Below are 52062 nucleotides of genomic sequence, written 5' to 3' on the forward strand. Positions count from 1 at the left end.
TCGCCATTGACGATGGCATGGGTGACGGAGCTGCCGGTCTCGCAATAGACGAGGTGATTGGCCGGATCGTTCATCGGCGTAAAGGGGATGGCATCGAGATCGAGAACGATCATGTCGGCCTTCTTGCCCGGCTCCAGGCTGCCGGTCTGTGCCCCGAGGCAGGCGCTGCGCGCGCCGCCGAGCGTGGCGCACTGCAACACCTCCTCGGCCGAGAGCCACAGATCGGTATCCGGGGTCTGCACGTTGTGGATCAGCCCCGCAGCGTGCATCACCGCGAACATCCGCGTCGTGTCCGAGGTCGAGACACCATCCGAGCCAAGCGCCACGTTCACCCCGGCCCGCAGCATTCGCTTGACCGGCGCGACTCCAGCCCCCAGCTTCTGGTTCGAGATCACGTTATGCACGATCGAGACGCCCGCCTCGCCCATCAGGTCGATGTCGGCATCGGTGACCCAGATCGAATGCGCGATCGTGGTCCGTTGCCGCAGCAGACCAAGCCGCTTCATGTAGGCGATCAGCGTTTCGCCGTAAAACTCTTGCCCGGTAACCGCCTGCACCCTGGTCTCGAGGATATGGGTATGGAACGGCGTGTCATGGGCCTGCGCCAGTTCCATCGCGGCCTGCATCAGATCGGGGGTGCAGCGTTGCGGTGCCGATGGCGCGACCATGAAGTTCAGCCGCCCCGCACGACCATGATGCCGTGCCAGGGCATCGCGGCAATGCGACAGCCATTGGGCGCCGTCCGCTGCGCCCTGCGCATCCGCCTGCGCACACAGATCCGGCGGGACGAGATCGCGGGCAAAGGGGATCGTGTCGAGAAACGGCCGGTCCACCACATGGCCCGACACGGTGGCGCGCAGCCCGACATCTTCGTAGGCCTGGAAAACGGCGTCCAGCTGATCCGGCGTCTGGCAGGGGCTTTCATAAACGTCGTCGGTGACGCAGGTCGTGCCCGTCTTGAGCGATTCCATCGCGCAGAGCGCGGTGCGCAGATAGACCAGCCGGGGCGAAAGGGTCTGCGCGCCGAGGATCGGGTAGGCGTAGAGCATCCACAGTTCAAGCGGCATGTTGTCGTAACGCCCCTTGTAGAGCGCCTCGGGCGAGTGCATGTGGGCGTTCACCAGACCGGGCATCACCAGCTTGCCGCGCCCGTCGATCACGGTATCTGCGCGTCCTGCGCCGATGTCTCCGATTGCCGTGATGCGATCCGCTTCGATCAGAATGTCCGCGCTGATCGGGCGCGCGCCCTGCTCTGGTGCCATGGTGATGACGCGGGCCCCGGTGATAAGAATCGACATGTCAGCACGCCTCCCCTGGCAGGACGTATCCGACCTCGCCGGGCCAGCCTGCAAAAAGCCGGGCACCGGGCCTGAGATCGAGACCGTCGATTTCGCTTTGCTGTTTCTGCACCTTCATTTCCGTCCCATCCGCGAGGCGCAGCATCACGGTCACGAACGACCCGGTGAATTCCTCGGTCAGCACCTCGGCGGCGACCTCGTTGCTCGCGCCTGTTGCCTCGGTCGAGAGGGTGACGCGATCGGCCGGCACAAGCAGGCTTGCCGCCGCATGGGCGGGCGGCGGCGTGCCACGCGCGATGCCGAAGGTGCCCACCGGCGTCTCGATGGTCCCGGCACCGGTCATTCTGCCGTCGAGAATGGTGTTCGCGCCAACGAACCGGGCCACGAAACGATTGGCCGGGGCGCGGTGAACCTCCTTAGGCGCGCCGATCTGCTGCACCCGCCCATCGGACAGGATGACCACCCGATCGGCCATGGCAAAGGCCTCGGACTGATTATGCGTGACATAAAGGAAGGTGATCCCCAATTCGCTGTGCAGCCGCTTCAATTCGGATTGCATGTGCAGGCGCAGATTGGCATCGAGCGCCGATAGCGGCTCGTCCAGAAGCAAGATTTCGGGATGCAGCGCCAGCGCCCGCGCGATCGCAACGCGCTGACGCTGACCGCCCGAAAGCTGGTGGATCGAGCGCTCCGCCAGATCGGCGATGCCCAGCCGGTCGAGCCATTCGAGCGCGCGCTTGCGCCGCTCCGGGCTCAGCAGGCGACGCTTCTGTCTGAGGCCGAATTCCACGTTTTCCCGCACCGACAGGAACGGAAAGAGAGCGTAGCTCTGCCAGACCATCGGCATGTCGCGTTCCCAGGGCGGCGTCGCGGTAATATCGTCGGCCCCCCACATCAGCAACTGGCCCGCGCTGGCATAGTCCATCCCCGCGATCAGCCGCAGCGTCGTGGTCTTGCCGCAGCCCGACGGCCCCATCAGCGCGATAAATTCGCCCTTCTCGATAGCGAGATCCGTAGGGTGCAGCGCAACCGTGTCACCAAAGGATTTGGTCACCTGGTTCAGCAAGAGAATGGGATTGGGCGCGGCCATCACGGAGCCTCCTTGTCGGCTTTGCGTGTTGTGAGAAACTGCGCAAGGAACACCAGCGCGATCGTGATTACGAAAACGATGGTGCCGATGGCATTGATGCGCGGGCTGACTTGCCCCTGCAACATCGCGAGGATACGCACCGGCAGCGTTTCGTTCAGACCGGAGACGAACCATGCGATCATGAACTCGTCGAACGACACCGCAGCGGTGATCGCCAGCGCCGAGAAGATCGCGGGCTTGCAGAACGGCAGCACGACGCTGCGCATGCACGACCAGCGGGTCGCGCCGAGATTCCACGCCGCGCCCTCCAGATCGGGGCTCATTTCCGCCAGCCGCATCCGGATCAACGCCATGGCGAAGGGCGAACACAGCACGACATGCCCCGCGATCACCCCGGTCAGCGTGCCGACGAGGTCGATCAGTGAAAAGAAGGACAGCATCGCCAGTCCAAGGATCAGCACAGGCACCGTGGGCGGCAGGGCGGCCAGCGCCAGAAAGGCCAGCTTGCCGGTAAAGCGAAACCGGTAATCGACATAGGCCGTGGCAAACCCGATGAAGGTGGCCAGAACCGACACGATCGCCGCCACCTGCAGGCTGCGCCCAAAGCCGCGGCGCACGGTCTCATCCGTCAGGATCGCGCGGTACCAATCCAGGCTGAAGCCACCCCAGGGCAGGCTGGGATAGCGGTCGGCATTGAACGAAAAGACGATGATCGACGCCACCGGGGCGAGGATGAACAGGAAAACCACGATCGTGACACCGCCGAGAAGGCGATCAGTCCAGACGCCTCTCATGCCCGCGCCCTCCCGCGACCATAGGCCAGCGCCAGCGCCGAGAACAGCACCGTGACCAGCGTGGCGATCATCACCACGGCCACAACGGCGGCGCGCGGCCAGTTATTGCCGGATTTCGTCTGATCCACGATCAGGATCGACATGGTGGGTGGACTCGACCCACCCAGGAAGACCGGGCTCACATAGTCGCCGAAGGACAGGATGAACGCAAAGGCCGCCGCCAGGATCAGCCCGATCCGCGCCGAGGGTATCACGACGGTCAGCACCGTCCGCACCGGCCCACAGCCCAGGTTGTGCGACGCCCCCACAAGGTCGCGGTCGACATTGGACAGGGCGAAGAACTGGATCAGGATGACCAGCGGCAGGCACAGCGTCAGATAGCCGATCACCGTGGCAAAGGAGGTGTTGAGCATGGAGACCGCCGCAATGCCAATCCCGCCCAGTACCGCGTTCACCACGCCTTCCTGCGCGAGAATGACCATCCAGGCATAGACCCGGACAAGATAGCTGGTGAAAAACGGGGTGATCAGCAGGAAGATCGCCAGCCTTCGCGCTGACGGGCGCGCACGGAAGGCGAGAAAATAGGCCACCGGAAAGGCCAGCAGGCTGGCCACCATGGCGGTCACCGCGCCGATCTGCACGGTGTAGAGGAAACTCTCCCAGAAAAAGCCGCGCGTGAACATCCGTTCCCAGTTGGAGAGCACGAAATCCGGGGTCAGCCGGTAGTTGCGCACGACCCAGAAGGTCATCCCGACCAGAAACCCCAGCGGAGCCAGGAAAAACAGGCCGTTCCAGATCAATGCAGGGGCCGCCCAGAAGGCGGCGAACCCGTCGATCTGGGGGCGACGACGCGAGGTGGTAATGGTGTCTGGCATGGATCAGCCTTTGGTTCGGGGGCGCGAGGAACCTTGCGCCCCCGCCGGTCGTGATGCGGCGTCAGGACTTGAAGTCGGTCCAGACATCCGTCCAATCCTCGACCGGTTGCTGCACGGGGGTCTTGCGAATGTGGATCTTGCCATCCGCGAATTCGTCCATCACGTTGCGGTCCTCGAAGGTATGCCGAAGGAGGCGGGCGTGCTCGGGCGCGTCCTTGTTGAGTTGAACCCAACCGGCGCGCGACGGGATCGAGGCGTTATAGGCGGGCATGCGCGCGCTGCGGCTCTGACCTTCGGGTGAGGCCATGTACTGGATGAACGCCTTTGCGAGATCCGGCTTCGGCGTGCCCCGGGCGATGGAGAGCGATTCCGTCCATTGCAACCCGCCTTCGCGCGGGACCCAGCTGTCCACCGGGACGCCATCAGCCGACAAAAGCAGCGTGATCCAGTCGCCCACGCCGGGAATGATCGCGGCATCGCCGTTGGTCAGGGACGAAAAGGTATTGGCCATCGAATAGAAGCCCGAGGTCTGTGGCTTCAGCGACATCAGGGTCTCGGACATCCTTTGGAAACCGGCATCGTCGATATCGAAGGGATTGTCATTGCCGCCCGCCAGTCCCACGCAACCCATCGAGGGCAGATACCAGTCAAAGTACCCCACCTTGCCGGTGACCTTGGGATCCCACATGGCCTGATAGGTATCCACCTCGTCACGGGTGAACACGTCGGTTCGGTAGGATACCCCGAGGAACCCGTAGCGAATGATCACCGAATAGAGGTCACCGTCCAGCCAGTGGCCTTCGAATTTCTGGAACTCGGGAAAGAAATCCTCGAACGGGTAATCCTCGGGGCTCAGCGGGTTGATGAACTCCGCATCGCGCAGCTGCACGACATATTCCGCATCCGCAAGGATCACGTCATAGGCCCCCACCGGCGACTGGCTCACCAGCGCCATCATGTTATCGCCGCCGACATACTCCTTGGCCACAACCCGCACGCCGTGCTTTTCCTCAAAAGGGCCTACGACCTCGGGGTCGTTGTGCCCGGGCCAGCACAGAAGGTTGAGCGTGTTCTCCTGCGCCCGCGCCACATAGGGGCTGGACAGCAATGGCAGTGCGGCGCTTGCGCCGAGGCCCCTCAGCACGGTCCGGCGGTTCAGCCCCTTGCGCAGCCCTGCATATCTTCTGAAATCGGTCATGTCTTGGTCTCCCCGTTTTTGATTTTATCTGCGGTCAGCCCTGAAATGTGTCGAAGTTGGGCTGTGTCGTCCAAAGGTCGAGAACCTCGCGCGCCTCGGCGGCCAGCAGCCGCTCCGTGGGCAGCGCGCGCTCGTGCAGATCGGCCCGCACCATGTCGCGCAACGGTTGCAGGTCAAAGCCCAGCGCCTCGGCATCCGCCAGCGTGTTGGCATAATAAAGCGTGTCGATCCCGGCCCAGAACATGGCGGCCACGCACATCTCGCAGGGCTCGCAGGTGGTGTAGAGATCGCAGCCCGACAGATCCCATGTGCCCAGGTTTCGGCCCGCGTCGCGAATGGCCTCGATCTCGCCATGCGAGGTCGGATCGTGGCGGTTCACGACGTGGTTGCAGCCCTCGCCGACGATCTTGCCATCCTTGACCACAACCGCCCCGAACGGCGCGGCGCCATGCTCCAGCATCTCGCGACGACTGATCTCGATCGCCCTGCGCATGAAGTTGGTCTTGTCCATGTGTTGCCCCCGGGATTGAACGTGCCTGAACGAAAGGAAAGGCCCTGACGCAAGTCAAGTTGCGGACCGAAACGCGGCGGCCGATCTCACGGCACATCCGGGAAACTGCCCTGCAAATGCGCGTTTTACCTCCATTTGGTCAAATGGCAGGCGTTCGGGGTTTCGTGCGGTCCGATGATCGGGATGACATGGATGTGCCGGTGCCAATGCCCGGCCCGGCACGCGGGCATGCCCGCGTCGGGGTCAAAGGCGGCACGCCCTATCCCGGCGGCAGGATGTCGGCCGGTTTCAGGCGTTGGATCTTGCCCGATGGCCCCTTGGGCAGTTCGGCAATGAAATGCACCCGGTCAGGCGATTTGAACGAACCCAGCCGATCACGGCAAATCTCGATCAGTTGCGCGGGCTCCAGCGTCGAGCCGTCGCACAGCCGCACCGCCGCCTCGACCGTTTCGCCCTAGCACGCGCAGGTCCGGGCAAAGGCCGCCGCGAACAGATCGGCGCAGGCGGGATGCGCACAGGCAAACCGCGCCTCGGAATGGTCGAGCGCATACGCTATGGCGTCACGCCCGGCATCGAGGTTGATCATCACCGTCCGGCACCCGCCATAGGCCGCCCCGTAAAAGGCGCAGAGCGCATCTTCGGCTGTTGGGAGCCATGACCGCCACGCCTTCGTCTTTGGCCGCACCGCTCGCAGTCAGCATCCGGGCAAGCCCCATGGTCGCCTCGCGCAACTCGGCCCATGTCATCCGCGTCCCGGTTTCTGGAAACACGACCGAGACGCCACCGGCCCCGGCCCGCAAATCCAGCCAGTCACGGATCGTCCCGCCCGGCAGGCTGTTCGGGTCCAGCGTCATCGTCCGGCCTCGTTCCAGTACTCCGCAAAAATATCCTCAAGGCTCGGCTCGCGCGGCGGAATTTCCCGCACGATCTTGGTGGATTGCAAAAAATGCCGCCAATGCAGGTTCTCGTGGGTTGCATTGCCGCCCCAAGAGCCGCAGCCCATCGATAGCGAAAACGGCATCCCGTTGGTGAACGACCCGCCGGTGGCAAAGGTATGCGCCTGATTGTCGATCACCCGGCTGGTCGGAATCGCCCTGGCGAGGATCATAGGACGGTCGGCATCCGTGCTGTGCAGCCCCACGGAATGGCCCGCGCCCTGATGCAGCTGAATGGTGCGCGTGGTCGTGATTGCCGCGTCGAAATCGGCGGCGCGATAGAGCGCCAGAAGCCGGCTCAGCTTCTCGCCGTTCAGTGGATGATCGGGGCCGATGCCGGTCGTCGGCACGGCGATATATTCGGTCCCGTCGGGCACCCTGCCCGCCAGCCCCAGCGCGGCGATCATTCGGTCCGCGTCCTGCGCGATCACCTCGCGGCTCAGATGCCCGTCGGGCCACAACGCCGCGACCACGGCGGCCTCGTCGTCGGTCACCGCACCGCCCGCAACGGCCATCGCCGCAACAAAGCCATCATAGACCGCATCCACAACCACGAGCGCATTCTCAGACGAACAGGAGGTGGCGTTGTCAAAGCACTTGGACGCGCGAATTTTCTCTGCCGCCGCAAGGTCGGCGGTCTCATCGACGATTACCGTCACGTTCCCTGCCCCCACGGCCACTGCGGGGAGGCCCGCCATCTGGGCGCGATGCACATTGTTCTGGCTGCCGGTGCAGACGATCTTGTCACACCCCTCCATCAGGGCCTGTGTCTTCACCTTGGAGCCCGGGGCCGGCACCATCCGCACCAGATCCGAGTCTTCGCCGATCCTGGCGAACTCCGCATGGATATACTCGATCAGCGTCTCGCAACTGGGCACGCTCTTGGGCGAAGGGGCCACGACAATCGAATTGCCGCATTTCAGCGCGTTGATGATATTGTTCGCGGGGGTCGCCACCGGGTTGGTCGATGCACGATCGCGCCCACAACCCCCAAGGGGCGTGCAATCTCGGTGATCCCGGTCTCGGGATCATCTGACATCACGCCATAGGTCACCGCATCCATGATATCCCGCATCAGGCCCAGCGTCTTGCGGTGGTTCTTGATGATCTTGTCATCGACATTGCCAAGCCCGGTTGTCTCGACCGCCAGTTCGGCAAGCGCCGCGTTGCGCGCGGGCTCCATGATGGCCCATGCCACGGCCTGCGCCGCGCGGTCATAGCGCAGTTGACTGCCCTCCGCCTCGTAGCACGCCTGCGCGGCACGCGACCGGGCAATCACATCTTCCAGTTGGCAAGCGGGTCTGGCGCGTTCATCTCTCGATCTCACTTTCATCGATATCTGGGCACGTTCTCAACGCGCGCCCTGACTGATTGCGGATTACAGCCCTGACAGAAGGTCTTTCAGGGTCTCTTCACGAGCCGCACAGCTTCTGGCGAAGATCGAAGAGCGCAATCCTGACAAGCGATTGATCCATGTGATCTGGGATAATGCAGCCTATCACAAAGGACCGGATGTCAGGGACATTCCTGGCCAGACCAGAGTGTCGCATCCATCTGATCCAGCTGCCGCCCTACTGCCCACATCTGAACCCGATAGAAAGGCTGTGGGCCGTCATGCACCAACACGTGACACACAATCGGCACTATCCAAGCCAAGAGCAGGTGTCAGACAACTTCCGGGTCATCAACTACGACAAATTCCGGGTTTTGGCGTCGCTGCGGTATATTGTAGATTTGGAGCGGGCGACGGGAATCGAACCCGTATCATCAGCTTGGAAGGCTGAGGTCTTACCATTACACAACGCCCGCTCAACGGCCCCGTTGTTAGTAGAGCCTGCGGCGAGGGTCAAGACGCCAAGCGGCGCTCAGTAGTTCTGTGCCTTGCGAATGCGGGTCATCCGCCCCTCTTCGGTGACCGCGCCGCCAAGCGTTGTCACGCCCTTGGCCTGCAAGAGTGCCAGCATGCGGATGAAGACCTCGGCCGTGGCCACCGTGTCGCCCATGGCGGTATGGCGCGCCTCGGGCGGGATGCGCACGCCGAATCGGTCGCAGAGCGCATCGAGCGTGTGCTGCCCGGTATGATCGAACAGCCCCGCCGACATCAGCACGGTGCACAGTACCGGATTGTCAAACCGCCGCCCGATCACCTGCTCCTTGAGCCGCAGGAAGGCCAGATCGAACGGCGCGTTATGCGCGACCAGAACCGCGCCCCGGCAGAACTCGTGAAACCGCTGCCCGGCCTCGGCGATGTCGGGTGCACCCTCGACCATCGCGTCGTTGATGTGATGCACGCGGGTCGAGGCAGGCGGGATGGCGCGGCCCGGATTGACTAGCGTGTCAAAGCTTTCACCGCGCAGGATGCGGCCATTGACGATGCGCAGCCCCGCGATCTGCACGATCTCGTCGCCGCCGCGCGGCGAGAGGCCGGTGGTCTCGGTGTCGAAGACCACGAAACTCAGATCCGAGAGCGGCGTCTCGGCCAGATCGGTGCCCGGCGCATCGGGCAGGTTGAAATCGTAAAACTCGGGCCGCGCATCGCCGGGGGCAAGGCGCGGCGCGGCAGAGGACAGGGGCAGCACGATCCGGTAGCCGCCAGCAGCCGTTTCGGCCCAGAGGTCAGTCTGATGCGCGGCCAGCGCGTCGCGCCCGGAATAGGCGCCGTAAGCCTCCGACAGCGGCGCGCGCAGCCAGCCGGTCATCTGTCCGTCGGTCACCGCCTCGCCCTGCCAGCCGAGGATCAGCCGGGTCTCGGCTCCCTCGACCTCGGCCGAGAGGGTGAGCGCGTCTCGGGTGCCATTCTCGGTCAAGTGGCATGAGAGCCGCGCGAGCAGCGTTGTCACGGCAAAGCCGTCGCAGGCCAGCATCGCCTCGCTGCGGGTGATCCTGACATCGGCGTTGGAATGGGCGCGCACCCCGTCGAACACATGGCTGACCGCGACCGGCGACATCGGCCAGCGGCGCGACTTGATCGCGGCATGGCGGGCGCTCAGATCGTCGAGACAGGAGAACAGCCGCGCCACTTCGTCCTCGATCCCCTGTCGCATCTGCGCACGCTCTTCGGGGGCGAGATCATCGGTGGATTGCAGCACCTCCAGCAGCGCGCCGATGGTGCCTGCGGGGCGGCGCACCCCCTCCATCAGCGCGGTGAAGAGGTGATCATGGGCGGCATGGGCGCTCAGATCCTCGGTGGCGTCGCGGAAAATGAGGACATGGCCCGACAGTTCCTCATCCGACAGGATGGGGCTCACGCGACCCAACAGAAAGCGATTGCCATCGGCAGAAGCGGCGAGAAAGGTCTCAGCGGCAATTTCACCGCGCACCCGCGCCTTTTGCATCCGCGCCAGCGCATCCATCACCGGCTCTGGCCGCAGGAAGGCCGAGAGCGGGCGATCAAGGCCGATCTCGCCCAGCAACTCCTGCGCCATGCGGTTATAGAGCATCACCCGATTGTCGGGCGTGGCCACCACCGCCCCCTCGCCCAGATCGCGAAACAGCGCCTCGAAGAGTGCCTTTTCCCGGGCGATGCGGGCGGTCTCACGCTCGACCGCGCGTTGCCGCGCGGCGCGCGCCTCCGAGAGCGCGGCGTTGATCGCGTTGGCGGCGGGGGCGAGCGTGCCGAGATGTTTGGCCTGCCCCTCGTCGATCTGCAAATCGACATCCGCACGGGCGCGAGTGGTCAGATCAGAGGCGAGCGCGAGGATCGGCTTGGCGACGTTCTCATCGAACAATAGCCCGATCCACGCAGCCAGCCCCAGCAGCCCGAGCGCCCCGATCAGCCCCGCGATCACGTAACCATCGGGCGGCCCGCCCGCGCGCGCGTGGCCAAAGATCAGCGCCCCCGCGATCAACGACGCACCACCCAGACCGAGGACGGCAAAGAAGAGCGCAAAGCGCAGCCGCAGGCCAAGCCGCTTGGTCAGACGCTCGATCATGCCCCCTCCCCCGCCAAGAGCGCGTTGATCTGCGCGGTCAAATCCGCGGCCGCGAAAGGCTTGGTCATGAAGGCATCGGCCCCCACCGCCATGCCCTTGCGCCGCTCCACCTCGCCGCCACCAGCGGTGATCATCAGCACCTTGATGCCCTTGAGGGCGGCGTCCCTGCGAATGATCTGGCAAATCTCGTAGCCCGAACGCTCCGGCAGCATCACGTCGAGCACCACCAGATCGGGCCGCTCCTCGGCCAGCGCATCCAGCGCCGCATTTCCGCTCGCCACCCGGCGCAGGGCATAGCCCGCCCGCCCGATCAGATGGGTGAGCGCCAGCGCGATATTGTCCTCGTCCTCGACGAGCAGAACGGTTTTTTGCGACATTGCGGGCCTCCTCTCCCGGTCATGTCCGGCGCATTCAAGTCTGGCAGAGCGCCTCGCTCAGCGGGTCGTTCTCGGCCATGCTCCTCCACGTGGCCTCGGACGGGTCGGCCAGCGCCGCACCACTCACATCGGCACGCGCGCCTTGCGCGCAGTTCACAAGTTGCGGGCGTTTCGCGGGCGGTGTCCAGCGTGCAAAGAAATAGAGATCGGCCAGCAGGATACCGGGGGCATCCGGATTGGTCTGCACGCTCTCGCGATCAAGCGCCATGATCCGCGTGGTCTGCGGGATGACATAGGTCCACGGCTTCCAGAACCGCGTCTCCTCGACGGTGACCAAAACCTCCACCCCCTCGGGCAGCCCTTGGGTGGTGCGCCCCGCCCAGCTATATTCCGACCAGATCGCATAGCCCAGCATGGCCGCCCCGGCCATCACCGGCGTAATCCATTTGGGCAGACGTCCGCCGCTCAGATGCCCCAAGATGAGGGCGAGACCGGCGGCAACCGCGCCTGCGGCGAATGTGGCGACGAGTTCAAAGAACATGATTTATCCTCTTGCCCCGCGCGACTGCCCGATGGCCGATTGCATTGTCTTGACCACCATGAAGGCATCGCGCAGGTGATTGCGCTCCAGATCCGACAGATCGGACGGGTTCATGAAATTATCCGGCACCTTGCCGCCCGCGATCTGCGCCGCCTGATGGCGCAGCCGGGTCTCTGCGATCAGGTCATAGGCGTCGAGCAGATCATGCGCGCCGCTTTCCGAGATCACGCCCCCCCCGCGCGCACCCTCGATCCGGTCGCGGGTGCCCGCTTCTTCCAGTGATCCCAGCAGCGCATAGATCCGCCCCAGATCGACCACCGGAACGACGCCCGAATGCTTGAGGTCGATGGTGTTCTTGTGCTCACCCGAACGGATCAGCGCAAACCCCCGCAAGAGGCCCAGCGGCACGGTATGCTTGAGCGCGTTCGAGATCATATGCGCCACGAAGATCGAATTCTTGCGGGCCTGCGCCAGCACCTCGGCCTGCAGGTTCTCAAAGAGCGCCGTCTTGCCCGCGATGGCGCGCAGGTCAAACATGACCGAGGCCAGCATCTGCGCCTCGTTGTCGGGCTGCGCGATCCAGCCCGCGAAATACTCGCGCCATACACGGCGCGGCTGTCGCCAGCGCGGATTGGTCGCCATCATGTCGCCGGGGCAGTAGAAGAACCCGCAGGTATCCAGCCCGTCGCTGACGAATTTGGCGAGATCGGCGAAATAGGCGTCGTGGCGCGCGGGATCAAACGCGTCGTCTAGGATCAGGCAATTGTCCTGATCGCTAACGCCCGTTTGCTCGCGCCGCCCCTGAGAGCCGCAGGCGGTCCAGAGGTAAGGAACTGGCGGCGGGCCCAACCGCGCCTCGGCCAGCCGCAAGAGCCGCCTTGTGATCGCATCGGTGATATCGGTGATCCGCCGGGTGATCGACGCGGGCTTGACCCCCGCCTGCACCAGTTGCGCCAGAAGGCCCGGCACCCGCTCCATCACATGGGCCATGTCCTGCGCGCTCTCGGCATGGGCGATATCGGCGACCATATGGCTGGCGGTGGCGGCCTGCTGGCGGAAGAGGTCAGTCTTGCCGATCATCCCCACCACGCGGCCGCCCTGCGCCACCGGCAGGTGATTGACCTTGATCTCCGACAGCAGCATCAGCGCATCGAGGCCAAGACGATTCGGCGCGATGGTCACCGGGTCGGGCGTCATCACCTCCGCCACCCTGATCTGCCCGTCCAGCCCTTCGGCCAGTACCTTGTTGGTCAGGTCATGGGCGGTGATGATGCCCGCCAGATGTCCCGCCTCCATCACCACGACAGACGAAATCACGTTGTCTCGCATCAACCGCGCCACTTGGGTGATCGTCGCCTCCGGCCCGCAGGTGACAGGATGTTTCGCCATCAGGTCCGAAACCTGAAGCGCGGTGAGGCCGGTGGCATAGGGGCCGGTATCGGCAGGGTCGGTGGCACGCGCGCGGGCGAACCAGCGGGCGATGCCGTCGCACTCCTCCATCAGCGCCAGGAACTCTGCCCCGGGGATGAGGATCAGGCGGGCCGCCTCTGACGCGCGGGCGGTCAGTTGTGCTGTGCCGTCACGCAGCAGGCCGCGCTCGCCCATGATATCGCCGGGACCGCGATGAGACACGATGTCATGGGCCCCGGTCTGAATGTCGAACGCGCCGGATACGACCACGTAAAGCCCCTTGAGCGGCGCGCCCTTGGCAAAGAGCGTCTCACCCTGCGCCAGATCCACGACCGTCAGACCGGGGGTAAGCCGCGCGCGCATCGCACCCGTGAGCGCGTCAAAAGGCGGCTGCGCGCAGAGCTTGTCGATCAGGGCGGGGTCGCTCTCGGGCATTGCCGGGCCTTTCTGGGGATGTCTGGAAATAGTCTAAAAGCGCCCATGCGTGCCGTAAATATCGGCGGGCGGAAAAGACGGGGGCGGCGTCCTGCGCCGCCCCAGCCCGGCTTGCTTAGTGATCGGCAGCCGCTGCCGCCGCACCTTTGGGCACGCGCACGCTTTCGACCAGATCTTCGATCTCTTGCGGGATCGGGGCGGTCATCTTCGACACGGTAAAGGCCACCGCGAAGTTGATCACAGCCCCCACAGCCCCGAAGGAGGTCGACTTGATCGTGCCAAGCAGCGGATCGGCGTCGGTAAAGCTGTTGGTGTCAGGAATGAACAGCCAACCCTTGTGCAGGAAGATGTAGATCAGCGTGATCGCAAGACCCGAGATCATGCCCGCCACGGCGCCCTTGTTGTTCACCTTGGTAAAGATGCCCATCATCAGCGCCGGGAAGATCGAGGCCGCCGCCAGACCAAAGGCCAGCGCCACGGTTTGCGCCGCAAAGCCCGGCGGATTGAGGCCCAGATAGGTGGCCACCACGATCGCCGCCGCCATCGCGACACGCGCCGACAAAAGCTCGCCCTTTTCCGAGATCCCCGGATTGAGCTGCCCCTTGATCAGATCGTGGCTCACCGCCGAGGAGATCGCGAGCAGAAGACCGGCAGCGGTCGAGAGTGCTGCGGCAAGACCACCGGCCGCGACCAGACCGATCACCCAGCCCGGAAGGTTGGCGATCTCGGGGTTGGCCAGAACAAGGATGTCGCGGTTGAAGTTCGTGAGCTCGTTTCCGGCCCAGCCTTCTTGCGCAGCCTTCGCCTGCATCTCGGCATTGGCGTCGTTGTAGTATTGGATACGCCCGTCGCCGTTCTTGTCTTCCCAGCCCAGCAGGCCGGTTTTCTGCCATGTGGCCATCCAGTCATACTTGGCATCGGTCTCGATCTGCTCGACAGAAACCGCCTGCGCATCGGTGCCGTTGGGCCACATCAGCTCAGTGATGTTGAGCCGTGCCATCGCACCCACAGCCGGGGCCGTGAGATACAGCAGCGCGATGAAGACCAGCGCCCAGCCCGCCGACCAGCGGGCATCGGCCACGCGGGGAACGGTGAAAAAGCGCATGATCACATGCGGCAGACCGGCGGTGCCGATCATCAGCGACAGCGTGAACAGCACCATGTTGAACGTATCGCCATGATGGGCGGTATATTCGTTGAAGCCCAGTTCGCGCACGATCTGATCAAGCTTGGTCAGAAGCGGCTCGCCCGAGGCGACGTGATCACCGAAAAGACCCAGTGCCGGGATCGGATTGCCGGTCAGTTGCAGCGAGATGAAGATTGCCGGAATGGTGTAGGCCATGATCAGCACGACATATTGCGCCACCTGCGTGTAGGTCACGCCCTTCATGCCGCCGAACACCGCGTAGGCGAAAACCACACAGGCCCCGATCAGCAGACCGGCGGTGTTGGAAATCTCCAGAAAGCGGCCAAAGGCCACGCCGACACCGGTCATCTGACCGATCACGTAAGTCAGCGATGCGACGATCAGACAGATCACCGCCACCATGCGAGCGGTCGGGCTATAGAACCGGTCGCCGATGAACTCGGAGACGGTGAACTTGCCGAACTTGCGCAGGTACGGTGCCAGCAGCAACGCCAGCAGCACGTATCCACCGGTCCAGCCCATCAGGAAGGTCGAGTTGTCATAACCGGTAAAGGCGATGAGGCCCGCCATCGAGATGAACGAGGCAGCCGACATCCAGTCGGCGGCGGTGGCCATGCCGTTGGTCACGGGGTGCACCCCACGGCCCGCCGCATAGAATTCAGAGGTCGATCCGGCGCGTGCCCAGATCGCGATGCCGATATAGAGCGCGAAGGACGCGCTCACGAACAGCAGGTTGAGTGTAAACTGATCCATTGTCCCCGGCTCCCTTATTCTTCACCGACGCCGTGTTCGGCATCGAGTTTGTTCATCCGCCAGGCGTAGAAGAAGATCAGCGCCAGAAAGACCAGGATCGAGCCTTGCTGTGCGAACCAGAACCCAAGGTCGGTGCCGCCCACTGCGATGCCCGACAACATGGGGCGCAACAGAATGCCGAACCCGAACGAAACCAGAGCCCAGATCACCAGGCTCCAGAGAATGATGCGCACATTGGTTTTCCAATATGCCTTTGCGGCTTCCTTATCGGACAAAGCGTGTCCTCCCTTTTGTCAAAGGTTTCCTCCTGCCCGCATCGGGACCATCCCGGCGCGGGCCTTCCCTTACGCGGTCGCCTGTCTGACGATCGTGTTCAGCTCTTGTGCCACGGTGCCGATCGCGGCCATGGCATCGACCCGGACGAGCACGCCCTTGCCGTCGTAATAGTCGATCAGCGGCGCGGTCTGCGCGTGATAGGCGCGTAGGCGTTGCTCCACCGTCTCGGCGTTGTCATCGGCACGGCGGGTCATTTGGGTGCCGCCGCACTTGTCGCAGGTGCCCTCCACGGCGGGGGTCTTGAACGTGTCGTGATAGCCCTCGCCACAGCCCGCGCAGGTGTAGCGCCCGGAAATCCGCGTCACCATCGCGGCGTCGTCCACCTCCAGGCTGATCGCCGCCCGGATGCCCGCACCCAGATCGGCCATCAGCCCATCCAGCGCCTCGGCCTGCACCGTGGTGCGCGGAAATCCGTCGAGAATGACGCCATTGGCACAATCAGGCTCGGCCAGCCGGTCGCGCAGGATCGCGATGACGATTTCGTCAGACACCAGATCGCCCGCCTCCATCACCGCCTTGGCCTGCCTGCCTGCTTCGGTGCCCGCCTTTACGGCGGCGCGCAGCAGGTCCCCGGTGGAAAGCTGCACCAGCCCGAACGCGTCCTCCAGCTTGCGCGCCTGCGTGCCCTTGCCCGCGCCCGGCGGCCCGAGCAGGACCAGATTGGCGGGGGTTTGCGCTGTCTTGGTTCCGTCCATTGTCACAGCCCCCTCATGCGCCGGCGCGGTTGGTGATCAGATCATCGACCACCGAAGGATCGGCCAGCGTCGAGGTATCGCCAAGACTATCGAAGTCATTCTCGGCGATCTTGCGCAAGATGCGGCGCATGATCTTGCCCGAGCGCGTCTTGGGCAGGCCCGGCGCCCATTGAATGACATCCGGCTTGGCGATCGGGCCGATTTCCTGACGCACCCAGTTGGCAAGCTGTGTGCGCAGATCGTCCGTGGCCTCGACCCCGTCCATCAGCGTGACATAGCAATAGATGCCCTGCCCCTTGATATCATGTGGATAGCCCACGACCGCCGCCTCGCTCACGGTTGCATGCGCGACCAGCGCGCTTTCCACCTCTGCCGTGCCCATCCGGTGCCCCGAGACGTTGATCACGTCATCGACGCGCCCGGTGATCCAGTAATCGCCGTCCTCGTCGCGGCGGCAGCCGTCGCCGGAGAAATAGTAACCCTTGAACAACTCGAAATAGGTCGAGACAAAGCGCGAATGGTCGCCCCAGATCGTGCGCATCTGACCGGGCCAGCTGTCCTTTAGCGCAAGCACGCCCTCGGTTGCACCGTCCAGCTCATTACCCTGATCGTCGAGCACGACGGGGGCCACGCCAAAGAACGGCTTGGTCGCCGAGCCGGGCTTGGGCGTGCCCGCGACACCGGGCAGCGGGGTGATGAGAATGCCCCCCGTTTCAGTCTGCCACCACGTGTCAACGATGGGGCAGCGGCCCTTGCCGACATTCTCGTTATACCAGTTCCACGCCTCGGGGTTGATCGGCTCACCGACCGAACCCAGCAAACGCAGGCTGCTGAGGTCACTGCCCTCAACAGGCGCGGTGCCCTTGCCCATCAGCGCGCGGATGGCGGTGGGGGCGGTGTAGAACTGCGTGACCTTGTGGCGCTCGCAGACTTGCCAGAACCGGCCCGCATCGGGATAAGTCGGCACGCCCTCGAACATCACGGTCGTGGCACCATTGGCCAGCGGCCCATAGACGATATAGCTGTGCCCCGTGACCCAGCCCACATCGGCGGTGCACCAGTAGACATCGCCCTCGTGATAATCAAAAATGTACTCATGCGTCATCGACGCATAGGTCAGATAGCCGCCGGTTGTATGCACCACGCCCTTGGGCATGCCGGTGGAGCCGGAGGTGTAGAGAATGAAGAGCGGGTCTTCGGCCTTCATTTCCTCGGGTGCGCAGTCAGCACCGACCTTCTCGGCCTCTTCATGCCACCAAAAATCAAGGCCATTGCGCCACGCCACCTGATCGCCGGTGCGCTGCACCACGAGGCACTTGACGTCATCGGTGTCATGCAGCAGCGCCTGATTGACGTTATCCTTGAGCTTGGTCTTGCGTCCGCCGCGGGGCGCGTGATCGGCGGTGATGACAACCTTGGCGTCACAGCCGTTGATCCGCGCACCCAATGCGTCGGGCGAAAAGCCCGCGAAAACGATGGAATGGATGGCGCCGATACGGGCACAGGCCAGCATTGCATAGGCCGCCTCGGGGATCATCGGCAGGTAGATCACCACCCGGTCGCCCTTTTCTACACCGAGCGATTTCAGCACATTGGCCATCTTGCCGACCTGCGCGTGCAACTCAGCATAGGTGATATGCAGCGCCTCGTCGGTGGGCTCGTCCGGTTCCCAGATGATCGCGGTCTGGTCGCCGCGCGTCGCCAGATGCCGGTCAATGCAATTGGCCGCAACGTTGAGCGTGCCATCCTCGAACCACTTGATCGACACGTCATCATAGGCGAAAGATGTGTTCTTAACCTTGGTGTAGGGCTTGATCCAATCGAGCCGCTTGCCGTGCTCGCCCCAGAAACCTTGCGGATCCTGAATTGACTGCGTGTACATGCGATCATAGGCTTCGGCGTCGATGTGATATCCACGCGCGTTCGCACCTGCAGCTTTAATGACATCATCCATGGCTTTAAATCCTCCATCCCTGACACCATATGACAGCCGGTCATGCGGTGTTGTGCTCCATGGGAAACTATACCCAGAAATGCGTAAAAAATTAACACGTCTGCCGTAAACATTACGAATTATGTGAAAAGATCTAACTTCCTCTCTGAGTTTTTTGTAAATTATTTTACTATTTGACTTTCTCTAAGGTTTTTTAGCACCCGGCGTCACAATTTATACGCGTGGGCCACGGTGCGCTGCCGCATCCCGACAACAAAAGCCCGGCACCAACGCAACTGCGGCACTCTGCCGCAAGGCGTTGAAGTGACGCGGCGTCACAACCGCCGCCAACGATTCGCGCCGCAGGGCACCGGCTGCAGGATTGGGCTTGCACCCGCCGCGAGACACGCCATCTTTGGCATAAAGGAGACCCGCGATGCCCTATGCCCATTCCGACAGCTCCGAAGCGGTCCTCGCCCATCCCGCGCCGGATGTAAAAACCCGCGAAAAGCTCGAAGGCGGCAAACGCTTCATTCTTGCGACCACGTTCGAGCCCGCGGGCGACCAGCCCACCGCCATCGCGGAGCTGAGCGAGGGCGTGCGCGAGGGCGAGCGCGACCAGGTGCTGTTGGGGGCGACCGGCACGGGCAAGACCTTCACAATGGCCAAGATCATAGAGGAGACGCAGCGCCCCGCGATCATCCTTGCGCCGAACAAGACGCTGGCGGCTCAGCTCTATGGGGAATTCAAGAGCTTCTTTCCCGAGAACGCGGTCGAATACTTCGTCAGCTATTATGATTACTACCAGCCCGAGGCCTATGTCGCGCGCAGCGACACCTATATCGAGAAGGAATCCCAGATCAACGAACAGATCGACCGGATGCGCCACTCGGCCACCCGCGCCCTTCTGGAACGCGACGACGTGATCATTGTCGCCTCGGTCAGTTGCATCTACGGCATCGGTTCGGTCGAGACGTATGGCGCGATGACCCAGGATCTGAAGGTGGGGGACAGCTATGATCAGCGCAAGATCATGGCCGATCTGGTGGCGCAGCAATACAAGCGCAACGATCAGGCATTCCAGCGCGGCAGCTTTCGGGTGCGCGGCGACAGCCTCGAAATCTTCCCCGCCCACCTCGAGGACCGCGCCTGGCGGCTCAGCTTCTTTGGCGAGGAGTTGGAGAGCATCACCGAATTCGACCCGCTGACCGGCGAAAAGACTGACACGTATCAACAGATCCGGGTCTACGCCAACAGCCACTACGTGACCCCCAAGCCGACGATGCAGCAAGCCATCATCGGCATAAAGAAGGAGTTGCGCCAGCGCCTCGATCAACTGGTCGGCGACGGTAAGCTCTTGGAGGCGCAGCGGCTGGAGCAGCGCACCCAGTTCGATCTGGAGATGCTGGAGGCAACCGGCGTCTGCAACGGCATCGAGAACTATTCACGCTACCTCACCGGCCGCGCCCCCGGCGAGCCGCCCCCGACCCTCTTCGAGTTCATCCCCGACAATGCCATCGTCTTCGCCGACGAATCCCACGTCTCGGTCCCGCAGATCGGCGGCATGTACAAGGGCGACTACCGGCGCAAGTTCACCCTGGCCGAGCACGGCTTTCGCCTGCCCTCCTGCATGGACAATCGCCCCCTCAAGTTCGAGGAATGGGACGCGATGCGCCCGCAATCGATCTTCGTCTCGGCCACCCCCGCCAAATGGGAGATCGAGCAGACCGGCGGCGTCTTTACCGAACAGGTGATCCGCCCCACCGGGCTCCTCGATCCACAGGTCGAAATCCGCCCCGTCGACACACAGGTCGATGACTTGCTAGACGAGGTGCGCCGCGTTGCGCAGGCGGGCTATCGCACGCTGTGCACCACGCTGACCAAGCGCATGGCCGAGGACCTCACCGAATACCTGCACGAACAGGGCATCCGCGTACGCTACATGCATTCCGACATCGACACGATCGAGCGGATCGAGATCCTGCGCGACCTGCGCCTTGGCGCCTTCGACGTGCTGATCGGGATCAACCTTTTGCGCGAGGGGCTGGATATCCCCGAATGCGGGCTGGTTGCCATTCTGGACGCCGACAAGGAAGGTTTTCTGCGCTCCGAAACCTCGCTGATTCAGACCATCGGCCGCGCCGCGCGCAATGCCGATGGCCGGGTCATCATGTATGCCGACCGCATCACCGGCTCGATGCAGCGCGCGATGGATGAAACCGACCGCCGCCGCGCCAAGCAGATCGCCTATAACGAGGAACACGGCATCACCCCCGCCACGATCCGCAAGAATGTCGATGACATCCTGCAAGGGCTCTACAAGGGCGACGTGGACATGAACCGCGTCACCGCCAAGGTCGACAAGCCGATGGCCGGGGCGAATTTGCAGGCGGTGCTGGAGGGGCTGCGCACCGACATGCGCAAGGCCGCCGAGAACCTGGAATTCGAAGAGGCCGCCCGCCTGCGCGACGAGGTCAAGCGGCTGGAGGCGGTGGATTTGGCCGTGGCCGACGATCCCTTGGCGCGGCAGCAGGCGGTTGAGAAGGCCTCCGAGGCGGCGGTGGGGTCGCGCGGGCGGTCAACGGCAGGGAGGCCGGGGCAGCGCGGGGGGAATGTGAAGCGGCGGGGGCGGTAGTTTTGATGCGTTCCGATTCTTTTGAGCGCGACCAATGGGCTTTAGACTTGGAAGAGCACCTTCTGCAAGGCGGTGCATCCTTTTCTGAATGGGCTACGCTTATGTCATATGAGGCCCACACCTGCTTTGTTGCAGGTGCCGACATATCAACTATCATTCTTTGCGCCAGCACGTGTGAGGCTTACCTTAAAACAGAGCAATCAGACTATGACGCTAAACTTTACATTTTAATCGAAAAATATGAACTTGACGACGAACTGAAGAACCGAATTCACAAGCTAAGAAAGTTACGAAACAGTTGGGTTCACTCGTTACAGGCAAACGGTCAAAAAGAATTTTCCTGTTACAGTGACGCTTACACACCTAGCTTAGAAAGAGACGCCAAATTTGCTTATGAAACAATGCTGATGCTTCTTTTTTCTAATCCTTTTGTGTAAACACGCAAAATTTTTGTTGTCCGGTGCTAACTCCCAAATTCTCAGGTTATCGAGTCTTAAAGGGCACCAACCGCGAATAGGCGATTAATGCAAAGCGCCAAAGCCGCCGCGTGGGGGCGCGTCGGCTTTGGCGCGGCGGCGCTGCGCACCTCGATTCCGCGCCCGCAAAACACTTCAAGGTTAACCTCCCCTTAACCAACCCTCCCGCATGCTCGACACATGCAAAACCGCAACTCTCCCCTCACGCCCGAGGTCTGGCTGCATGACCTCTTCACCTCTCGCGCGGTCCAACAGGGCACCGTGATCCGGCGTAAGGCGCGTGACATTGAGCGCTTCGCGGGGATGGACCTGTTCCTGCGTGAAATCCACCGGCGCGGCTATCAGGCGATTGAAAACTCCGGCCAGATCGTCATCTTCTGCAACCGCGCGCCGGTGCGCTGGCTCACGCCACCCCCGATTTCTTCAAAAGAAATCGGACCGAAATCTTTTCAAGATTTCGGACGCGACACGGCGGTGTGACGGACCCCCAGGCACCCGCCAAAAACGACGTCGCTTTCAGACGCCGGATCTTCGCATTCGTTCGATATGTCGAAAGCGACCACGTGGGTTGTCGAAATCGCATGGATTTCCACCGCTTTTACCATTGCGCCGCCATGTTTATCGCTTATGTGCGAGTTGTGAGCGGCGCGCCATTCGCGAACGCAACCCCGAGGCAGGAGGCAAGCCCATGACACGCGACGAACTGAACCGCGAACTGCGTATGCATTCTGCCTCCTGGCAGGCCGTGCTGATCGTCTATGGCGCGATCATCGGCACATTCGTGCTGTCGGCCATGGCGGTCCTCTAAGCACCCCAGACAACGCAGATCCCGACATGACAAACGGCGGAGGTTGCCCCCCGCCGTTGTTCGTCGCTTAGCCAGACGTCAAGTGACCTTGGCGTCTTTCGAATCTATTCTGGCCGCTGCCGCATCGCCCACATTGTCGACGCCGCGCTCTTCCAGAAGCGTGGTCAGCCAATCGGGGTCCATCTCGGGCACCGAACTGAGCAGCAGATCGGTATAGGGATGGTGCGGCGGCGTGAACATCTCGTCCTTCGGCCCCTGATCGACCACCTTGCCGTGCTGCATCACCACCACCTCGTCGGCGATGGAGCGCACCGTCGCAAGGTCATGGGTGATGAACATATAGGCGAGGTTCAGCTCGTTCTGGAGCCGGTCGAGAAGCCGCAGAATCCCCTCGGCCACCAGTTGATCGAGCGCCGATGTCACCTCGTCGCACACGATGAACGTGGGCTCCGCCGCGAGCGCGCGGGCAATGCCGATGCGTTGTTTTTGCCCGCCCGACAGCTCCGGCGGATAGCGGTAGTAATACTGCGCCGGTTCAAGCTCGATCAGGTCGAGCAGCTCATCCACCCGATTCTTGAGCGCGACTCCCTTGAGACCACCATAGAATGCCGCCGGGCGCGCGATGATCTCCGATATGCGCACCTTGGGGTTGAGCGCCGTGTCGGCCATCTGGTAGATCATCTGGCACTGGCGCAACTGGTCCTTGCTGCGGTTTCGAAAGCTGGGCGGGAAAGGCTCGCCTTTGAACAGCACCTCGCCCTTTGAGGGCGGCAACAGGCCGGTGATCACCCGCGCGGTGGTCGATTTTCCCGAACCGGATTCCCCCACCACGGCGACGGTCATGCCCTCGTATATGTCGAAACTCACATCATCGAGCACCTTTTCGCCCCCGGTGTAGGAGGCATCCACGTTCTTGACCGAAATCAGCGGCGGGGTGCCGTCGGTCGGCCTGCGCCGCTGCGGGCTCTCGAAACTGCGCACCGCCCAGAGCGATTTGGTGTAATCCTCCTTGGGATTGTCGAGCATCTCCTTGGTCGCCGCCTCCTCGACCTCCTCGCCCTTCAACAGAACCTTGATCGTGTCGGCCATCTGCGCCACCACCGCAAGGTCATGAGTGATGTAGATCGCGGCGGTGTTGAACTCGTCCACGATGTCGCGGATCGCGGCCAGAACCTCGATCTGCGTGGTCACATCGAGCGCCGTCGTCGGTTCGTCAAAGATGATCAGATCCGGGCGGCAGGACATCGCCATCGCCGTCATCGCGCGCTGTAACTGCCCGCCGGACACCTGGTGCGGATAGCGAAAGCCGATTTCACCGGGGTTGGGCAGGCGGAGCTTTTCATAAAGCTCCATCGCGTCCTCCTGCGCCTCCATCCGCTTCTTGAGACGGTATTGCAGCGGCGCTTCGGTGTGCTGGTCGATGATCTTGTGCGCCGGGTTGAACGACGCCGCCGCCGATTGCGCCACATAAGCAATACGAGAGCCGCGCAGCATGCGCCGATCCGCCTCGGTGGCAGTGGTCAACTCCATCCCGTCGAACTCGATCGAGCTGTCGACAATCCGCGTGCCGTCGCGGGCATAGCCCATACAGGCCGCCCCGATGGTGGATTTGCCCGCACCCGATTCGCCGATCAATCCCATCACCTCGCCCCGGTGCAGGGTCAGGTCGACACCCTTGATGATGTCGACCCATGTTTCATCCGAATACCCTTGGATCTTCAGGTCACGGATCTTCAGCAATACGTCGTTTTTCTTGATCATGACGATTACACCTTCAGTCCAGAGGAGCGGTAGAGCATCCAGTCCACCACGAAGTTGACCGCGACAGTCAGAAGCGCGATGGCCGCCGCAGGGATGAGCGGGGTGATCTCACCGAACGAGACCAGCGTCGCGTTTTCGCGCACCATCGAGCCCCAATCCGCCGTCGGCGGCTGAATGCCGAGGCCGAGGAATGACAGGCCCGCGATCAGCAGGAACACAAAGCAGAATTCCAGCCCGAACTCCGCCACCAGAGGTGCTGTGGAGTTGGGCAGAATTTCCCGGCGGATCAGGTACCATGTCTTCTCGCCGCGCAGCTTGGCGGCCTCGATATAGTCCATCACCACCACATTGCCTGCCACCGCCCGTGTCAGGCGGAAGACGCGCGGGCTGTAGATCACCGCCACTACCAGCACGAGGATGATCTCGGACGGGTTGAAGATGATCAGCATGAACCCGGCAAAGGCCACCGCCACCACGATCAGCGCCGCCAGCCCGACGGCCCAGCCGAGAATGTTGTTCTCGAACACCGCCGTCACCACCAAGAGCCCGGTGACCACCGCGAACCCGGTCAGCAACCAGAAACTTGTGGTGTCATTGGCCAGTTCGCCACCGAAGATCGACAGCATCAAGAGCGCAAAGATCAGCGACGGAATCGACATGATCACGTCCGAGGTGCGGGCGATGATCTGATCGAACCAACCGCCATTGACCGCCGCCAGCAAACCCGCGAGCGCACCTAGAAGGAAGGCCAGCACCGTCCCGGCAAGCGCCAGCGCCACGGTATTGCGCGCGCCATAGATGATCCGGCTGAACATGTCGCGGCCCAGCTGATCTGCCCCGAGAAGCATATTTTCATCCGCAGGCGCAAAGGCCGAGGAAATGATCTCGGCCTCGCCGAAGGGCGCGATCACCGGCGCGAAGATGCCCGCGATCGCGTAGGTGAAGATCACGAACATCCCGAACGCCGCCGTCAGCGGTGCCGTGCGCAACTCCTTGGCCAGGTTGACCGAGGCGATGGCAATCAGGAACTCGCGGAAGGCGTAGGACACCATCGCCGCCAGCGCAAGAAGCCCCGCTGCGATCGCCACGCCGCGCAGCGCACCCACCCCGCCGACGATGCCCAGAATGAACGACACCAGCGTCAGCGAGAAAATCAGCAGGAATGCCGATCGTTTGTTGAAATACGCCGCAAGGCAGGACGCGCCGAGTAGCAGAGTATAGTAGATAATGACGAAAACACTCATGTCTCTGCCCCCTTATTTCGGATGCCGCAGGCGCGGATTGGTCAGGATCGCGCCCACATCCGCCGCAAGGTTCAGCAGGATGAAGGTCGCCGCGAAGATCAGGCAGCAGGCCTGAACCACCGGGAAGTCGCGTTTGCTGACCGCGTCCACGAGCGCCTGTCCGATGCCGGGGTAGACGAACACCACCTCGACCAGCACCACGCCGGTGATCAGATAGGCCAGGTTCAGCGCCACCACGTTGATGATCGGGGCCCAGGCATTGGGCAGGGCGTGCTTGACGATCACCTTCCAGGGCGGTGCGCCCTTGAGCCGGGCCATCTCGATATAGGGCGAGGCCAGAAGGTTGATGATCGCCGCGCGCGTCATGCGCATCATATGCGCCGTCACCACCAGCACCAGCGTCAGCGCCGGCAGGAAGGTGCGATAGAGCAGATCACCGAAATCCATGTCCGAACTCAGGCTGGCAATCGCCGGGAACATGCTCGTCTTGACCGCCAGATAGAGGATCAGGATATAGCCCAGGAAGAATTCAGGACTCGAGATCGAGGTGAGCGTGGCCACATTGGCGACCCGGTCGAAGATCGAATTGCGCAGCAGTGCCACGACGATCCCCAGAGTGATCGAGATCGGCACCGCGATGGCCGCCGCATAGGTCGCGAGGAACAGCGTGTTGGCAAAGCGTTCGCCGATCGTCTGCGACACGCTTGCACCGGTCACGATGGAATTGCCGAAATCGAGCATCACCGCACCCGACAACCAATCGAGGTAGCGCACGATGGCCGGTTGATCGAGACCCATCTCGCGGCGCAATGCGGCCAGGTTCTCGGGCGTCGCGCCCTGCCCCAGCACCGCCTCGGCGATGTCACCGGGCAAAAGCTCGACCATGAAAAATATGATGACGGATATGACCAATAGGATGATCAGTCCGAGACCGAGCCGTTTTGCAACAAGCCCAAGGATGTCCCCCATCTTTCCCTCCTGCTGTTTCTGCCTGCCGCCTTGTTCCGGCGGGCCGTTTTCGGCTCAGGCGCACAGTGTTCTGTGTTTGCGGTCGCGCTTTGTGTTTTTGTATTGGCCGGTGCGACCGGATTGGCGAAACCGGAGGCAGGACAGACCCGCCACCGGCAATGAAAGACCCGGCCCCCTTTCGGGGACCGGGCCAAATCAAGGCATCAGGACGAGAACCACCAGCGGCTCGCAGCCCGGGCGCCGTCACAGCTCCAGCTGGCCGCGACATCCTCATTGCGCTCCACGCCCTTGCCACGGGCATAGACCCAGTTGTTGAAGAACGGGATCAGCGTGCCGCCATCGTCGCGCATCAGCAGGCACATCTCGCGATACATCTCGGCGCGCAGGCTGTCGTCAAGCTCGCCCTTGGCCTGAAGCAGCAACTCGTTGAAGCGCTCGTTCTGCCAGCGGCTCTCGTTCCAGGCGGCGTCGTCCTTGTAGGCCAGCGTGAACATCACGTCCGGCGTCGGGCGCGCACCCCAGGACACGGCCGAGTACGGCTTTTTCAGCCACACGTCCGAATAGTAGCCATCGTTCGGCTCGCGCACGACCTTGATGTTGATGCCCGCCGCCTTTGCCTGCTCGGCATAAAGGACGCACATGTCCACGGCACCGGTATAGACGCTGTCCGCGACCGAAAGATTGACCGTGAGGCCCTCCTGCCCGGCCTTCTTGAGCAGCGATTTCGCCTGGTCCGGGTCGTATTCGCGCTGCGGGATATCGTCGGGCCAGTAAGGCTGCACCGGCGAGAGGTGGAAATCGTTGCCCTTGGTCGCCGCCCCGAACGAGATCTTCTCGATGATCTCGTCGCGGTTCATCGCCAGTTTCAGCGCGTTGCGCACGTTGACGTCATCAAACGGCGCCGTGTCGCAATGCATCGGCATCGTGATCGCGCCACCCGAGGGGATGTTGTCGACCTTGATGTCGGGGTTGCGCTCCAGCAGCGCGAGTGTCTTGAGCTCGATCAGCGAAACGCAGTTCACATCACCCGTCACAAGTGCCGTCTGACGCGCATTGGGATCGTTCAGAATGAGCATCTCGACCTTGTCGAAATAGGCCCCCTCGCCGTGCCAGCCATCATGCCGGCTCAGCGCCCATTGAATGCCGAACTCGCCTGACTCGATCTTGTAGGGGCCAGAGCCGTCGCCGGATTTCCAGTCGATCGAGCCATCGCCATTCGAAGGACAGATCGCAAAGTGATAGTCGGTCATCAGCCAGGGCAGATCGGCATTGCCGCGCGCCAGAGAGATGACAATCGCATTCTCGCCATCGGCCTTGATATCGGTCACATCCGTCAAGAGCGCCTTGGCCGCCGAGGTGGACGCGTCGCCACGATGGTGGTTGAGGCTGTCGATCACATCGTGCGCCGTCACCGGCTTGCCGCTGTGGAAGGACGCATCGGGATTGAGCTCGAAGGTCCACTCCTTGGCGTCCGGCGTCGCCTCCCAGCTTGTCGCAAGATCCGGGCCGAGCGAATTGTCCGGCTCGATCAGCGTCAGATAGCTGCGATGCGTGTGTGCCAGAAAGATCATCTGCCGGGTCACATAGGTGCCCGGATCATGCGTGTCGGAACTGTTGCCGTCATGCACGCCCCAGCGGAACGTACCGCCGCGGCTTGGCTGTGCGGCGGCCGATGTGCCCCAAAGGCCGGTCGCGGCAGAGACGGTCATGCCGGCGGCAGCGGCGAAATGCATGAACGACCGGCGCGAGATATCGCCGGTGCGCGCGGCATTTGCCAGCCTGTCCATTAAGACCTTGTCGGTTTTCTTTGTCATGAGACTTCCCTGTTTTGTTGTTGATCTGTCACTGGAGAGGCCCCTGTCTTGGTCCTCTCCGAAAGCTTCCGTTGCTGACCCTCGGTCAGGATGCTTAAATACGACATGATGAAAACAAAACACGAAATTCCTCGGCTTTCCAGACTCTAATCCGAAAAACCCGCAAGTTTTAAAGGTCAGCAATCCTGAGGTTTTTTCCTGAAGACGCCCGCCTTCACCCCCCGCGACGCTCGCGCAGACGCGAGAAGTAATCGAGTCTCTTCTTGAGTTCGCGCTCGAATCCGCGCTCTACCGGTTGATAGAGAACCGGGCGTTTCATCGTCTCGGGAAAGTAGTTCTGACCCGAAAACCCGTCTTCGGCATCGTGGTCATAGGCATAGCCCGCGCCGTACCCCTCCTCGCGCATGAGCTTGGTCGGCGCGTTCAGGATATGCTTGGGCGGCGGCTCGCTGCCGGTTTTCTTGGCTTCGCGCATCGCGGCCTTGTAGGCGGCATAGCCCGCGTTCGATTTCGGCGCCAGCGCAAGATATGTCACCGCCTGCGCCAACGCCAACTCGCCCTCGGGGCTGCCCAGACGCTCATAGATCTCCCAGGCATGCAGGCAGACCGTTTGGGCATGGCTGTCGGCCAGCCCGATATCCTCCACCGCCATCCGGGTGATGCGCCGGGCAAGGTATCGCGGGTCTTCGCCCCCGGTCAGCATCCGCGCCAGCCAGTAGAGCGCGGCATCAGGATCAGAGCCGCGCACCGACTTGTGCAGCGCCGAGATGAGGTTGTAATGCTCATCGCCCGACTTGTCGTATTTCGCCGCCCGCTTCATCAGCCGCGCGGCCAGCGCGTCGCGCCCGAGCTTGCCATCGGTCGTCCACGCCGCCGCCTGTTCGATCAGATTGAGCAGCGCGCGCCCGTCGCCATCGGCCATTTCCAGCAGGCTCTCACGCGCCGGGCCGTCAAGCGGCAGGGCCCGGCCCAGATCCTTCTCGGCCCGCTGTGCAAGACGTTCGAGATCCGCCAGATCCAGCCGCGTCAGCACCAGCACCTGCGACCGGCTGAGCAGCGCCGCGTTCAACTCAAACGACGGGTTCTCGGTCGTCGCCCCCACCAGCAGGATCGTGCCATCCTCCATATGCGGCAGGAACCCGTCCTGCTGCGCCTTGTTGAAGCGGTGGATCTCGTCGACGAAAAGCAGCGTACCCTGACCGTTCGCGCGCCGGTGCTTGGCCTGCTCGAAGACCTTGCGCAATTCCGGCACGCCGGTGAATATCGCGCTGATCTGCACGAAATGCAGGTCCGTCTCATCCGCCAGCAGCCGCGCGATGGTGGTCTTGCCCACACCGGGCGGCCCCCAGAAAATCAACGACGTCAGACTGCCCGAGGCCAGCATCACGCCAAGCGGCGCGTCAGGGCCCAACACCTGATCCTGTCCGATCACCTCCGACAGGGCACGCGGGCGCAGCCGGTCCGCCAGCGGGCGCGGCGCCCCCTTGGGCGCAGGCGTGTCGCCGGTGTCGAAAAGATCACTCACAGCCGCAGCCGCAGCGCCATGCGCCGCCCGTTGCGCATCACCTCGATGCTCAGCGTCTGTGTGGCCTCCTCCAGCGCCTGCACTGCTGTTGTGCTGTCGGAAACCGCGACGCCATTGATCTCGCGCAGGATGTCTCCGGGGCGAAGCCCCGCCCTCGCACCGTATGGCCCAGGGTCTTCCACGATCACCCCATCGGCCATCAACGGCAAGCCGTAAGCGTCAATCACCGCCGGGTTGATCGTTGAAAGCACCATCTCCGGCAGCGCGGCGCGGTCGCCCGTCCGGGTTGGGTTGCGGGGCGGCACTTCGGGGGCGGCGATCATCGGCACGTCGATCTCTTCCGCATCCCCATCGCGCTGCCGGGTGATCCGCGCAGTGTCACCGATTCCGGCAAGCGACATGCGAAACACCATCTCGGCGGGGCTATTCACCGGTTGCCCGTCGACTGCGGCGATCACGTCGCCCGGCACCACCGCACCGGCAAAACTGCTGGCGGGATGCACCTGCGATATCACGATCCCCTCGGGCCGCGAGAGGCCCAAGCCCTCGGCCATGTCGGGCGTCACCGGCTGACCGCCTAGCCCGGCCCAAGGCCGAACAAACGCGTTCTGCCCGGCGCGCGCCTGTTCGACGAATTGCGCCACCAGGGCCGACGGTATAGCAAAGCCGATCCCGTTCGAGCCGCCCGAGCGCGACAATATGGCCGTGTTGATCCCGATCAGATCACCATTCACATCGACCAGCGCACCGCCCGAATTGCCCGGGTTGATCGGTGCGTCGGTCTGAATGAAATAGCCCCGCGCATTGCCCGACGCCGTGCCAGAGCGCGCCAGCCCCGAGACGATGCCGCTGCTCACCGTCTGGCCCACGCCGAACGGATTGCCGATGGCCAGCACCAATTCGCCAACTTGCACGCTGTCACTGTCGCGCAGCCGCAGCGCGGGCAGGTCGGGGGCGTCCTCGACCTGCAACACCGCAAGATCCGCCTCTTCATCGCCCAGCAGAACCCGCGCAGCATATTCGCGACCGTCATTGAGAACAACGCGGATATCCGTCGCCTCGCCGACCACGTGGTAATTCGACACCACGATGCCATCCGCACCCAGCACCACGCCCGAGCCGAGCGAGTTCTGCACGCGTGGCCGCGAAGCGCCGAAATCGTTGAAGAACCGCCCGAAGAACGGATCATTCCGGAACGGGCTGCGGCGGCCTTCGACGATGCGACTGGCATAGATGTTGACCACGGCAGGCGCGGCCTGCCGCACAACTGGCACAAAGCCGGTCTGAATCTCGGCCTGCGACATCGGCACGCGCATCTCGGCGGCCAGCGGCGCGGCGTAAAGGATCAGGACGAGAGACAGGATGCGGATCAAGAGCGGCCTCCTTGCATGTCGGCGGGTCGCCCGAGATATGCGCGGCACGCCGCAGCAATGCAAGCCCGCCGGGATTCTTCCTGGTCCAAATACTTAATCGTACAGACGCAAAACCCCCGCCGGTGAGGGCGGGGGTCAGGGCCGGCCAAATCTGGCGTGGCTTATTCTTCTGCGGCCTCTTCGGCGGCGACGCGGGCGCGGTCAGCCGCCCCCTTGGCATCAACGTCACGGTCGACGAACTCGATGATCGCCATCGGGGCCATGTCGCCATAGCGGAACCCGGCCTTGAGCACGCGGACATAACCGCCCTGACGGTCCTTGTAGCGGGGCCCCAGCACGTCAAAGAGCTTGGCGACGTGGATGTCCTGCTTGAGCTGGGCCGCGGCCTGACGGCGCGCGTGCAGATCGCCGCGCTTGCCAAGCGTGACCATCTTCTCGATGATCCGGCGCAGTTCCTTGGCCTTGGGCAGGGTGGTTTTGATCTGCTCATGTTCGATGAGCGAGCCGGCCATGTTCGCCCACAGCGCCTTGCGGTGCTCGTGGGTGCGGTTCAGGCGGCGGTATCCTCTGGCGTGACGCATTTTCTATCTCCTTAGCGTTTTGCTTTGTCCGGCGGTCTGATGCGTGTCAGCCGCTCTCCTTGGGGCGGGATTGCCCAGGTGGTGGGTAAAACCGATTTCTTGCAAGGAAATCGGACCGGAAACTTTTTCAAGTTTCCGTCCCTTTATCTCAGAACGCCTCGTCGAATTTCTTGGCGAGGTCCTCGATATCGTCGGGCGGCCAGTCTTCGACATCCATGCCGAGATGCAGGCCCATGCCCGAGAGCACTTCTTTGATCTCGTTGAGCGACTTGCGGCCAAAGTTCGGCGTGCGCAGCATTTCCGCCTCGGTCTTCTGGATCAGATCGCCGATATAGACGATATTGTCGTTCTTGAGGCAGTTGGCGGACCGCACGCTGAGCTCCAGCTCGTCCACTTTCTTCAGCAGCAGCGGGTTGAACTCGAGCCCGTCATCCTCAGCCTCGCGGCCTGCCGATTCCGGCTCGTCGAAGTTGACAAAGATCGACAGCTGGTCCTGAAGGATGCGCGCGGCAAAGGCTACGGCGTCATCGGGCGTGATCGAGCCGTCGGTCTCGATCTTCATGGTCAGCTTGTCATAATCCAGCACCTGCCCCTCGCGGGTCGGCTGCACGTCATAGCTGACCCGGGTGATCGGCGAATAGATCGCGTCGATCGGGATCAGACCGATGGGCGCGTCCTCGGGTTTATTCTTGTCAGCCGAGACATAGCCCTTGCCGGTATTGACCGTCAGCTCCACGTAGAGGTCCGCACCTTCGTCGAGGTGGCAGATCACGTGATCCTTGTTCAGTACCTCTATGCCCGCGCTGTCGGAAATGTCAGCAGCGGTCACGGCACCCGGGCCCTTGGCATTGATCGACAGGCGCTTCGGCCCTTCGACTTCCATGCGGACGGCGACGCCCTTTAGGTTGAGAACGATATCCGTCACGTCCTCGCGCACACCGGCGACCGAGGAAAACTCGTGCAGAACGTTGTCAATCTGCACGGCAGTAATCGCCGCACCTTGCAGCGACGACAACAGCACGCGGCGCAGCGCGTTGCCAAGGGTCAGACCAAAGCCGCGCTCCAGCGGTTCGGCGACCAGCACGGCCTGACGCAGCGGGTCGTTGCCCGGTTTCACGTCAAGCTGTGTCGGCTTGATCAGTTCAGCCCAATTCTTGTGGATCATGCGTCCCTCCATTCCTGTTCTGCCCTCATGTCCAAAGGTCAAGAACGCCCGAGGATGTAAAATGGCGAAAAGGGGACCGCGCCCTTGCGCAGCCCCGCTTTGATAGATGTCGGATCAGACCCGGCGACGTTTCGGCGGGCGGCAGCCGTTATGGGCGATCGGTGTCACGTCGCGGATCGACGTGATGTTAAAGCCGACGGCAGCCAGCGCGCGCAGCGCCGATTCACGGCCCGAACCGGGCCCCTGAACCTCGACCTCGAGCGAGCGCATGCCATGCTCCTGCGCCTTCTTGCCCGCGTCTTCTGCGGCCATCTGCGCGGCATAGGGTGTCGACTTGCGCGAGCCCTTGAAGCCCATGGTCCCGGCAGAGGACCACGCAATCGCGTTGCCTTGCACGTCGGAAATCAGGATCTTGGTGTTGTTGAAGGACGAGTTCACATGAGCAACGCCGGTGGCGATGTTCTTGGAAACCTTCTTCTTGGTGCGTTTGGTGTCGCGTGCCATCTCGAATGCCCTCCCTTATTTCTTCTTGCCGGCAATGGCTTTTGCCGGGCCCTTGCGGGTGCGGGCATTGGTGTGGGTTCGCTGGCCACGCACCGGCAGGTTGCGGCGGTGACGCAGGCCACGGTAGCAGCCGAGATCCATCAGGCGCTTGACGTTCATCTGCGTCTCGCGACGCAGGTCGCCTTCGACGGTGTAATTCGCGTCGATATGCTCGCGCAGGGCCAAGGCTTCGGCATCCGACAGCTCGTTGACGCGACGCGACGCGTCGATGTTCACGGCTTCGCAGATGGCCTTGGCCGAGGACTGGCCGATTCCGGTGATGTAGGTAAGGGCGATCGGGACCCGTTTGGAGGTCGGGATATTAACGCCGGCGATACGTGCCAAGTGTCTTTTCCTTTTCGTTGCGGTTCCGTAGCTCCAGAACCTTTTTTCACAACGTAAGCCCGAGGCGCTTTTTCGCTCCGGGCCGCAGCTGATTTCTGATTGTAGATCCGGGGCCGGGGGCGACCCGGCGAGAATCAATCTCGCAGTCGAGATAGGGCTGGTTATGGGGAAATTAATGGGGCGTCAAGCCCCCGTTCCGTCATTTGTCAATCGCCGCCGCAATCGCCGCCTTGACCTCGTCCATGCTGCCCATGCCATCGACCGAGGCGAGCTGCCCGTTGGCATGATAATAGCCGATGAGCGGCGCGGTCTTCTTGTAATATTCCATCAGCCGGTGGCGCACGCTGTCCTCGTTGTCGTCGGCGCGCACGGGCTGTCCGGCAGCCGCGGCATCGGCGGCACGGCCAACGATGCGCTTGACCAGGGTCTCGTCATCGACGCGCATCTCGACCACGGCGTCCAGTGTCTCGCCCTGTTCGTCCAGCAGGGTAGCCAGTGCATCGGCCTGCGCCAGCGTGCGCGGGAAGCCGTCAAAGATGAAACCGCCGCGCTTGTCCCCCTGAAGCTTTTCGCGAATGAGGCCAATCACGATGTCATCGGTCACCAGATCGCCGCGCGCCATAACGTCAGCGACAATGTTGCCCATCTCGGTCCCGCTGTCCTTGGCCGCGCGCAGCATGTCGCCGGTGCTGAGCTGGATCATGTCGCGGCTCTCTACCAGCATCTGTGCCTGCGTGCCCTTGCCCGCCCCCGGCGGCCCCAGAAGTATGATGTTCATCGACGTGCCCCTCCCTTGCGACGGCCTTTCTTGCGACCTTTGCCGCTGAGCTGCGATCTCTCGATCAGCCCTTCGTATTGATGCGCGAGCAGGTGGCTTTGCACTTGCTGGATCGTGTCCATCGTCACCGAGACCACGATCAGCACCGAGGTGCCGCCGAAATAGAACGGAATCGCGAACTGGTTGCGCAAGATCTCCGGCAGAAGCATGACCGCGACCAGATACATCGAGCCCAGCACGAGAATGCGGTTGACCACGTATTCGATATATTCCTCGGTCCGCTTGCCCGGGCGCACGCCCGGAATAAAGCCGTTCTGGTTCTTCAGGTTTTCGGCCACGTCATCGGGCTTGAAGGCCACGTTAAACGTGTAAAAGTAGGTGAAAAATACGATCATCACCGTGAAGAACAGCAGATAGAGCGGCTGACCGGGGCCGAAATAGGCCATGATGGTGGACATGACCGGATTGGTCTGATTGCCCGAAAACGTGCCGATGGTGGCGGGCAGCAACAAGAGCGACGAGGCAAAGATTGCCGGGATCACGCCCGCCGGGTTGACCTTGACCGGCAGATGCGACGAGCCGCCGTCATAGACCTTCATCCCGACCTGGCGTTTCGGATACTGGATATGGATTTTGCGCAGAGAGCGTTCCATGAACACCACGAAGGCGATCACCGCGACCACCATGAGCATCACCCCGATGATCACCGCCGGGCTGATCGCGCCCGAGCGCCCCGAGGCGAAGAACTGCGCCAGGGCCGCCGGGACTTCGGCGATGATGCCGACAAAGATGATCAGCGAAATGCCGTTGCCGACGCCGCGCGCTGTGATCTGCTCGCCCAGCCACATCAGGAACATCGTGCCGCCGACCAGCGTTATCATGCAGCTGGCGATGAAGAACAGCCCCGGATTGGTGACCATGTCGCCCGATTGCAGGCTGACGGCGAGACCGTAGCTTTGCACCGTGGCCAGACCAACCGTGCCATAGCGCGTATACTGGTTGATCTTCTTGCGGCCCTGCTCGCCCTCTTTCTTGAGCTGCTGGAGCTGCGGCACCATCGCGGTCAAGAGCTGCACGATGATCGAGGCCGAGATATAGGGCATGATACCGAGGGCAAAGATGCCCATCCGCCCAAGCGCGCCGCCGGTGAACATGCTGAGCATTCCGCCGATCGTCGCCTGCGCGCCTTCCATGAATTCGCGCAGTGCCGCGCCGTCGATGCCCGGCACCGGGATGAAGGTGCCAAGCCGATAGACGATCAAAAGCCCCAGCGTGAAGAGGATGCGCTTGCGCAACTCGGTGGCCTTGCCAAGCGCGGACCAGCTTGTGTTGGCCGCCATTTGCTCTGCTGCAGATACCATTCGCGGGTCTCTTTCATATGACAACGCCGCCTAGGGCTGTTTTCCAGCTCAGGCGGCGTCAAAAGGAAAACGTGAGGACTATGTAAGCGGGCGCAGGCCCGCTCACAACCTCTTATTCAGCGGCCTGCGCTGTTGTGACCGAAAGCTTGCCCCCGGCTTTCTCGACGGCGTCGATGGCTGACTTGGAGGCGCCGGTCACAGCGATATCGAGTTTCGCGGTCACCTCACCCTTGGCCAGAACGCGCACACCATCCAGCTTGCGCCGCACCAGGCCCGAGGCCACGAGCACGTCCTCGGTGATCTGGGCCGCGCCGTCGATCTTGCCGGCCTCGATGAATTTCTGGATCAGGCCGAGGTTCACCACCGCAAAGGATTTGCGGTTCGGCTTGTTGAAGCCGCGCTTGGGCAGACGCTGATAGAGCGGCATCTGGCCACCCTCGTAGCCCTTGATGGCCACACCCGAGCGGGATTTCTGACCTTTGATACCACGGCCACCCATCTTGCCCATGCCGGAACCGGGGCCACGGCCGATGCGTTTCTTGCGCTTGGTCGCGCCGTCGTTGTCACGAAGTTCGTGCAGTTTCATTGTCGCTATCTCCTTGCCGGATGCGGCCCCCAGCGACGGGAGCGGCCGAACGCGGCTTGCGTGAAAGGTTGAGTCGGGCCCCTCGGGCCACCGTGGGCGTATAGACCCGGCCCGCAGCGGGATCAAGGGCGGAGTTATCAGCCAACCGGCGGGTTGCGCCATGTCGAGGGCGCAAAGGACCGGGTCAGCGCGCGCTCGACCAGATCGAGCCGGTCCTGCCCATAGAACGGGTCGCCGTCGACGATATAGGTGGGCGAACCGAAGACATTCAATGCGATGGCCTCCGCCGTATTGGCGCGGTGGACGGCCTGTATCTCGTCCGAAAGCGCAGCGGTCAGGATCGCATCCGGATCGAGCCCACAACCCGCGATCAACGGCGCCAGCGTGGCGGGGTCGGCGATATCGGCATCGTCACGCCAATGCGCGCCAAGGATGGCATGCGCCAGCGCATCAGCCCCCGTTCCTGCCTCCTGCGCCGCGATGATCGCGCCATTGGGCAGGGTCAGCGGATTGTCGTGATACGTCGGGCGGTGGCGGATCACCTCCACGCCGCGATACTCTGCCCAGTGCTCGATATCACGGCCAAAGAAATAATCCACATGCGCCTGCGTGCGCGCCGCAAAGGACAGCCCGCCCGCCGCCTCGACCACCGGCGACAGGTCAATCGGCCTGTGCAGCAGTCGCACGCCGTGGCGCGCGCAGATCTCCGACAGGCAGGCAGAGCCGAGCCAGGCAAAGGCGGAATGGGCGGAGTAGATATAATCGATGCTCTGCATGCGATCATGCTAGGCCGTGCAGCGCGGCGCTGCAAGCGGCGCGTCGCACGGCTCCCCCGTCATCGTCCGGCCTGACCGGACGATCTCTCGGGCAACAGATCCTCGGGTCAAGCCCGAGGATGACGGTGAAAGCCATCGCACCTCTGGACAAGTTCCCGGCCCGCGCTACGCTGGAGGAACCCAAACAGGAGCCCCAATGCGCGCCCTTTGCCTTGCCCTCGCCCTCGCCACCCTGCCCGGCCCCGCGCCGCAGGCCGCCACGGGCTGCGCGCGCGATGCGATGCTGGTCTTCGATGGCTCGGGCTCGATGGACGAGGTGGGCCATGACGCAACCGCGCCGACCCGGATCATCGACGCCCGTCGCGCGGTGCGCGCGGCGATGCCCGACATCGCCCCCCATCGCCGCGTCGGCCTGCTCACCTACGGCCCCGGCGGGGCGCATGCCTGTTCGGGGATCGACCTGCGCTTTGCCCCGCGCGCCGATGCAGGCGCGGCGGTGGTGGCGGGCATCGACAGCCTGTCACCCGGCGGCCTCACCCCGCTTGCGACCTCGGTCACAGCGGCGGTCGAGGTTCTGGGAAAGGACGGCATCGTCGTGCTGGTCACCGATGGCAACGAAACCTGCGGCGGCACGCCCTGCGCGCTCAGCGCACATCTCGCCGACACCGCGCCGGGGCTGACCGTGCATGTCATCGGCTTTCGCGTGGTCTATGATCCGTTCTCGTGGAACAGCCCCGAGGCCGGCGACTATGACGGCCAGACCGTGGCCAAATGCCTCGCCGAGGCGACCGGCGGGCTGTTCGTCTCGACCGAAACGGTGGACGAACTGGCCGACGCGCTCCGCGTCACGCTTGGATGCCTGGTGGTGGGCGAAGCGTCCCGGCGGATCACCCCGCATTTGCCGGTCTGATCCGTCGGCGCAACAGTGCTTACGATGGGGTGGGCCACTCGAAATCGGGGCGCAGCGCCTTATAGATCGGGCGGCCGTCGCTGGGCTTCGGCGCGCCGCTCACCGGATCGTAAAAGGCGTGATACGGGGCTGGCGCGATCTTGTCACCATAGCCCATCAGGCTGGGCACGATGGCGCGGATGCGGTTGTGCTTGTCGTCCACTAAGATCGGCGCACCGCAGTCGCCATAGGTGCACAGATCGAGCGGGCCGTCGGGATTGTTGGCGTAGAACGGCTGGCGTTTCAGACCGGCCTCGTTATCCACCGCCCCATAGCCATACTTGAAGAACACGCGTTGGGTGGTAGCCTGCCCGGTGACGCCCTTGCAGACGAAACAGTGGCAGGTGTGATTGTCGATCGAGTCGTGATCGGCATGCGTGTGGATATGAGCGAAACCGCCGGAATATTTATGAGACATGGTGTCCCCCCTTAATGAATGCGCGCCCGGGGGCGGACCGCCGACCAGGCGCAAGGGAAGAAGACCACGCCCCCCCCAGCCCGGATGGCAGAGAGACAAAAAACCCGCGTGATGGTGTAACGAAATTCGCCCCGGCCATCTCTGACCGGGGCGAATTCCTTCAAAACCTGCCGGAAACTTCAAAAGTTTCCGAACCGTTTTCAATTCAAGAAAACGGGCTCAGCCCTTTTCCTCGACGATCTCGACCATGTGCGAGACCTTGGCGATCATGCCACGGACGGCGGGCGTGTCTTCCAGCTCGCGCGTCTTGTGCATCTTGTTGAGGCCCAGACCGATCAGGGTCTGGCGCTGCTTTTCGGGGCGGCGGATCGGCGAGCCGATCTGCTTGACGACGATGGTTTTTGCCATGTTCCGGTCTCCTTACGCTTCTGCCGCATCGGCAGCAGCCGGCGCTTCGTCACCGCGTTTCAGGATGTCGGCGACCTTCTTGCCACGACGCTGCGCGACCATGCGCGGGCTGGTCTCTTTCTGGAGACCGTTCAGCGTGGCGCGGATCATGTTATAGGGGTTCTGCGACCCGTTCGACTTGGCGACCACGTCCTGAACGCCCAGCATCTCGAACACGGCGCGCATCGGACCACCGGCGATGATACCTGTACCCTGCGGGGCGGTACGCATCACGACCTTGCCCGCGCCATGACGGCCTTCCATATCGTGGTGCAGCGTCCGGCCCTCACGCAGCGGTACGCGGATCATCGCGCGCTTGGCGGCTTCGGTGGCCTTGCGGATCGCTTCGGGGACTTCTTTGGCTTTACCCTTGCCAAAGCCGACACGGCCCTTTTGATCGCCAACAACGACCAGAGCGGCAAAGCCGAAGCGCTTGCCCCCTTTTACGGTTTTCGAAACCCGGTTGATCGCAACCAGGCGATCGGCGAATTCAGGGGTTTCGTCGCGGTCACGCCCGCGCCCCCGGTTGTCATCTCTTGCCATTCTCGGCGTCCTTTCCATGCGGCACGGCGTGGTGCCTGATATTGCTCAATCCAGGTGAGCCGAAGCTCCCGGATCATCGAGGCGGCCCCGAGGGGCCGCCTGCGCCTTAGATTTTCAGACCGGCGTCACGCGCGGCGTCGGCCACGGCCTTGACCCGACCATGAAACAGGAACCCGCCCCGGTCGAAATAGGCCTCGGTGACACCCGCCTTTTGCGCGCGTTCGGCAATCGTGGCCCCGATCTTGGTAGCGGCCTCGACATTGCACTTGCCCACCAGCCCGAGATCCTTTTCGAGGGTCGAGGCGGCGGCGAGCGTCACACCGTTGACGTCGTCGATCAGCTGCACGCTGATGTTCTTGTTGGAGCGGTGAACGCTCAGGCGCGGACGCCCGGCATTGACCTTGCGGAGTTTGTTCCGAACGCGCAGGCGGCGTTTGAGGAACAGTTTTCTTTTGCTGTATGCCATAGCTCGCGTCCTTACTTCTTCTTGCCTTCCTTCTGGAAGATGTACTCGTCCTTGTAGCGGATCCCTTTGCCCTTGTAGGGCTCGGGCCGCCGCCAGTCGCGGATATTCGCCGCAACCTGACCGACGAGCTGCTTGTCCGTGCCTTCGACCACCAGTTCGGTAGGCTTGGGCGCGGTGACAGTCACACCTTCCGGAACGGCGAAGTCGACGTCATGGCTGAGACCGAGGTTCAGCTTGAGGACGTTGCCCGCCATCTGCGCGCGATACCCGACGCCGCGGATTTCCAGCTCTTTCTTGAAGGTTTCATTGGAACCATGAACCAGGTTGGCGATGACCGTGCGGGTCATGCCCCACTGCTGGCGCGCGCGCTTGGATTTGCCACGCGGCGTGACGCTGATCTGGCCATCCTCGATGGTGATGGTCACATCGTCGGTCGCCGTGAAGGATTTGGTGGCCTTCGGGCCCTTCACTTCGATGGTCTGGCCCGACAGGGTCGCGGTGACACCATTGGGCAGAGCCACGGGTTGTTTTCCGATACGAGACATGTCCGGGTCTCCTTAGAATACCGTGCAGAGCACTTCGCCGCCAACATTGGCTGCGCGCGCGGCTGCATCCGACATCACACCCTTGGGGGTGGAGACAATCGACACGCCGAGGCCCTGACGGACCTGCGGAATGTCCTTGACGCCCATATAGACGCGACGACCGGGTTTGGAGACCCGTTTCATTTCGCGAATGACAGGGGTGCCCTCGAAATACTTCAGGCTGATTTCGATCGCCGGGTGACCGTTTTCGCCCGTGATCTGCTCATAGCCGCGGATGTAGCCCTCTGCCGCCAACACGTCGAGAACACGCACGCGCATCTTCGAGGCCGGGGTCAGCACCGTGGACTTGCCGCGCATCTGGCTGTTGCGGATACGGGTGAGCATATCGCCGATAGGATCGTTCATATCTCTGCCCTCCTTACCAGCTCGATTTCACAACGCCGGGCAGTTGCCCAGCAGAGCCCAGATCGCGCAGCGCGATACGGGAAATCTTGAGTTTGCGGTAATACGCGTGCGGACGGCCCGTCAGCTGGCAGCGATTGTGCAGCCGGGTGGCAGAGCTGTTGCGCGGCAGTTGCGCAAGCGCGAGGGAGGCGCGGAACCGCTCTTCCATCGGCTTGTCCTGATCGTTGATGACCGCTTTCAGGGCAGCGCGCTTCTTGGCGAACCGGTCCACCAGCTTCTGGCGCTTCTTCTCGCGCTCGATCATTGCTTTCTTAGCCATATATCTATCCTCCCCCGGCTCAGCTGTTGAAGGGCATGTTGAAATGCTTCAACAGCGCCTTGGCTTCAGCGTCGGTCTTCGCCGTGGTTGTGATGATGATGTCCATACCCCAGACTTCGTCGACCTTGTCGAAGTTGATTTCGGGGAAAACGATATGTTCCTTGAGGCCCATGGCGTAGTTGCCACGCCCATCGAACGACTTGCCCGGCACACCGCGGAAGTCACGGATACGGGGCATGGCGATGGTGATCAGGCGATCAAGGAAATCATACATGCGGTCGCCGCGCAGCGTGACCTTGGCACCCAAGGGCATGTCCTCGCGAACGCGGAACCCGGCGATCGAGTTGCGGGCCTTGGTGACGACGGCGCGCTGACCGGCGATCAGGCTCAGGTCTTCCTGAGCGGATTTCGCCTTCTTGGAGTCGCGCACAGCCTCGGCACCGCAGCCGATGTTCAGGACGATCTTGTCCAGACGCGGGATCTGCATGTCGTTGGTATAGCCGAACTCTTCCTTCAGAGCGGGCTTGATCACCTCACGGAACTGCGTGCGCAGACGCGGGGTATAGGTTGCTGTATCAAGCATCGATCACGTCCCCCGTGGTCTTGGCAAAACGCACCTTCTTGTCGCCTTCGATCTTGAAGCCGACGCGGGTCGGTTTGCCGTTCTTGTCGACAATCGCCAGGTTGCTCAGGTCGATAGGCATCGCCTTGGGCAGGCGGCCCCCCTGACTGGTCTGGCTTTGACGGGTATGGCGGATCGCCATGTTGACACCCTCGACCACGGCCTTGCCGGATTTCGGATCAACGCTGGTGATCGTGCCTTTCTGGCCCTTGTCCTTGCCGGCCAGAACGATCACGCTGTCGCCTTTTTTCAGTTTGGCAGCCATCTTACAGCACCTCCGGGGCGAGCGAGATGATTTTCATGAAGTTCTTGGAGCGCAATTCGCGCACGACCGGCCCGAAGATACGGGTGCCGACAGGCTCGCCCGCATTGTTCAGGATGACGGCGGCGTTACGGTCGAACTTGATGGCGGTGCCGTCTTCGCGACGAACCTCCTTGGCGGTGCGCACGACGACGGCCTTGCGGACGTCGCCCTTCTTCACGCGACCGCGCGGGATGGCTTCCTTGACCGAGACGACAATGATGTCGCCTACGGATGCGTATTTACGCTTGGAACCACCCAGAACCTTGATGCACTGAACTCGGCGTGCGCCGGAGTTGTCAGCAACATCCAGATTGGTCTGCATCTGGATCATTTGGTTTCTCCCGACCTATGGGGGGCGATGCAATGCCTGGTCCCCAGGGTTTCGACAATGCCGAAAGGCGCTGTCGGCTTACGCCTCCAGCACCTCCCAGCGTTTCGTTTTCGACTTCGGCGCGCATTCGATGATCCGAACGGCATCGCCGACCTTGTAGGTGTTATTCTCGTCGTGAGCCCGGTACGTCTTGGACTTACGGATGGTCTTCTGCATCACCGGATGCTTGAAGCGGCGCTCGACCGACACGGTCACGGTCTGGGCGTTGGCGTCAGAGGTCACGACACCTTGAAGAATACGTTTGGGCATCTCAGGGGCTCCTTACTCTGCCGCCGCTTGGGCTTTTTCGTTCAGAATGGTCTTGACACGCGCCGCGTCGCGACGGGCCTTGCGCATCTGAGCGGGGTTCTCAAGCTGGCCGGTAGCCGCCTGAAAGCGCAGGTTGAACTGCTGCTTCTTCAGAGTGGTGAGGTCCTCCCGGAGTTGGTCCGGGGTCTTGTCACGCAGTTCCTTGGCGTTCATCGCCTTTTCCTTTCTCAAAACACCGGACGGCCCCTGACGGTTGCTTCAGGGTCACCCGAAACCCGGTGGATGAATTGCTAAACACGCGAATCCCCGGGCAGGCCCAAGGGTCGCAGATTGGCGCTCTATAAGGGAGGCGGTCGCGCAGGGCAAGAGGGAGTTTGGGAAATCGTCCGACCTGCCCGCAGCGCGTCGGTGCCGCAGCAAAAAGAAACGGCCCCGGGTTCCCCCGAGGCCGTCCCAAAGTCCGGTCAGATCGCTTATGCGAGCTGCAGGTTCGACGCGCTCTCGCGGCCGTCACGGCCGGATTCGATGTCGAAGGTCACTTTCTGGTCGTCGGCCAGGCCGGTGAGGCCGGCGCGCTCGACGGCGCTGATGTGGACGAACACGTCCTTGCCGCCATTGTCGGGCGCGATAAAGCCGAAGCCTTTAGTGGAATTGAACCATTTTACGGTGCCATTGGCCATGGTGTAGTCTCCTAGTGTGGTGCTGCCCGCTTAAGTGCGGCAGCCGCGGCGTGGTCGGTCTGGATCGAGAAACTGACCGCCGGTTTAGAGGAGACAGGTATCGAAAAAGAATAACGTTAGCAGCATTCATATGCGCGCGAACGACTCAATTTGCAAGAGCCAAGTTCAAATTACTGATTTTTGAGAGGTTTTGCGCCTCAAACGGCGGAATCAAGCCCAAGCGTAGTTGAAGCTGACGCTGATCCGGTCCTCCTCGGACATGTTCATCGGCACCTCGTGGCGCAGCCATGATTCCCACAGCAGCACATCGCCCACCTGCGGCCTGGCATAAACGAAGGTCTGCAACTCCTCCCGCGCGCCTTTGCGGCGGGTCGGCGCGGCCATCATCCGGGCAGAGCGCGGGTCTTCCAGCTTGAGCGCGCTGGCATCCTCGGGCATCGCCACATAGGCGGTGCCGGAGATCACCGAATGCGGGTGGATGTGGCTGCCATGGCTGCCACCCTCGGGCAGGATGTTGATCCAGATATCCTCCAGCTTGAGCGCGCGCCCGTCGAGGTCAAACTCGAGATCCTCGGCAAACGCCGCGACATGCGCATCCAACGCCCTGACCAGATCGGCAAAGATCGGAAACCGCCACGGCAGGTCGGTCAGCGAGGCATAGGAGGTGTAGCCGGGATAACCTTCCGTCTCGCACCACTCCTGCCCGGCCTCGTCATCCTCGGCGATTGAATAGCACGAGGCCTCCAACTCCTTGGCATCAATGGCGGGGTCGTGCTCGCTCAGGGCGGCACGGTAGAGGCGGGTCACAAAGAGAGAGCTGATCTGGGACATACCCGCTTAATATCGCAACTCAGGCCGCGCGCAAGGGTTGCTAAACGGTTACGCGTCAGGCTGGAGCCCTTGTCTTGCGGGTGCTCCATATCGTGCTTCGATCGACCGTCCTACTGTCGCTGGTCGTCCTTGTGGTGGCGATCATGACCGGGCCTGGCCGGGCCGACCGGTTCGCCGACTGGGGTCCGATGTTCGCGCCGACGGGCGCGCCGCTCTCCGCGCGGGCCACCGGGCAGCATCACGCCATCGGGCCCTAGCAGATCATCCCAGCCCCCCCCCGGCGGCTGTTGGCACGCGCGGGGCTCGACCCGGCCACGCGGTTCGGCCCGACGCTGCAGGACCGGCTGGCCGACATGCTACTCAACAATGCGGGCCTGACGGCGGTGCGCGAGGGTGCGATCGCCTGCGCGGCGTTCCGGCTCAACCTCGCCCGCGTCTGGGCCGGACTGCCCACCGCCACGGGGCACAGCTATTATCACGGCGTGGCCGGGAACCGCGCGGTGCTGAGCCATGACGGCTACCGAAGCGCGGTGGGCGCCATCCTCGGCGGATCAGCCGAGCCGGGACGGACACATCCGCCCGCCTCCGCCTACCGAACGAAAAACCCCGCGCGATTACGCGCGGGGTATGGTCCGACCGTGCCGGGAGCAGTCCGCCCGGACATGGATCAAGACGGCGAACCGCAGTCCACGACCATCTTCTTACCCGGCATCCGCGTGCCGTCGGGCCGCCCGATCGTCGTGTCTTCCGGCGCGTCGTCGATGAAGGCTTGTCCATCTGCGCCGATAAACTGGTTGCGCGCCCCGCAAACCTTTGCCAGCCGCGCGACGACCGTGTCTGCGCTGACCTGGTTCGGGAAATACTCCACAATGAAGCTCTTGATGTCATTCCGGCTATAGATCGGGAAAACTAAGTCAAGACCGGCACGATCTGCCGGATCTGGCATGAGATCGGCCATCACCGCCTGGCGTCGATCATAGGCGGTTTGCGGGTCCGGTGCACTGCACGCCGATATGGCAAGACCAATGACCACAAACATAATTACACGCATATCGTTCTCCTGAGTCAGAAAAGCAAATGCCCGCAGAATGCACTGAGCACGGCGCGCCTTTAGCCCTCCCCGCGAACGATCACAAGCCGGAATCCTTCCGGCGCTCGCGCATTAGGCCCGATCCGGTCAGGGACATCGAAGCGACCGCAGGGTCAGACGATGCCGCCCGGCCAAAATGAGAAACTCCCGGCCAATCGCTTGGCCGGGAGTGGATGTCGCTCAACGACTTTGACCGCGCGGGTTACCAGTCCTCGCGGACCACGACCCGGGTCTTGACCGGCAGCTTCATCGCGGCGAGGCGCAGGGCCTCCATCGCGACCGCTTCGCCGACGCCGTCGATCTCGAACATCACGCGGCCGGGTTTGACCTTGCAGACCCACCGGTCCACCGAGCCTTTACCCTTGCCCATGCGGACCTCGATCGGCTTTGCCGTCACCGGAACATCCGGGAAGATCCGGATCCAGACCCGGCCCTGACGTTTCATGTGACGCGTCATGGCACGGCGTGCCGCCTCGATCTGGCGTGCGGTGACGCGTTCGGGCTGCGTGGCCTTGAGACCGAAGGAGCCGAAGTTCAGATCAGAGCCGCCCTTGGCCTCGCCCTTGATCCGACCCTTGAACTGCTTGCGGAATTTCGTGCGCTTTGGTTGTAGCATCTGTCATTCCTCCTTAACGGCGGCCGCCGGCGCCACGGGGCGCGGGACCATCCTGGAGTTCCTGGGCCTTGCGATCACGCGCACCGGGATCGTGCTCCATGATCTCACCCTTGAAGATCCAGACCTTGATGCCGATGATGCCATAGGCGGTTGTCGCCTCGACATTGGCATAGTCGATATCGGCGCGCAGAGTGTGCAGCGGCACACGCCCCTCGCGATACCATTCGGTCCGGGCGATTTCGGCGCCGCCAAGACGCCCCGCGACGTTGACCCGGATCCCCAGGGCCCCCATCCGCATGGCGTTCTGCACGGCGCGCTTCATCGCGCGACGGAAGGACACCCGACGCTCCAGCTGCTGCGCGATGCTGTCGCCCACCAGGGCGGCATCGAGCTCGGGCTTGCGCACCTCGACGATGTTCAGATGCAGTTCGCTGTCGGTGATCCGGGCCAGCTTCTTGCGCAGCGTCTCGATATCCGCGCCTTTCTTGCCGATGATCACGCCCGGGCGCGCGGTGTGGATCGTGACGCGGCACTTCTTGTGCGGACGCTCGATGATCACACGGCTGATGCCGGCCTGCTTGCACTCGGTGTTGATGAAGTCGCGGATCGCGAGATCCTCGAGCAGAAGATCACCGTAATCCTTGGTGTCGGCATACCAGCGGCTGTCCCAGGTGCGATTCACCTGCAGGCGCATGCCAATCGGATTGACTTTGTTACCCATTAGGCTTGCTCCTCAATTTCACGCACCTTGATCGTCAGTTCCGAGAACGGCTTTTTCAGCGCCCCGAACCGGCCACGCGCCCGCGGACGGCCACGCTTCATCACAAGGTTCTTGCCGACATAGGCCTCGGCCACGATCAGCTCGTCGACGTCGAGATTGTGGTTGTTCTCGGCATTGGCGATCGCCGATTGCAGGCACTTCTTGACGTCCTCGGCGATCCGCTTGTTCGAGAAGGTCAGATCGGTCAGCGCCCGGTCCACCTTCTTGCCACGGATCATCGCGGCGACGAGGTTGAGTTTCTGCGGGCTCGTGCGCAGCATGCGCAGCTTGGCCATCGCCTCGTTATCCGCCACGCGGCGGGGATTTTTATCCTTGCCCATGGCTTATTTCCTCTTCGCTTTCTTGTCCGCCGCATGCCCGTAATAGGTGCGGGTCGGCGAATATTCACCGAATTTCTGGCCGATCATGTCCTCGCTCACATTCACCGGAATGTGCTTGTGGCCATTGTAGACGCCGAACGTGAGACCCACGAATTGCGGCAGGATCGTCGAGCGGCGCGACCAGATCTTGATCACTTCGTTGCGCCCCGACTCGCGCGCTGCCTCTGCCTTTTTCAAGACATAGGCATCGACGAAGGGGCCTTTCCATACAGAACGTGCCATGTGTTAGCGGCCCTTCTTCTTGGCGTGACGCGAGCGCAGGATAAGCTTCTGCGACGCCTTGTTCTTGTTGCGGGTGCGCGCGCCCTTGGTGGGCTTGCCCGAGGGCGTGACCGGGTGACGACCACCCGAGGTCCGGCCCTCACCACCACCATGGGGGTGGTCGATCGGGTTCATCACGACGCCGCGCACCGACGGGCGAATGCCCTTGTGGCGCATGCGGCCCGCTTTACCGTAATTCTGGTTGCTGTTGTCGGGATTGCTGACGGCACCGACGGTGGCCATGCATTCCTGGCGCACCAGACGCAGCTCGCCCGAGCTGAGGCGGATCTGCGCATAGCCGCCATCGCGGCCCACAAATTGCGCATAGGTACCAGCGGCGCGTGCGATCTGCCCGCCCTTGCCGGCCTTCAGCTCGATGTTGTGAATGATCGTGCCGATCGGCATGCCCGAGAACGGCATCGCGTTGCCCGGCTTGATATCGGCCTTGGCGCTTGCGAGCACCTTATCGCCAATCGCCAGACGCTGCGGCGCCAGGATATAGGCCTGTTCGCCATCCTCGTAGCGGATCAGCGCGATGAACGCGGTGCGGTTCGGGTCATATTCGATCCGTTCCACGACCGCCGGGATGTCGAGTTTGGTACGCTTGAAATCGACGATGCGGTAGAGGCGTTTCGCCCCGCCGCCCTTGCGACGCATCGTGATCCGTCCGGTATTGTTCCGGCCGCCATGCTTGGTCAAACCCTCAGTGAGGGATTTGACCGGACGTCCTTTCCACAGCTCCGAACGGTCGATCAGCACCAGCCCGCGCTGGCCCGGCGTCGTCGGCTTATACGACTTGAGTGCCATGCTTTCTGTCTTCCGTTTAGCAAACGCGTGCCCGAAGGCCCGCTATGTAGGATGGGTTTGAAGCCCACCGTGGTTATAGGCCCCCGAAGGTGCCCGGCTCTTCGTTGCCCTTGCGAACAACAGCGAAGCCCCGGACGAATCCGGGGCCTTGCGGATGGGGTCTGATAGGGGAGTGTCCCTGCCCGGTCAAGGGGGTGAGCACATAATCGCGCCATTAGACACAGATCAAGGCGCGCCCGGTCCCCCCGGTTTAAAATGCAGCCTTAGAATAGCATGTCGACAATAGCACGCGCCGCCCAAACCCGCGCGCAACCGATCCGAACAAAGGAGACCGACCATGACCAAATCCGCAAAGAAAACCACCGCCAAACCCGACACCACGGCCCTTACCTCCGCCATGGCCGCAGGGAGCCCTGCCGCCCGGATGTGGCTCGACATCATGGCCGAAAGCACCCGCTTCGTATCCGAGCGCCTGCAGAACGATCTCGAGACCCAAAGGGCAATGCTGCGCTGCCAGAGCCCGGCCGATCTGGTGCAGGTGCAGTCCGATTTCTTTCGCAAGGCGATGGAGCAATACAGTTCGGAGGCGCAGCGCCTGTTTGACATCATGACTGAGGCCACGGGCGACACGGTCAAGGACGCCAAGACCGGCACCAAGCGGGGGTATGACGACGTGCCGCTTTGACAGTGGGCAACGGGTGCGGGGCTAAGCATAAAAATTCGGGATCGCCCGACAAGACGACCCGCGCCCCTGTCCCGCGCTCGGGCAGGTCCGTGTCGAGCCGTGTGATGTTTGAAAACCCGCGCCTGGCACCTCCGGCAAGCGGATGCCGCCGTACCATATTGCATCTAAGAGCGCAGATTCGATTTAATCATCTCAAGTAGCTCGGGGGCGTTTGGAACCTGCTCGAAGGCGACAGGCATCGTCAACATTCCCCAAGTGACCGGCTGTCCCGGATGAGATAACCCATGTCCGATCGGCTGAAGCTCCTGTTCATCAAGCAACGTGCCGATCTTCAGTGATGGATTTGGGCGCGTCGGTACAATCTCGTAGGGATAAGTGGCGGAGTGCACGTTGGACACAACATAGAGCCGGACCGCGAATCGCCAGTTTGGTCCGCGGCGGCAAACGATTGCTCGCTTGTTCGTTACGAAATACACCACATTCCAGAGGACGTACTGCCGGTTGCTTGCCATCATAAATGCCGCAGCCATGAACGCGAGCGAAGCTGCACCATACACCATGCAGGCCGTAAAGCGGATTGAGGAAGACGCAGGCCCGATGAACGGAACCGTACTCCACATAACCAAGACACCAACCAACATGGAGATTAGATAGACCCGTTCGGCCCCGATCGGTTGGCACAGTCCACGTCCATATTCGGGTCTTCCCGTCCACAACACCCGCTCATCCGGGTCTAGGATGTCGTTCAGGTCGCCATCAGCGCGAATCTCGATTGAAACGTTACTCATCCACAAGAACCAGCCGACCTACCCGTGGACGTGACCGCACTCCACCAAGCAAGTAACACCCTTTTTGCCCAATACCGCAAGCTACGGCTGGACTCCCAAGTAGAAATTTCTCACGAAAAACCCCGGCCACCTCACGGCAGCCGGGGTTTTCTTTTTCGTAGGGTGGGTGCTAACCCACCACCCGATCAAAGACCGGTGGTCACGTCGATCGTGTTGCCTTCGACCAGCGTCACATAGGCTTTCTTGACGTCATTCCGGCGGCCCATCTGGCCACGGAAGCGCTTTTGCTTGCCCTTGGTGATCGTGGTGTTGACGGCCTTGACCTTCACACCAAAGAGCGCCTCGACGGCCTCCTTGATCTGCGGCTTGTTGGCGTCGATCGCCACCTCGAAGACAACCGCCCCGTTCTCGGAGGCCATAGTCGCCTTTTCGGTGATCACCGGCTTTCGGATCACATCGTAATGTTCAGGTTTCGCGCTCATTTCAACCGAGCCTCCAGTGCTTCGACACCCGCCTTGGTCAGCACGAGCGTGTCGCGCTTGAGGATGTCATAGACGTTTGCGCCCATCGACGGCAGCACATCGAGTCCCTCGATATTGGCCGCGGCACGGGCGAAATCTGCATTCACCTGCGCCCCGTCGATGATCAGCGCACGCTTCCAGCCCATGTCCTTGACCAGCTTGGCCAGGGTCTTGGTCTTGCCGTCGCTCTCGGTGTTCTCGATCACCACCAGCTCGCCCGCCTTGACCTTGGCCGAGAGCGCGTGCCTCAGACCGAGCTGACGCACCTTCTTGGGCAGGTCATGCGCGTGGCTGCGCGGGGTCGGACCCTTGTAGATACCCCCCTTGCGGAAAATCGGCGCGTTACGGTCGCCGTGGCGTGCGCCACCGGTGCCCTTCTGGCGGTAGATCTTCTTGGTGGAATAGCTGGTTTCCGACCGGGTCTTGACCTTGTGCGTGCCGGCCTGCGCCTTGTTGCGCTGCCAGCGGACGACGCGGTGCAGAATGTCCGCGCGCGGTTCCAGGCCGAAGATGTCTTCGCCCAGATCGACCGAGCCGGCCGTGCCGCCGTCCAGTTTGATCACGTCGAGTTTCATTCTTCGCTGTCCTTCTTCTCGGCCTCGATGTCAGCCTCGGCCTCTTTCAGGGCTGCTTCTTCCGCAGCGGCCTGCTCTTCGGCCAGACGCTTGGCTTCTGCTTCTTCCTCGGCAGCGGCCTGTGCGGCGGCTTCCTCGGCAGCTTTCGCAGCCTCTTCAGCGGCCGATTTCAGCGCGGCGGGCAGAATGGCATTCTCGGGGAACGGCTTTTTCACCGCATCCTTGATCGTCACCCAGCCACCTTTCGATCCGGGCACGGCGCCCTTGATCATGATCAGGCCACGATCCGCGTCGGTCTTGACGACCTGCAGGTTCTGCGTGGTGACCTTGGCGGCACCCATGTGACCGGCCATCTTCTTGCCTTTGAAGACCTTGCCGGGATCCTGACACTGACCCGTCGAGCCGTGCGAGCGGTGGCTGATCGACACACCGTGGCTGGCCCGCAGACCGCCAAAGTTGTGGCGCTTCATCGCACCGGCAAAGCCCTTACCGATCGAGGTGCCCGAGACGTCCACGAACTGACCTTCAAAGTAATGGTCAGCGGTGATTTCCTCGCCTACATTGATCAGGTTCTCAGGCGCCACGCGGAATTCCGCGACCTTACGCTTGGGCTCCACCTTGGCCACGGCAAAATGCCCACGCATGGCCTGCGTCGTGCGCTTGGCCTTGGCGGTGCCTGCACCGAGTTGCACGGCACTGTAGCCGTCTTTCTCAGGGGTGCGCTGTGCCACCACCTGAAGTTTGTCCAGTTGAAGAACGGTCACAGGAATCTGCTTGCCGTCTTCCATGAAAAGCCGGGTCATGCCGACTTTTTTCGCGATCACACCAGAGCGCAACATGTCTTGCCCTCCTTAAACCGAAATCTGCACGTCCACGCCAGCGGCGAGGTCGAGCTTCATCAGCGCGTCCACCGTCTGCGGCGTGGGGTCGACGATGTCGAGAAGACGCTTATGCGTCCTGATCTCGAACTGGTCGCGGGATTTCTTGTTCACGTGGGGGCCACGCAGAACGGTGAATTTCTCGATCTTGTTCGGCAGCGGGATCGGCCCGCGCACCTGGGCACCGGTCCGTTTGGCGGTGTTGACGATTTCCTGCGTGCTGGCATCCAGCACACGGTAGTCAAACGCCTTGAGCCGAATGCGAATATTCTGGCTTTGCATTGGTCTAGCCTTTCGCGGCATTGGAGTTGATAGGAGGGAGGCCGGACCACCCGGCCTCCCTCTTCGAACCCTGCCCCGGGATCGTGCCCCGGGGCGTGATAGGTGTTACTCGAGGATTTTGCTGACGACGCCTGCGCCGACGGTGCGGCCGCCTTCGCGGATGGCGAAGCGCAGCCCGTCTTCCATCGCAATGGGCGCGATCAGGTCGACGGTGAACTTCAGGTTATCG

61 protein-coding genes, 1 tRNA gene and 4 pseudogenes (1 of these 66 cut by a window edge) are annotated in these 52062 nt (G+C 62.6%); 8 read left to right on the top strand and 58 right to left on the bottom strand.

The genetic code is table 11. The features are described 5' to 3' along the window. The 10 genes and pseudogenes from BHD06_RS11465 to BHD06_RS11505 all read right to left on the bottom strand — a co-directional run. Nucleotides 1-1298 carry the 5' portion of an amidohydrolase family protein gene (locus BHD06_RS11465; RefSeq protein ID WP_080457157.1) on the bottom strand. 217 nt of this gene lie to the left of the window's left edge, so 1298 of the gene's 1515 nt are visible here — the first part of the coding sequence; the start codon lies at nucleotides 1296-1298; the stop codon falls past the left edge of the window. A gap of 1 nt (nucleotide 1299) precedes the next feature. Continuing rightward, nucleotides 1300-2388: an ABC transporter ATP-binding protein gene (locus BHD06_RS11470; RefSeq protein ID WP_080457158.1), complete on the bottom strand. Its 1089-nt coding sequence runs from the start codon at nucleotides 2386-2388 to the stop codon at nucleotides 1300-1302. Beyond that, complete coding sequence (locus tag BHD06_RS11475) at nucleotides 2388-3182, bottom strand: ABC transporter permease (protein ID WP_080457159.1); 795 nt, start codon at nucleotides 3180-3182, stop codon at nucleotides 2388-2390. The genes BHD06_RS11470 and BHD06_RS11475 overlap by 1 nt, the downstream gene beginning before the upstream one ends. Next, nucleotides 3179-4057 carry an ABC transporter permease gene (locus BHD06_RS11480; RefSeq protein WP_080457160.1) on the bottom strand — a complete coding sequence of 293 codons (879 nt, stop codon included), beginning with the start codon at nucleotides 4055-4057 and terminating at the stop codon, nucleotides 3179-3181. The genes BHD06_RS11475 and BHD06_RS11480 overlap by 4 nt, the downstream gene beginning before the upstream one ends. 61 nt (nucleotides 4058-4118) lie before the next feature. After that, a complete protein-coding gene (locus BHD06_RS11485) occupies nucleotides 4119-5255 on the bottom strand; it encodes a PotD/PotF family extracellular solute-binding protein (RefSeq protein ID WP_080457161.1) in 1137 nt (378 codons plus the stop codon). A gap of 34 nt (nucleotides 5256-5289) precedes the next feature. Continuing rightward, entirely contained in the window at nucleotides 5290-5766 is a 477-nt protein-coding gene (locus BHD06_RS11490) for a nucleoside deaminase (RefSeq protein WP_080457162.1), read from the bottom strand. A 259-nt stretch (nucleotides 5767-6025) separates the two neighbouring features. Then, nucleotides 6026-6208, bottom strand: a pseudogene (locus BHD06_RS24285) (AMP-dependent synthetase); the annotation flags it as partial. Between the two features lie 12 nt (nucleotides 6209-6220). Then, nucleotides 6221-6352, bottom strand: a complete 132-nt coding sequence (locus tag BHD06_RS24290; RefSeq protein WP_254892392.1) for a hypothetical protein — start codon at nucleotides 6350-6352, stop codon at nucleotides 6221-6223. Beyond that, nucleotides 6327-6620, bottom strand: coding sequence for an AMP-binding protein (locus tag BHD06_RS11500; protein WP_080457163.1), 294 nt, complete (start codon nucleotides 6618-6620; stop codon nucleotides 6327-6329). The genes BHD06_RS24290 and BHD06_RS11500 overlap by 26 nt, the downstream gene beginning before the upstream one ends. Continuing rightward, nucleotides 6617-8015, bottom strand: a pseudogene (locus tag BHD06_RS11505) (aldehyde dehydrogenase family protein). Before BHD06_RS11505 ends, BHD06_RS11500 begins: the two are co-directional and overlap by 4 nt. A gap of 104 nt (nucleotides 8016-8119) precedes the next feature. Between BHD06_RS11505 and BHD06_RS24670 the strand changes: the two are divergent. After that, a pseudogene (locus tag BHD06_RS24670) lies at nucleotides 8120-8411 on the top strand (transposase); the annotation flags it as partial. A 25-nt stretch (nucleotides 8412-8436) separates the two neighbouring features. Here the strand turns inward: BHD06_RS24670 and BHD06_RS11515 are convergent. The 9 genes from BHD06_RS11515 to acs all read right to left on the bottom strand — a co-directional run bounded on the left by BHD06_RS11515 (nucleotide 8437) and on the right by acs (nucleotide 18281). Next, nucleotides 8437-8510 (bottom strand) — tRNA-Gly (locus tag BHD06_RS11515). Between the two features lie 56 nt (nucleotides 8511-8566). Continuing rightward, a complete protein-coding gene (locus BHD06_RS11520; RefSeq protein ID WP_080457164.1) occupies nucleotides 8567-10633 on the bottom strand; it encodes an exonuclease domain-containing protein in 2067 nt (688 codons plus the stop codon). After that, nucleotides 10630-11010 carry a response regulator transcription factor gene (locus tag BHD06_RS11525; protein ID WP_080457165.1) on the bottom strand — a complete coding sequence of 127 codons (381 nt, stop codon included), beginning with the start codon at nucleotides 11008-11010 and terminating at the stop codon, nucleotides 10630-10632. The genes BHD06_RS11520 and BHD06_RS11525 overlap by 4 nt, the downstream gene beginning before the upstream one ends. A gap of 34 nt (nucleotides 11011-11044) precedes the next feature. Next, the gene (locus tag BHD06_RS11530; protein WP_080457166.1) at nucleotides 11045-11551 is read right to left on the bottom strand and encodes a hypothetical protein; all 507 of its coding nucleotides are present in this window, start codon (nucleotides 11549-11551) and stop codon (nucleotides 11045-11047) included. Nucleotides 11552-11554: 3 nt separating this feature from the next. Beyond that, nucleotides 11555-13396 (bottom strand): DUF294 nucleotidyltransferase-like domain-containing protein, encoded by a 1842-nt coding sequence (locus BHD06_RS11535; RefSeq protein ID WP_080457167.1) that lies wholly within the window; start codon nucleotides 13394-13396, stop codon nucleotides 11555-11557. Nucleotides 13397-13511: 115 nt separating this feature from the next. Next, nucleotides 13512-15296 carry a sodium:solute symporter family protein gene (locus BHD06_RS11540; protein ID WP_080457168.1) on the bottom strand — a complete coding sequence of 595 codons (1785 nt, stop codon included), beginning with the start codon at nucleotides 15294-15296 and terminating at the stop codon, nucleotides 13512-13514. A gap of 14 nt (nucleotides 15297-15310) precedes the next feature. Continuing rightward, nucleotides 15311-15571, bottom strand: coding sequence for a DUF4212 domain-containing protein (locus tag BHD06_RS11545; RefSeq protein ID WP_050662583.1), 261 nt, complete (start codon nucleotides 15569-15571; stop codon nucleotides 15311-15313). A gap of 69 nt (nucleotides 15572-15640) precedes the next feature. Beyond that, complete coding sequence (locus BHD06_RS11550; RefSeq protein ID WP_080457169.1) at nucleotides 15641-16327, bottom strand: adenylate kinase; 687 nt, start codon at nucleotides 16325-16327, stop codon at nucleotides 15641-15643. Between the two features lie 13 nt (nucleotides 16328-16340). Further along, a complete protein-coding gene (acs, locus tag BHD06_RS11555) occupies nucleotides 16341-18281 on the bottom strand; it encodes an acetate--CoA ligase (protein WP_080457170.1) in 1941 nt (646 codons plus the stop codon). A gap of 415 nt (nucleotides 18282-18696) precedes the next feature. Between acs and uvrB the strand changes: the two genes are divergently transcribed. The 3 genes from uvrB (at nucleotide 18697) to BHD06_RS11565 (ending at nucleotide 21851) form a co-directional block, all read left to right on the top strand. Beyond that, entirely contained in the window at nucleotides 18697-20895 is a 2199-nt protein-coding gene (gene uvrB, locus BHD06_RS11560; protein WP_080457171.1) for an excinuclease ABC subunit UvrB, read from the top strand. 5 nt (nucleotides 20896-20900) lie between these two features. Continuing rightward, nucleotides 20901-21332: a hypothetical protein gene (locus tag BHD06_RS23005; protein WP_139784703.1), complete on the top strand. Its 432-nt coding sequence runs from the start codon at nucleotides 20901-20903 to the stop codon at nucleotides 21330-21332. A gap of 219 nt (nucleotides 21333-21551) precedes the next feature. After that, nucleotides 21552-21851 (top strand): aspartate aminotransferase, encoded by a 300-nt coding sequence (locus BHD06_RS11565; RefSeq protein WP_080457172.1) that lies wholly within the window; start codon nucleotides 21552-21554, stop codon nucleotides 21849-21851. A gap of 406 nt (nucleotides 21852-22257) precedes the next feature. Here BHD06_RS11565 and BHD06_RS11570 read toward each other — a convergent pair whose 3' ends face one another. The 14 genes from BHD06_RS11570 to BHD06_RS11635 form a co-directional block, all read right to left on the bottom strand. Further along, nucleotides 22258-23940, bottom strand: a complete 1683-nt coding sequence (locus tag BHD06_RS11570) for an ABC transporter ATP-binding protein (RefSeq protein WP_080457173.1) — start codon at nucleotides 23938-23940, stop codon at nucleotides 22258-22260. Nucleotides 23941-23945: 5 nt separating this feature from the next. Further along, the gene (locus BHD06_RS11575) at nucleotides 23946-25184 is read right to left on the bottom strand and encodes an ABC transporter permease (RefSeq protein ID WP_080457174.1); all 1239 of its coding nucleotides are present in this window, start codon (nucleotides 25182-25184) and stop codon (nucleotides 23946-23948) included. 12 nt (nucleotides 25185-25196) lie between these two features. Continuing rightward, complete coding sequence (locus BHD06_RS11580; RefSeq protein WP_080457175.1) at nucleotides 25197-26153, bottom strand: ABC transporter permease; 957 nt, start codon at nucleotides 26151-26153, stop codon at nucleotides 25197-25199. Between the two features lie 203 nt (nucleotides 26154-26356). After that, nucleotides 26357-27967 carry an ABC transporter substrate-binding protein gene (locus BHD06_RS11585; RefSeq protein WP_080457176.1) on the bottom strand — a complete coding sequence of 537 codons (1611 nt, stop codon included), beginning with the start codon at nucleotides 27965-27967 and terminating at the stop codon, nucleotides 26357-26359. Nucleotides 27968-28181: 214 nt separating this feature from the next. Further along, nucleotides 28182-29492, bottom strand: coding sequence for a replication-associated recombination protein A (locus BHD06_RS11590; protein ID WP_080457177.1), 1311 nt, complete (start codon nucleotides 29490-29492; stop codon nucleotides 28182-28184). Continuing rightward, a complete protein-coding gene (locus tag BHD06_RS11595; protein WP_080457178.1) occupies nucleotides 29489-30865 on the bottom strand; it encodes a trypsin-like peptidase domain-containing protein in 1377 nt (458 codons plus the stop codon). Before BHD06_RS11595 ends, BHD06_RS11590 begins: the two co-directional genes overlap by 4 nt. Before the next feature lie 161 nt (nucleotides 30866-31026). Beyond that, nucleotides 31027-31446 carry a 50S ribosomal protein L17 gene (gene rplQ, locus BHD06_RS11600; protein WP_050663313.1) on the bottom strand — a complete coding sequence of 140 codons (420 nt, stop codon included), beginning with the start codon at nucleotides 31444-31446 and terminating at the stop codon, nucleotides 31027-31029. Between the two features lie 148 nt (nucleotides 31447-31594). Continuing rightward, nucleotides 31595-32611, bottom strand: coding sequence for a DNA-directed RNA polymerase subunit alpha (locus tag BHD06_RS11605; RefSeq protein ID WP_080457212.1), 1017 nt, complete (start codon nucleotides 32609-32611; stop codon nucleotides 31595-31597). A 114-nt stretch (nucleotides 32612-32725) separates the two neighbouring features. Then, nucleotides 32726-33115 carry a 30S ribosomal protein S11 gene (rpsK, locus tag BHD06_RS11610; protein WP_037247420.1) on the bottom strand — a complete coding sequence of 130 codons (390 nt, stop codon included), beginning with the start codon at nucleotides 33113-33115 and terminating at the stop codon, nucleotides 32726-32728. Nucleotides 33116-33130: 15 nt separating this feature from the next. Then, the gene (gene rpsM, locus BHD06_RS11615; protein WP_080457179.1) at nucleotides 33131-33499 is read right to left on the bottom strand and encodes a 30S ribosomal protein S13; all 369 of its coding nucleotides are present in this window, start codon (nucleotides 33497-33499) and stop codon (nucleotides 33131-33133) included. 199 nt (nucleotides 33500-33698) lie between these two features. Further along, on the bottom strand, nucleotides 33699-34277 hold the full coding sequence (locus BHD06_RS11620; protein WP_080457180.1) for an adenylate kinase: 579 nt from the start codon (nucleotides 34275-34277) through the stop codon (nucleotides 33699-33701). Next, nucleotides 34274-35638 carry a preprotein translocase subunit SecY gene (gene secY / locus BHD06_RS11625; RefSeq protein ID WP_080457181.1) on the bottom strand — a complete coding sequence of 455 codons (1365 nt, stop codon included), beginning with the start codon at nucleotides 35636-35638 and terminating at the stop codon, nucleotides 34274-34276. Before secY ends, BHD06_RS11620 begins: the two co-directional genes overlap by 4 nt. 112 nt (nucleotides 35639-35750) lie before the next feature. Further along, nucleotides 35751-36224, bottom strand: a complete 474-nt coding sequence (gene rplO, locus BHD06_RS11630; protein WP_080457182.1) for a 50S ribosomal protein L15 — start codon at nucleotides 36222-36224, stop codon at nucleotides 35751-35753. A gap of 137 nt (nucleotides 36225-36361) precedes the next feature. Continuing rightward, nucleotides 36362-37000 (bottom strand): 2-hydroxychromene-2-carboxylate isomerase, encoded by a 639-nt coding sequence (locus tag BHD06_RS11635; RefSeq protein ID WP_080457183.1) that lies wholly within the window; start codon nucleotides 36998-37000, stop codon nucleotides 36362-36364. A gap of 196 nt (nucleotides 37001-37196) precedes the next feature. Here BHD06_RS11635 and BHD06_RS11640 point away from each other — a divergent pair, with 196 nt between their 5' ends. Beyond that, on the top strand, nucleotides 37197-37910 hold the full coding sequence (locus BHD06_RS11640) for a VWA domain-containing protein (RefSeq protein WP_080457184.1): 714 nt from the start codon (nucleotides 37197-37199) through the stop codon (nucleotides 37908-37910). A gap of 19 nt (nucleotides 37911-37929) precedes the next feature. Here BHD06_RS11640 and BHD06_RS11645 read toward each other — a convergent pair whose 3' ends face one another. The 14 genes from BHD06_RS11645 to BHD06_RS11710 all read right to left on the bottom strand — a co-directional run bounded on the left by BHD06_RS11645 (nucleotide 37930) and on the right by BHD06_RS11710 (nucleotide 44169). After that, nucleotides 37930-38367, bottom strand: a complete 438-nt coding sequence (locus BHD06_RS11645; protein WP_080457185.1) for a hypothetical protein — start codon at nucleotides 38365-38367, stop codon at nucleotides 37930-37932. Nucleotides 38368-38586: 219 nt separating this feature from the next. Then, entirely contained in the window at nucleotides 38587-38775 is a 189-nt protein-coding gene (rpmD, locus tag BHD06_RS11650; protein ID WP_050663321.1) for a 50S ribosomal protein L30, read from the bottom strand. Between the two features lie 12 nt (nucleotides 38776-38787). After that, on the bottom strand, nucleotides 38788-39357 hold the full coding sequence (rpsE, locus tag BHD06_RS11655; RefSeq protein ID WP_050663322.1) for a 30S ribosomal protein S5: 570 nt from the start codon (nucleotides 39355-39357) through the stop codon (nucleotides 38788-38790). A 106-nt stretch (nucleotides 39358-39463) separates the two neighbouring features. Beyond that, a complete protein-coding gene (gene rplR / locus BHD06_RS11660; RefSeq protein ID WP_080457186.1) occupies nucleotides 39464-39823 on the bottom strand; it encodes a 50S ribosomal protein L18 in 360 nt (119 codons plus the stop codon). Nucleotides 39824-39834: 11 nt separating this feature from the next. Continuing rightward, nucleotides 39835-40368, bottom strand: coding sequence for a 50S ribosomal protein L6 (rplF, locus tag BHD06_RS11665; protein ID WP_080457187.1), 534 nt, complete (start codon nucleotides 40366-40368; stop codon nucleotides 39835-39837). A gap of 12 nt (nucleotides 40369-40380) precedes the next feature. Continuing rightward, nucleotides 40381-40773, bottom strand: coding sequence for a 30S ribosomal protein S8 (rpsH, locus tag BHD06_RS11670; protein WP_080457188.1), 393 nt, complete (start codon nucleotides 40771-40773; stop codon nucleotides 40381-40383). Between the two features lie 13 nt (nucleotides 40774-40786). After that, nucleotides 40787-41092, bottom strand: coding sequence for a 30S ribosomal protein S14 (gene rpsN / locus BHD06_RS11675; protein ID WP_080457189.1), 306 nt, complete (start codon nucleotides 41090-41092; stop codon nucleotides 40787-40789). Nucleotides 41093-41111: 19 nt separating this feature from the next. Then, nucleotides 41112-41675 (bottom strand): 50S ribosomal protein L5, encoded by a 564-nt coding sequence (gene rplE, locus BHD06_RS11680; protein WP_080457190.1) that lies wholly within the window; start codon nucleotides 41673-41675, stop codon nucleotides 41112-41114. Continuing rightward, nucleotides 41668-41979 carry a 50S ribosomal protein L24 gene (rplX, locus tag BHD06_RS11685; RefSeq protein ID WP_050663328.1) on the bottom strand — a complete coding sequence of 104 codons (312 nt, stop codon included), beginning with the start codon at nucleotides 41977-41979 and terminating at the stop codon, nucleotides 41668-41670. The genes rplE and rplX overlap by 8 nt, the downstream gene beginning before the upstream one ends. A 1-nt stretch (nucleotide 41980) precedes the next feature. Beyond that, nucleotides 41981-42349 (bottom strand): 50S ribosomal protein L14, encoded by a 369-nt coding sequence (gene rplN / locus BHD06_RS11690; protein WP_050663329.1) that lies wholly within the window; start codon nucleotides 42347-42349, stop codon nucleotides 41981-41983. Between the two features lie 78 nt (nucleotides 42350-42427). Further along, entirely contained in the window at nucleotides 42428-42658 is a 231-nt protein-coding gene (gene rpsQ, locus BHD06_RS11695; protein ID WP_080457191.1) for a 30S ribosomal protein S17, read from the bottom strand. A gap of 12 nt (nucleotides 42659-42670) precedes the next feature. Further along, entirely contained in the window at nucleotides 42671-42871 is a 201-nt protein-coding gene (gene rpmC, locus BHD06_RS11700; RefSeq protein WP_080457192.1) for a 50S ribosomal protein L29, read from the bottom strand. A 260-nt stretch (nucleotides 42872-43131) separates the two neighbouring features. Beyond that, on the bottom strand, nucleotides 43132-43338 hold the full coding sequence (locus tag BHD06_RS11705; RefSeq protein WP_050663332.1) for a cold-shock protein: 207 nt from the start codon (nucleotides 43336-43338) through the stop codon (nucleotides 43132-43134). Between the two features lie 210 nt (nucleotides 43339-43548). Next, entirely contained in the window at nucleotides 43549-44169 is a 621-nt protein-coding gene (locus BHD06_RS11710) for a 2OG-Fe(II) oxygenase family protein (RefSeq protein ID WP_080457193.1), read from the bottom strand. Nucleotides 44170-44261: 92 nt separating this feature from the next. Here BHD06_RS11710 and BHD06_RS23745 point away from each other — a divergent pair, with 92 nt between their 5' ends. Then, the gene (locus BHD06_RS23745) at nucleotides 44262-44426 is read left to right on the top strand and encodes a hypothetical protein (RefSeq protein WP_176214337.1); all 165 of its coding nucleotides are present in this window, start codon (nucleotides 44262-44264) and stop codon (nucleotides 44424-44426) included. Between the two features lie 30 nt (nucleotides 44427-44456). Next, a complete protein-coding gene (locus BHD06_RS23010) occupies nucleotides 44457-45068 on the top strand; it encodes a hypothetical protein (protein WP_139784704.1) in 612 nt (203 codons plus the stop codon). 393 nt (nucleotides 45069-45461) lie between these two features. On the opposite strand, the gene rplP is transcribed toward BHD06_RS23010, so the two are convergent. From rplP to rplB, 5 genes are read right to left on the bottom strand one after another with little or no spacing between them, the layout of a single operon-like run. After that, complete coding sequence (rplP, locus tag BHD06_RS11725; protein ID WP_080457196.1) at nucleotides 45462-45875, bottom strand: 50S ribosomal protein L16; 414 nt, start codon at nucleotides 45873-45875, stop codon at nucleotides 45462-45464. Between the two features lie 13 nt (nucleotides 45876-45888). Then, on the bottom strand, nucleotides 45889-46596 hold the full coding sequence (gene rpsC / locus BHD06_RS11730) for a 30S ribosomal protein S3 (RefSeq protein ID WP_080457197.1): 708 nt from the start codon (nucleotides 46594-46596) through the stop codon (nucleotides 45889-45891). Next, the gene (rplV, locus tag BHD06_RS11735) at nucleotides 46596-46976 is read right to left on the bottom strand and encodes a 50S ribosomal protein L22 (protein ID WP_080457198.1); all 381 of its coding nucleotides are present in this window, start codon (nucleotides 46974-46976) and stop codon (nucleotides 46596-46598) included. The genes rpsC and rplV overlap by 1 nt, the downstream gene beginning before the upstream one ends. A 3-nt stretch (nucleotides 46977-46979) precedes the next feature. Then, nucleotides 46980-47258 (bottom strand): 30S ribosomal protein S19, encoded by a 279-nt coding sequence (gene rpsS / locus BHD06_RS11740; RefSeq protein ID WP_008281873.1) that lies wholly within the window; start codon nucleotides 47256-47258, stop codon nucleotides 46980-46982. Nucleotides 47259-47261: 3 nt separating this feature from the next. Next, nucleotides 47262-48104 (bottom strand): 50S ribosomal protein L2, encoded by an 843-nt coding sequence (rplB, locus tag BHD06_RS11745; RefSeq protein WP_080457199.1) that lies wholly within the window; start codon nucleotides 48102-48104, stop codon nucleotides 47262-47264. A gap of 337 nt (nucleotides 48105-48441) precedes the next feature. Between rplB and BHD06_RS11750 the strand changes: the two genes are divergently transcribed. Further along, a complete protein-coding gene (locus BHD06_RS11750; RefSeq protein WP_080457200.1) occupies nucleotides 48442-48789 on the top strand; it encodes a phasin family protein in 348 nt (115 codons plus the stop codon). 164 nt (nucleotides 48790-48953) lie between these two features. Here BHD06_RS11750 and BHD06_RS11755 read toward each other — a convergent pair whose 3' ends face one another. The 6 genes and pseudogenes from BHD06_RS11755 to tuf form a co-directional block, all read right to left on the bottom strand. After that, nucleotides 48954-49577: a hypothetical protein gene (locus BHD06_RS11755; protein ID WP_080457201.1), complete on the bottom strand. Its 624-nt coding sequence runs from the start codon at nucleotides 49575-49577 to the stop codon at nucleotides 48954-48956. Between the two features lie 185 nt (nucleotides 49578-49762). Continuing rightward, a complete protein-coding gene (locus BHD06_RS11760; RefSeq protein ID WP_050663341.1) occupies nucleotides 49763-50059 on the bottom strand; it encodes a 50S ribosomal protein L23 in 297 nt (98 codons plus the stop codon). Continuing rightward, nucleotides 50056-50673, bottom strand: coding sequence for a 50S ribosomal protein L4 (rplD, locus tag BHD06_RS11765; RefSeq protein ID WP_080457202.1), 618 nt, complete (start codon nucleotides 50671-50673; stop codon nucleotides 50056-50058). Before rplD ends, BHD06_RS11760 begins: the two co-directional genes overlap by 4 nt. Then, nucleotides 50670-51512, bottom strand: a complete 843-nt coding sequence (rplC, locus tag BHD06_RS11770; RefSeq protein WP_080457203.1) for a 50S ribosomal protein L3 — start codon at nucleotides 51510-51512, stop codon at nucleotides 50670-50672. Before rplC ends, rplD begins: the two co-directional genes overlap by 4 nt. A 12-nt stretch (nucleotides 51513-51524) precedes the next feature. Continuing rightward, entirely contained in the window at nucleotides 51525-51833 is a 309-nt protein-coding gene (rpsJ, locus tag BHD06_RS11775; protein WP_037273464.1) for a 30S ribosomal protein S10, read from the bottom strand. 105 nt (nucleotides 51834-51938) lie between these two features. Continuing rightward, nucleotides 51939-52062 (bottom strand): annotated as a pseudogene (tuf, locus tag BHD06_RS11780) (elongation factor Tu); the annotation flags it as partial.

It is taken from the genome of Roseovarius sp. A-2, assembly GCF_002072155.1.
Lineage (GTDB): Bacteria > Pseudomonadota > Alphaproteobacteria > Rhodobacterales > Rhodobacteraceae > Roseovarius.

What these genes read in the sequence shown, in the direction of transcription:
- rpsN (WP_080457189.1), bottom strand. Translation starts at nt 41,092, where the DNA reads ATGGCTAAGAAAGCAATGATCGAGCGCGAGAAGAAGCGCCAGAAGCTG.
- rpsQ (WP_080457191.1), bottom strand. Translation starts at nt 42,658, where the DNA reads ATGCCCAAACGTATTCTTCAAGGTGTCGTGACCTCTGACGCCAACGCC.
- rplR (WP_080457186.1), bottom strand. Translation starts at nt 39,823, where the DNA reads ATGGCATACAGCAAAAGAAAACTGTTCCTCAAACGCCGCCTGCGCGTT.
- rpsE (WP_050663322.1), bottom strand. Translation starts at nt 39,357, where the DNA reads ATGGCAAGAGATGACAACCGGGGGCGCGGGCGTGACCGCGACGAAACC.
- rpmC (WP_080457192.1), bottom strand. Translation starts at nt 42,871, where the DNA reads ATGAACGCCAAGGAACTGCGTGACAAGACCCCGGACCAACTCCGGGAG.
- BHD06_RS11500 (WP_080457163.1), bottom strand. Translation starts at nt 6,620, where the DNA reads ATGACGCTGGACCCGAACAGCCTGCCGGGCGGGACGATCCGTGACTGG.
- BHD06_RS11585 (WP_080457176.1), bottom strand. Translation starts at nt 27,967, where the DNA reads ATGACAAAGAAAACCGACAAGGTCTTAATGGACAGGCTGGCAAATGCC.
- rpsC (WP_080457197.1), bottom strand. Translation starts at nt 46,596, where the DNA reads ATGGGTAACAAAGTCAATCCGATTGGCATGCGCCTGCAGGTGAATCGC.
- BHD06_RS11620 (WP_080457180.1), bottom strand. Translation starts at nt 34,277, where the DNA reads ATGAACATCATACTTCTGGGGCCGCCGGGGGCGGGCAAGGGCACGCAG.
- rplD (WP_080457202.1), bottom strand. Translation starts at nt 50,673, where the DNA reads ATGAAACTCGACGTGATCAAACTGGACGGCGGCACGGCCGGCTCGGTC.
- BHD06_RS11605 (WP_080457212.1), bottom strand. Translation starts at nt 32,611, where the DNA reads ATGATCCACAAGAATTGGGCTGAACTGATCAAGCCGACACAGCTTGAC.
- BHD06_RS11480 (WP_080457160.1), bottom strand. Translation starts at nt 4,057, where the DNA reads ATGCCAGACACCATTACCACCTCGCGTCGTCGCCCCCAGATCGACGGG.
- BHD06_RS11470 (WP_080457158.1), bottom strand. Translation starts at nt 2,388, where the DNA reads ATGGCCGCGCCCAATCCCATTCTCTTGCTGAACCAGGTGACCAAATCC.
- rplV (WP_080457198.1), bottom strand. Translation starts at nt 46,976, where the DNA reads ATGGGCAAGGATAAAAATCCCCGCCGCGTGGCGGATAACGAGGCGATG.
- BHD06_RS11485 (WP_080457161.1), bottom strand. Translation starts at nt 5,255, where the DNA reads ATGACCGATTTCAGAAGATATGCAGGGCTGCGCAAGGGGCTGAACCGC.
- uvrB (WP_080457171.1), top strand. Translation starts at nt 18,697, where the DNA reads ATGCCCTATGCCCATTCCGACAGCTCCGAAGCGGTCCTCGCCCATCCC.
- BHD06_RS11580 (WP_080457175.1), bottom strand. Translation starts at nt 26,153, where the DNA reads ATGGGGGACATCCTTGGGCTTGTTGCAAAACGGCTCGGTCTCGGACTG.
- rplX (WP_050663328.1), bottom strand. Translation starts at nt 41,979, where the DNA reads ATGGCTGCCAAACTGAAAAAAGGCGACAGCGTGATCGTTCTGGCCGGC.
- rplO (WP_080457182.1), bottom strand. Translation starts at nt 36,224, where the DNA reads ATGAAACTGCACGAACTTCGTGACAACGACGGCGCGACCAAGCGCAAG.
- BHD06_RS11565 (WP_080457172.1), top strand. Translation starts at nt 21,552, where the DNA reads ATGCAAAACCGCAACTCTCCCCTCACGCCCGAGGTCTGGCTGCATGAC.
- BHD06_RS11750 (WP_080457200.1), top strand. Translation starts at nt 48,442, where the DNA reads ATGACCAAATCCGCAAAGAAAACCACCGCCAAACCCGACACCACGGCC.
- BHD06_RS11635 (WP_080457183.1), bottom strand. Translation starts at nt 37,000, where the DNA reads ATGCAGAGCATCGATTATATCTACTCCGCCCATTCCGCCTTTGCCTGG.
- BHD06_RS23005 (WP_139784703.1), top strand. Translation starts at nt 20,901, where the DNA reads ATGCGTTCCGATTCTTTTGAGCGCGACCAATGGGCTTTAGACTTGGAA.
- BHD06_RS11550 (WP_080457169.1), bottom strand. Translation starts at nt 16,327, where the DNA reads ATGGACGGAACCAAGACAGCGCAAACCCCCGCCAATCTGGTCCTGCTC.
- BHD06_RS11530 (WP_080457166.1), bottom strand. Translation starts at nt 11,551, where the DNA reads ATGTTCTTTGAACTCGTCGCCACATTCGCCGCAGGCGCGGTTGCCGCC.
- BHD06_RS11540 (WP_080457168.1), bottom strand. Translation starts at nt 15,296, where the DNA reads ATGGATCAGTTTACACTCAACCTGCTGTTCGTGAGCGCGTCCTTCGCG.
- rplE (WP_080457190.1), bottom strand. Translation starts at nt 41,675, where the DNA reads ATGCTTGATACAGCAACCTATACCCCGCGTCTGCGCACGCAGTTCCGT.
- rpsK (WP_037247420.1), bottom strand. Translation starts at nt 33,115, where the DNA reads ATGGCACGCGACACCAAACGCACCAAGAAGAAGGTTTCCAAGAACATC.
- rplP (WP_080457196.1), bottom strand. Translation starts at nt 45,875, where the DNA reads ATGCTACAACCAAAGCGCACGAAATTCCGCAAGCAGTTCAAGGGTCGG.
- rpsS (WP_008281873.1), bottom strand. Translation starts at nt 47,258, where the DNA reads ATGGCACGTTCTGTATGGAAAGGCCCCTTCGTCGATGCCTATGTCTTG.
- BHD06_RS11520 (WP_080457164.1), bottom strand. Translation starts at nt 10,633, where the DNA reads ATGATCGAGCGTCTGACCAAGCGGCTTGGCCTGCGGCTGCGCTTTGCG.
- BHD06_RS11490 (WP_080457162.1), bottom strand. Translation starts at nt 5,766, where the DNA reads ATGGACAAGACCAACTTCATGCGCAGGGCGATCGAGATCAGTCGTCGC.
- BHD06_RS11755 (WP_080457201.1), bottom strand. Translation starts at nt 49,577, where the DNA reads ATGAGTAACGTTTCAATCGAGATTCGCGCTGATGGCGACCTGAACGAC.
- BHD06_RS24290 (WP_254892392.1), bottom strand. Translation starts at nt 6,352, where the DNA reads ATGATCAACCTCGATGCCGGGCGTGACGCCATAGCGTATGCGCTCGAC.
- rplB (WP_080457199.1), bottom strand. Translation starts at nt 48,104, where the DNA reads ATGGCACTCAAGTCGTATAAGCCGACGACGCCGGGCCAGCGCGGGCTG.
- BHD06_RS11710 (WP_080457193.1), bottom strand. Translation starts at nt 44,169, where the DNA reads ATGTCCCAGATCAGCTCTCTCTTTGTGACCCGCCTCTACCGTGCCGCC.
- BHD06_RS11575 (WP_080457174.1), bottom strand. Translation starts at nt 25,184, where the DNA reads ATGAGTGTTTTCGTCATTATCTACTATACTCTGCTACTCGGCGCGTCC.
- rplQ (WP_050663313.1), bottom strand. Translation starts at nt 31,446, where the DNA reads ATGCGTCACGCCAGAGGATACCGCCGCCTGAACCGCACCCACGAGCAC.
- BHD06_RS11535 (WP_080457167.1), bottom strand. Translation starts at nt 13,396, where the DNA reads ATGCCCGAGAGCGACCCCGCCCTGATCGACAAGCTCTGCGCGCAGCCG.
- BHD06_RS11475 (WP_080457159.1), bottom strand. Translation starts at nt 3,182, where the DNA reads ATGAGAGGCGTCTGGACTGATCGCCTTCTCGGCGGTGTCACGATCGTG.
- BHD06_RS11645 (WP_080457185.1), bottom strand. Translation starts at nt 38,367, where the DNA reads ATGTCTCATAAATATTCCGGCGGTTTCGCTCATATCCACACGCATGCC.
- BHD06_RS11705 (WP_050663332.1), bottom strand. Translation starts at nt 43,338, where the DNA reads ATGGCCAATGGCACCGTAAAATGGTTCAATTCCACTAAAGGCTTCGGC.
- BHD06_RS11525 (WP_080457165.1), bottom strand. Translation starts at nt 11,010, where the DNA reads ATGTCGCAAAAAACCGTTCTGCTCGTCGAGGACGAGGACAATATCGCG.
- rpsJ (WP_037273464.1), bottom strand. Translation starts at nt 51,833, where the DNA reads ATGCAAAGCCAGAATATTCGCATTCGGCTCAAGGCGTTTGACTACCGT.
- BHD06_RS11570 (WP_080457173.1), bottom strand. Translation starts at nt 23,940, where the DNA reads ATGATCAAGAAAAACGACGTATTGCTGAAGATCCGTGACCTGAAGATC.
- BHD06_RS11640 (WP_080457184.1), top strand. Translation starts at nt 37,197, where the DNA reads ATGCGCGCCCTTTGCCTTGCCCTCGCCCTCGCCACCCTGCCCGGCCCC.
- secY (WP_080457181.1), bottom strand. Translation starts at nt 35,638, where the DNA reads ATGGTATCTGCAGCAGAGCAAATGGCGGCCAACACAAGCTGGTCCGCG.
- rpsH (WP_080457188.1), bottom strand. Translation starts at nt 40,773, where the DNA reads ATGAACGATCCTATCGGCGATATGCTCACCCGTATCCGCAACAGCCAG.
- rplN (WP_050663329.1), bottom strand. Translation starts at nt 42,349, where the DNA reads ATGATCCAGATGCAGACCAATCTGGATGTTGCTGACAACTCCGGCGCA.
- acs (WP_080457170.1), bottom strand. Translation starts at nt 18,281, where the DNA reads ATGGATGATGTCATTAAAGCTGCAGGTGCGAACGCGCGTGGATATCAC.
- rplC (WP_080457203.1), bottom strand. Translation starts at nt 51,512, where the DNA reads ATGTTGCGCTCTGGTGTGATCGCGAAAAAAGTCGGCATGACCCGGCTT.
- rplF (WP_080457187.1), bottom strand. Translation starts at nt 40,368, where the DNA reads ATGTCTCGTATCGGAAAACAACCCGTGGCTCTGCCCAATGGTGTCACC.
- BHD06_RS11760 (WP_050663341.1), bottom strand. Translation starts at nt 50,059, where the DNA reads ATGAGCGCGAAACCTGAACATTACGATGTGATCCGAAAGCCGGTGATC.
- rpmD (WP_050663321.1), bottom strand. Translation starts at nt 38,775, where the DNA reads ATGGCAAAAACCATCGTCGTCAAGCAGATCGGCTCGCCGATCCGCCGC.